General features: G+C 70.2%; 55 protein-coding genes, 1 tRNA gene, 2 pseudogenes and 1 riboswitch (2 of these 59 running past the window's edge). Of the genes and pseudogenes, 28 read left to right on the forward strand and 30 right to left on the reverse strand.

The window, feature by feature from the left end; genetic code table 11:
- Nucleotides 1–169, reverse strand: a riboswitch (cyclic di-AMP (ydaO/yuaA leader) (it extends 28 nt beyond the left edge of the window).
- 254 nt (nucleotides 170–423) lie between these two features.
- Nucleotides 424–2,421, reverse strand: coding sequence for a CocE/NonD family hydrolase (locus tag ACFY0U_RS38695; RefSeq protein ID WP_388644132.1), 1,998 nt, complete (start codon nucleotides 2,419–2,421; stop codon nucleotides 424–426).
- Between the two features lie 27 nt (nucleotides 2,422–2,448).
- Nucleotides 2,449–3,930 (reverse strand): peptide MFS transporter, encoded by a 1,482-nt coding sequence (locus tag ACFY0U_RS38700; protein ID WP_388644134.1) that lies wholly within the window; start codon nucleotides 3,928–3,930, stop codon nucleotides 2,449–2,451.
- 228 nt (nucleotides 3,931–4,158) lie between these two features.
- Between ACFY0U_RS38700 and ACFY0U_RS38705 the strand changes: the two genes are divergently transcribed.
- From ACFY0U_RS38705 to ACFY0U_RS38725, 5 genes are all read left to right on the forward strand, one after another.
- Complete coding sequence (locus tag ACFY0U_RS38705; RefSeq protein WP_388644137.1) at nucleotides 4,159–5,169, forward strand: polyprenyl synthetase family protein; 1,011 nt, start codon at nucleotides 4,159–4,161, stop codon at nucleotides 5,167–5,169.
- Between the two features lie 126 nt (nucleotides 5,170–5,295).
- Complete coding sequence (locus ACFY0U_RS38710; protein ID WP_388644139.1) at nucleotides 5,296–6,303, forward strand: CHRD domain-containing protein; 1,008 nt, start codon at nucleotides 5,296–5,298, stop codon at nucleotides 6,301–6,303.
- A 232-nt stretch (nucleotides 6,304–6,535) separates the two neighbouring features.
- Entirely contained in the window at nucleotides 6,536–7,741 is a 1,206-nt protein-coding gene (locus tag ACFY0U_RS38715; RefSeq protein WP_388644141.1) for an outer membrane lipoprotein carrier protein LolA, read from the forward strand.
- Between the two features lie 33 nt (nucleotides 7,742–7,774).
- Nucleotides 7,775–8,767 carry an ATP-binding cassette domain-containing protein gene (locus ACFY0U_RS38720; RefSeq protein ID WP_388644143.1) on the forward strand — a complete coding sequence of 331 codons (993 nt, stop codon included), beginning with the start codon at nucleotides 7,775–7,777 and terminating at the stop codon, nucleotides 8,765–8,767.
- Nucleotides 8,754–9,623, forward strand: a complete 870-nt coding sequence (locus ACFY0U_RS38725) for an ABC transporter permease (protein ID WP_388644146.1) — start codon at nucleotides 8,754–8,756, stop codon at nucleotides 9,621–9,623. Before ACFY0U_RS38720 ends, ACFY0U_RS38725 begins: the two co-directional genes overlap by 14 nt.
- Nucleotides 9,624–9,641: 18 nt before the next feature.
- Here ACFY0U_RS38725 and ACFY0U_RS38730 read toward each other — a convergent pair whose 3' ends face one another.
- Entirely contained in the window at nucleotides 9,642–10,226 is a 585-nt protein-coding gene (locus tag ACFY0U_RS38730) for a flavodoxin family protein (protein ID WP_388644149.1), read from the reverse strand.
- Nucleotides 10,227–10,316: 90 nt separating this feature from the next.
- Complete coding sequence (locus ACFY0U_RS38735) at nucleotides 10,317–10,814, reverse strand: DUF6668 family protein (protein WP_388644151.1); 498 nt, start codon at nucleotides 10,812–10,814, stop codon at nucleotides 10,317–10,319.
- Nucleotides 10,815–11,031: 217 nt separating this feature from the next.
- Here ACFY0U_RS38735 and ACFY0U_RS38740 point away from each other — a divergent pair, with 217 nt between their 5' ends.
- The gene (locus tag ACFY0U_RS38740; RefSeq protein ID WP_388644153.1) at nucleotides 11,032–12,921 is read left to right on the forward strand and encodes a hypothetical protein; all 1,890 of its coding nucleotides are present in this window, start codon (nucleotides 11,032–11,034) and stop codon (nucleotides 12,919–12,921) included.
- Here the strand turns inward: ACFY0U_RS38740 and ACFY0U_RS38745 are convergent.
- The 3 genes from ACFY0U_RS38745 to ACFY0U_RS38755 all read right to left on the reverse strand — a co-directional run bounded on the left by ACFY0U_RS38745 (nucleotide 12,918) and on the right by ACFY0U_RS38755 (nucleotide 14,947).
- Complete coding sequence (locus ACFY0U_RS38745) at nucleotides 12,918–13,868, reverse strand: M28 family metallopeptidase (protein WP_388644155.1); 951 nt, start codon at nucleotides 13,866–13,868, stop codon at nucleotides 12,918–12,920. The two genes, ACFY0U_RS38740 and ACFY0U_RS38745, sit on opposite strands and share 4 nt — an antisense overlap.
- A gap of 126 nt (nucleotides 13,869–13,994) precedes the next feature.
- Nucleotides 13,995–14,462: a VOC family protein gene (locus ACFY0U_RS38750; protein ID WP_388644157.1), complete on the reverse strand. Its 468-nt coding sequence runs from the start codon at nucleotides 14,460–14,462 to the stop codon at nucleotides 13,995–13,997.
- 38 nt (nucleotides 14,463–14,500) lie between these two features.
- Entirely contained in the window at nucleotides 14,501–14,947 is a 447-nt protein-coding gene (locus ACFY0U_RS38755) for a winged helix-turn-helix transcriptional regulator (RefSeq protein WP_388644159.1), read from the reverse strand.
- Between the two features lie 165 nt (nucleotides 14,948–15,112).
- Between ACFY0U_RS38755 and ACFY0U_RS38760 the strand changes: the two are divergent.
- Nucleotides 15,113–16,192, forward strand: a pseudogene (locus ACFY0U_RS38760) (MFS transporter); the annotation flags it as partial.
- A gap of 80 nt (nucleotides 16,193–16,272) precedes the next feature.
- Here the strand turns inward: ACFY0U_RS38760 and rarD are convergent.
- Nucleotides 16,273–17,274, reverse strand: coding sequence for an EamA family transporter RarD (rarD, locus tag ACFY0U_RS38765; protein WP_388644162.1), 1,002 nt, complete (start codon nucleotides 17,272–17,274; stop codon nucleotides 16,273–16,275).
- Nucleotides 17,275–17,407: 133 nt separating this feature from the next.
- Nucleotides 17,408–18,262, reverse strand: coding sequence for an SDR family oxidoreductase (locus ACFY0U_RS38770; RefSeq protein ID WP_388644165.1), 855 nt, complete (start codon nucleotides 18,260–18,262; stop codon nucleotides 17,408–17,410).
- Nucleotides 18,263–18,353: 91 nt separating this feature from the next.
- Here ACFY0U_RS38770 and ACFY0U_RS38775 point away from each other — a divergent pair, with 91 nt between their 5' ends.
- From ACFY0U_RS38775 to ACFY0U_RS38795, 5 genes are all read left to right on the forward strand, one after another.
- The gene (locus ACFY0U_RS38775) at nucleotides 18,354–18,773 is read left to right on the forward strand and encodes a winged helix-turn-helix transcriptional regulator (RefSeq protein WP_388644166.1); all 420 of its coding nucleotides are present in this window, start codon (nucleotides 18,354–18,356) and stop codon (nucleotides 18,771–18,773) included.
- Nucleotides 18,774–19,082: 309 nt separating this feature from the next.
- Entirely contained in the window at nucleotides 19,083–19,556 is a 474-nt protein-coding gene (locus tag ACFY0U_RS38780) for a DUF6082 family protein (RefSeq protein ID WP_388644169.1), read from the forward strand.
- Nucleotides 19,557–19,689: 133 nt separating this feature from the next.
- Nucleotides 19,690–19,947: a hypothetical protein gene (locus tag ACFY0U_RS38785; protein ID WP_388644171.1), complete on the forward strand. Its 258-nt coding sequence runs from the start codon at nucleotides 19,690–19,692 to the stop codon at nucleotides 19,945–19,947.
- Between the two features lie 151 nt (nucleotides 19,948–20,098).
- Nucleotides 20,099–20,605 carry a DUF6082 family protein gene (locus ACFY0U_RS38790; protein WP_388644173.1) on the forward strand — a complete coding sequence of 169 codons (507 nt, stop codon included), beginning with the start codon at nucleotides 20,099–20,101 and terminating at the stop codon, nucleotides 20,603–20,605.
- 13 nt (nucleotides 20,606–20,618) lie between these two features.
- On the forward strand, nucleotides 20,619–20,870 hold the full coding sequence (locus ACFY0U_RS38795; protein WP_388644176.1) for a hypothetical protein: 252 nt from the start codon (nucleotides 20,619–20,621) through the stop codon (nucleotides 20,868–20,870).
- A 55-nt stretch (nucleotides 20,871–20,925) separates the two neighbouring features.
- Here ACFY0U_RS38795 and ACFY0U_RS38800 read toward each other — a convergent pair whose 3' ends face one another.
- The 3 genes from ACFY0U_RS38800 to ACFY0U_RS38810 form a co-directional block, all read right to left on the reverse strand.
- A complete protein-coding gene (locus ACFY0U_RS38800) occupies nucleotides 20,926–22,005 on the reverse strand; it encodes a 2-oxoacid:ferredoxin oxidoreductase subunit beta (RefSeq protein ID WP_388644179.1) in 1,080 nt (359 codons plus the stop codon).
- Nucleotides 21,998–23,926: a 2-oxoacid:acceptor oxidoreductase subunit alpha gene (locus ACFY0U_RS38805; protein WP_388644181.1), complete on the reverse strand. Its 1,929-nt coding sequence runs from the start codon at nucleotides 23,924–23,926 to the stop codon at nucleotides 21,998–22,000. Before ACFY0U_RS38805 ends, ACFY0U_RS38800 begins: the two co-directional genes overlap by 8 nt.
- A gap of 255 nt (nucleotides 23,927–24,181) precedes the next feature.
- The gene (locus tag ACFY0U_RS38810) at nucleotides 24,182–24,841 is read right to left on the reverse strand and encodes a response regulator transcription factor (RefSeq protein ID WP_346779923.1); all 660 of its coding nucleotides are present in this window, start codon (nucleotides 24,839–24,841) and stop codon (nucleotides 24,182–24,184) included.
- A gap of 202 nt (nucleotides 24,842–25,043) precedes the next feature.
- Here ACFY0U_RS38810 and ACFY0U_RS38815 point away from each other — a divergent pair, with 202 nt between their 5' ends.
- Nucleotides 25,044–25,172 (forward strand): hypothetical protein, encoded by a 129-nt coding sequence (locus ACFY0U_RS38815; protein WP_388644184.1) that lies wholly within the window; start codon nucleotides 25,044–25,046, stop codon nucleotides 25,170–25,172.
- Between the two features lie 34 nt (nucleotides 25,173–25,206).
- Nucleotides 25,207–25,440: a hypothetical protein gene (locus ACFY0U_RS38820; protein WP_388644186.1), complete on the forward strand. Its 234-nt coding sequence runs from the start codon at nucleotides 25,207–25,209 to the stop codon at nucleotides 25,438–25,440.
- Nucleotides 25,441–25,541: 101 nt separating this feature from the next.
- On the opposite strand, the gene ACFY0U_RS38825 is transcribed toward ACFY0U_RS38820, so the two are convergent.
- Together ACFY0U_RS38825 and ACFY0U_RS38830 are read right to left on the reverse strand one after the other, a co-directional pair.
- A complete protein-coding gene (locus ACFY0U_RS38825) occupies nucleotides 25,542–26,888 on the reverse strand; it encodes a sensor histidine kinase (RefSeq protein WP_388644187.1) in 1,347 nt (448 codons plus the stop codon).
- 149 nt (nucleotides 26,889–27,037) lie between these two features.
- The gene (locus ACFY0U_RS38830; protein WP_388644189.1) at nucleotides 27,038–28,243 is read right to left on the reverse strand and encodes a sensor histidine kinase; all 1,206 of its coding nucleotides are present in this window, start codon (nucleotides 28,241–28,243) and stop codon (nucleotides 27,038–27,040) included.
- Nucleotides 28,244–28,447: 204 nt separating this feature from the next.
- Here ACFY0U_RS38830 and ACFY0U_RS38835 point away from each other — a divergent pair, with 204 nt between their 5' ends.
- The 12 genes and pseudogenes from ACFY0U_RS38835 (at nucleotide 28,448) to ACFY0U_RS38890 (ending at nucleotide 40,875) form a co-directional block, all read left to right on the forward strand.
- Nucleotides 28,448–28,855: an NADH-quinone oxidoreductase subunit A gene (locus ACFY0U_RS38835; RefSeq protein ID WP_171146557.1), complete on the forward strand. Its 408-nt coding sequence runs from the start codon at nucleotides 28,448–28,450 to the stop codon at nucleotides 28,853–28,855.
- A pseudogene (locus tag ACFY0U_RS38840) lies at nucleotides 28,846–29,484 on the forward strand (NADH-quinone oxidoreductase subunit B); the annotation flags it as partial. The gene ACFY0U_RS38835 and the pseudogene ACFY0U_RS38840, both read left to right, overlap by 10 nt.
- A 329-nt stretch (nucleotides 29,485–29,813) precedes the next feature.
- Nucleotides 29,814–31,601 (forward strand): NADH-quinone oxidoreductase subunit C, encoded by a 1,788-nt coding sequence (locus ACFY0U_RS38845; protein WP_388644190.1) that lies wholly within the window; start codon nucleotides 29,814–29,816, stop codon nucleotides 31,599–31,601.
- Nucleotides 31,598–32,566, forward strand: coding sequence for an NADH-quinone oxidoreductase subunit H (locus ACFY0U_RS38850; RefSeq protein ID WP_388644193.1), 969 nt, complete (start codon nucleotides 31,598–31,600; stop codon nucleotides 32,564–32,566). Before ACFY0U_RS38845 ends, ACFY0U_RS38850 begins: the two co-directional genes overlap by 4 nt.
- Nucleotides 32,566–33,159, forward strand: a complete 594-nt coding sequence (locus ACFY0U_RS38855) for a NuoI/complex I 23 kDa subunit family protein (RefSeq protein WP_388644196.1) — start codon at nucleotides 32,566–32,568, stop codon at nucleotides 33,157–33,159. Before ACFY0U_RS38850 ends, ACFY0U_RS38855 begins: the two co-directional genes overlap by 1 nt.
- Nucleotides 33,156–33,950: an NADH-quinone oxidoreductase subunit J gene (locus tag ACFY0U_RS38860; RefSeq protein ID WP_388644198.1), complete on the forward strand. Its 795-nt coding sequence runs from the start codon at nucleotides 33,156–33,158 to the stop codon at nucleotides 33,948–33,950. The genes ACFY0U_RS38855 and ACFY0U_RS38860 overlap by 4 nt, the downstream gene beginning before the upstream one ends.
- Nucleotides 33,950–34,333: an NADH-quinone oxidoreductase subunit NuoK gene (nuoK, locus tag ACFY0U_RS38865; RefSeq protein ID WP_388644201.1), complete on the forward strand. Its 384-nt coding sequence runs from the start codon at nucleotides 33,950–33,952 to the stop codon at nucleotides 34,331–34,333. Before ACFY0U_RS38860 ends, nuoK begins: the two co-directional genes overlap by 1 nt.
- Nucleotides 34,330–36,324: an NADH-quinone oxidoreductase subunit L gene (locus ACFY0U_RS38870; protein ID WP_388644202.1), complete on the forward strand. Its 1,995-nt coding sequence runs from the start codon at nucleotides 34,330–34,332 to the stop codon at nucleotides 36,322–36,324. Before nuoK ends, ACFY0U_RS38870 begins: the two co-directional genes overlap by 4 nt.
- 6 nt (nucleotides 36,325–36,330) lie before the next feature.
- Nucleotides 36,331–37,905 carry an NADH-quinone oxidoreductase subunit M gene (locus tag ACFY0U_RS38875; RefSeq protein WP_388644205.1) on the forward strand — a complete coding sequence of 525 codons (1,575 nt, stop codon included), beginning with the start codon at nucleotides 36,331–36,333 and terminating at the stop codon, nucleotides 37,903–37,905.
- Nucleotides 37,902–39,434, forward strand: a complete 1,533-nt coding sequence (locus tag ACFY0U_RS38880; RefSeq protein WP_388644207.1) for an NADH-quinone oxidoreductase subunit N — start codon at nucleotides 37,902–37,904, stop codon at nucleotides 39,432–39,434. The genes ACFY0U_RS38875 and ACFY0U_RS38880 overlap by 4 nt, the downstream gene beginning before the upstream one ends.
- A 185-nt stretch (nucleotides 39,435–39,619) precedes the next feature.
- Nucleotides 39,620–40,483 carry a zinc metalloprotease HtpX gene (gene htpX / locus ACFY0U_RS38885; RefSeq protein ID WP_388644209.1) on the forward strand — a complete coding sequence of 288 codons (864 nt, stop codon included), beginning with the start codon at nucleotides 39,620–39,622 and terminating at the stop codon, nucleotides 40,481–40,483.
- Complete coding sequence (locus tag ACFY0U_RS38890; protein ID WP_388644211.1) at nucleotides 40,480–40,875, forward strand: YccF domain-containing protein; 396 nt, start codon at nucleotides 40,480–40,482, stop codon at nucleotides 40,873–40,875. Before htpX ends, ACFY0U_RS38890 begins: the two co-directional genes overlap by 4 nt.
- A gap of 332 nt (nucleotides 40,876–41,207) precedes the next feature.
- On the opposite strand, the gene ACFY0U_RS38895 is transcribed toward ACFY0U_RS38890, so the two are convergent.
- Nucleotides 41,208–42,458, reverse strand: coding sequence for an APC family permease (locus tag ACFY0U_RS38895; RefSeq protein ID WP_388644212.1), 1,251 nt, complete (start codon nucleotides 42,456–42,458; stop codon nucleotides 41,208–41,210).
- A 190-nt stretch (nucleotides 42,459–42,648) separates the two neighbouring features.
- Here ACFY0U_RS38895 and ACFY0U_RS38900 point away from each other — a divergent pair, with 190 nt between their 5' ends.
- Nucleotides 42,649–42,915, forward strand: a complete 267-nt coding sequence (locus ACFY0U_RS38900; protein WP_388644213.1) for a GlsB/YeaQ/YmgE family stress response membrane protein — start codon at nucleotides 42,649–42,651, stop codon at nucleotides 42,913–42,915.
- 108 nt (nucleotides 42,916–43,023) lie between these two features.
- Here the strand turns inward: ACFY0U_RS38900 and ACFY0U_RS38905 are convergent, their stop codons facing one another.
- Nucleotides 43,024–43,512 (reverse strand): YajQ family cyclic di-GMP-binding protein, encoded by a 489-nt coding sequence (locus ACFY0U_RS38905; protein WP_171146768.1) that lies wholly within the window; start codon nucleotides 43,510–43,512, stop codon nucleotides 43,024–43,026.
- 225 nt (nucleotides 43,513–43,737) lie between these two features.
- Between ACFY0U_RS38905 and ACFY0U_RS38910 the strand changes: the two genes are divergently transcribed.
- A tRNA-Tyr gene (locus ACFY0U_RS38910) sits at nucleotides 43,738–43,819 on the forward strand.
- 153 nt (nucleotides 43,820–43,972) lie between these two features.
- On the opposite strand, the gene ACFY0U_RS38915 is transcribed toward ACFY0U_RS38910, so the two are convergent.
- From ACFY0U_RS38915 to ACFY0U_RS38980, 14 genes are all read right to left on the reverse strand, one after another.
- Nucleotides 43,973–45,337 carry a tyrosine-type recombinase/integrase gene (locus ACFY0U_RS38915; protein WP_388644215.1) on the reverse strand — a complete coding sequence of 455 codons (1,365 nt, stop codon included), beginning with the start codon at nucleotides 45,335–45,337 and terminating at the stop codon, nucleotides 43,973–43,975.
- Nucleotides 45,334–45,543, reverse strand: a complete 210-nt coding sequence (locus ACFY0U_RS38920; RefSeq protein WP_388644216.1) for a helix-turn-helix transcriptional regulator — start codon at nucleotides 45,541–45,543, stop codon at nucleotides 45,334–45,336. Before ACFY0U_RS38920 ends, ACFY0U_RS38915 begins: the two co-directional genes overlap by 4 nt.
- Before the next feature lie 183 nt (nucleotides 45,544–45,726).
- Nucleotides 45,727–46,992 (reverse strand): DUF3631 domain-containing protein, encoded by a 1,266-nt coding sequence (locus ACFY0U_RS38925; RefSeq protein ID WP_388644218.1) that lies wholly within the window; start codon nucleotides 46,990–46,992, stop codon nucleotides 45,727–45,729.
- A 190-nt stretch (nucleotides 46,993–47,182) separates the two neighbouring features.
- On the reverse strand, nucleotides 47,183–48,109 hold the full coding sequence (locus ACFY0U_RS38930; protein ID WP_388644220.1) for a bifunctional DNA primase/polymerase: 927 nt from the start codon (nucleotides 48,107–48,109) through the stop codon (nucleotides 47,183–47,185).
- The gene (locus ACFY0U_RS38935) at nucleotides 48,106–49,227 is read right to left on the reverse strand and encodes a DNA cytosine methyltransferase (RefSeq protein WP_388644357.1); all 1,122 of its coding nucleotides are present in this window, start codon (nucleotides 49,225–49,227) and stop codon (nucleotides 48,106–48,108) included. Before ACFY0U_RS38935 ends, ACFY0U_RS38930 begins: the two co-directional genes overlap by 4 nt.
- 137 nt (nucleotides 49,228–49,364) lie before the next feature.
- Complete coding sequence (locus ACFY0U_RS38940; RefSeq protein WP_388644222.1) at nucleotides 49,365–49,712, reverse strand: hypothetical protein; 348 nt, start codon at nucleotides 49,710–49,712, stop codon at nucleotides 49,365–49,367.
- A gap of 90 nt (nucleotides 49,713–49,802) precedes the next feature.
- Nucleotides 49,803–50,258, reverse strand: a complete 456-nt coding sequence (gene ssb, locus ACFY0U_RS38945) for a single-stranded DNA-binding protein (RefSeq protein WP_388644224.1) — start codon at nucleotides 50,256–50,258, stop codon at nucleotides 49,803–49,805.
- A gap of 19 nt (nucleotides 50,259–50,277) precedes the next feature.
- On the reverse strand, nucleotides 50,278–50,445 hold the full coding sequence (locus ACFY0U_RS38950) for a hypothetical protein (RefSeq protein WP_388644226.1): 168 nt from the start codon (nucleotides 50,443–50,445) through the stop codon (nucleotides 50,278–50,280).
- A 411-nt stretch (nucleotides 50,446–50,856) separates the two neighbouring features.
- Nucleotides 50,857–51,162, reverse strand: coding sequence for a hypothetical protein (locus tag ACFY0U_RS38955; protein ID WP_388644227.1), 306 nt, complete (start codon nucleotides 51,160–51,162; stop codon nucleotides 50,857–50,859).
- A gap of 180 nt (nucleotides 51,163–51,342) precedes the next feature.
- Nucleotides 51,343–53,370 (reverse strand): plasmid transfer protein TraB, encoded by a 2,028-nt coding sequence (gene traB, locus ACFY0U_RS38960; protein WP_388644360.1) that lies wholly within the window; start codon nucleotides 53,368–53,370, stop codon nucleotides 51,343–51,345.
- 56 nt (nucleotides 53,371–53,426) lie between these two features.
- Nucleotides 53,427–54,029 (reverse strand): plasmid transfer protein TraA, encoded by a 603-nt coding sequence (gene traA, locus ACFY0U_RS38965; protein WP_388644228.1) that lies wholly within the window; start codon nucleotides 54,027–54,029, stop codon nucleotides 53,427–53,429.
- Between the two features lie 13 nt (nucleotides 54,030–54,042).
- Entirely contained in the window at nucleotides 54,043–54,540 is a 498-nt protein-coding gene (locus ACFY0U_RS38970; protein ID WP_388644231.1) for a hypothetical protein, read from the reverse strand.
- A 15-nt stretch (nucleotides 54,541–54,555) separates the two neighbouring features.
- The gene (locus tag ACFY0U_RS38975) at nucleotides 54,556–54,867 is read right to left on the reverse strand and encodes a hypothetical protein (RefSeq protein ID WP_388644233.1); all 312 of its coding nucleotides are present in this window, start codon (nucleotides 54,865–54,867) and stop codon (nucleotides 54,556–54,558) included.
- 198 nt (nucleotides 54,868–55,065) lie between these two features.
- On the reverse strand, nucleotides 55,066–55,144 hold the final stretch of the coding sequence (locus tag ACFY0U_RS38980) for a hypothetical protein (RefSeq protein ID WP_388644235.1). It continues 953 nt past the right edge of the window; the window shows 79 of its 1,032 coding nt (coding positions 954–1,032); the start codon falls outside the window, past its right edge — the gene reads right to left on this strand; it ends in the stop codon at nucleotides 55,066–55,068.

Here is a 55,144-nt window from a genome sequence, read left to right on the forward strand (position 1 = left end):
AGCTGTCGGGTTCGGGCGGGAGCTGCCCGGCCGGGCCGCCGTACGGCGACACGACTTCACCCCAAGCCGGTCCGTTATGTCCAGAACTATGTCCTGAACGCACGGTTCGGCGACTTACCTGGTTCCCCCGCTCCTGCCGTGAGTTCTCGTAGGTGAGCGGTCTTCGGGCGGCGGCAGGATTCGGCGTTCCGCCCGGCCGGGAACGTATGCGAGAGCACATGTCCGGAACAAGTACCGGATTCACACAACACACCCATTGACCTTGGTCTGAGGCGTATGGGGTGCTTGATCCTTTGCGGACGTCAATCGCCAACTGGCGTTTCGGGCAAGGCGGATCGGCGGACGTGATCACACAGTCCGCTCACAGGAGGCAGTGACTCAAGTCACGGAGATGAAATGTGGCCGCAAATCGGGCAATTGTCCTCAACCGGCTGTTCTCGGAATCCTCTTCTCCCACGTCCGGTGGAAAACCACCTCGCCGCCCTCCGTGCAGACCACCTCGTTGACGGCGAGGAAGAATTCCGCCCCGTCACAGGTGATCTCCGAGCGCGTCCGGACCGTCGTGTCCCAGGCCGGCTCCGGCCGGTGCAGCCGGATCGACCAGTCCGAGCGGGTGCGCGCCGACAGCGGGTCCGTCTCGTCGATCGTGTACGTCTCCAGCGCGTCCTCGGTGAACTCCAGACCGTCCGGGTACACGCGCGTGCCGCCGTACCGGGGGTCGACCTCCAGGCGCCGCTCACCCTTGGCGACATCGCGTACGACCAGCCGCTCGGGGCGCGGTTCGTCCAGCGTGGCGGGGAAGTTGACGCCGAGCGGCGCGGACTGCTCGGGCTCCTCGAAGGCGATCTCGCCCGCCGACTCACGGAACCGCACCGGAAGTTCGAGGAAGCTCCCCGCCGGCTCCAGCGCGAACCCCGCCGCGGAGTCGGCCTGCGGCCAGATCCACGGCCAGTACGCGGAGGAGACGGCGAGCCGGATGCGGTGCCCGGGCGGGAAGGCGTGCCCGATGCCGTTCAGCTCGAACGCCACCTCCTCGGTGGCCCCCGGCTCCCACGGCACCGCCCGGTCCCGCCCGTGCCGCGCCGAAAGGTTCAGCACACCCCGGGTGACCAGCGTCGACGAACCGTCCGGCGCCACATCGCAGAGCCGGGCCACGACCTGCCCGCGCGGCACCTCCGAGGTCAGCCGCAGCCGTACCCGCGGCCGCCCCAGCACCCACGTCTCCTCACCCACCGCGAACTCGAAGCAGGCCGAGCGGGCGTCCTCCTCCCGCTGGTCCGGCGGCAGATCCGCGTCGTTCCCGAAGGGGAAGAAGCGCCCGGCGTCCACGCCCGTGTGCTGCGGGGAACGCACCAGCACGGGGGCGCCCTGAAGGCCGTAGGAGACCGTCGTGACGTGCGGTGAGGGCCAGGCCGGCTCACCGACCCAGCGGCCGGGGAGCGTCTCGTACACCGTGGCCGGGGGATGCGAGTCGCTGACGTAGGCCCGCAGCAGCGGCTCGCGCATGACGCCGGTGTCCACGCCCTTCAGATGGTGGTCCCACCAGCGCAGGGTCTCCTGGAGGAAGCCGATCGCCGGCCCTGGCGGCAGGCCGCGGTCGGGGTACTGGTGGGACCAGGGGCCGATGAGTCCTCGTACGCGATCGGCCGGCAGATGCTCGACCAGCCGCAGGACCGTGTCGCGGTACGGGTCGTGCCAGCCGCCCACCGCCAGGACCGCCGCGTCGATGGCGCCGTAGTCCTCGCAGACGCTGCCGTGGCGCCAGTAGTCGTCGCGGGTCTGGTGGGCCAGCCAGGTGTGCAGGAACGGCTCGATCCGCTCCAGGCGCTTGAGCCACATGTCCCGCCAGTCCGGGCCCGCGTACCGCGGGTCCGGCGGACGCGACACGAAGGCGAGCATGGTCGCCGCCCAGGCGTGCATGTCGACCGCGAGGACGGAACCTCCCATGTAGTGCACGTCGTTGTCATAGCGGTCGTCCGTCGAGCAGACCGTGACGACCGCCTTGAGCGGCTCGGGCGCGAGGGCCGCGATCTGGAGGGAGTTGAAGCCGCCCCAGGAGATGCCGAACATGCCGACCTTGCCGCTGCACCAGGGCTGTGCCGCCAGCCAGTTGACCACCTCGACCCCGTCGGCCAGCTCGGTCGCCGAGTACTCGTCCGTCGGCATGCCCTCGCTGTTGCCGTGCCCGCGGATGTCCACGCGCACGGAGGCGTACCCGTGGCCCGCGTACCAGGGGTGGCGCTGGAAGTCGCGGGGCGCGGTCCAGTCGGACAGCCGGTACGGCAGGTATTCGAGAAGTGCGGGTACCCGTTCGTCGGTGAGAGGTCGCCAGACGCGCGCGTACAGCCGGGTCCCGTCCGGCAGCGGGATGCGGACGTCCTCGTGGGTCGTCTCGTAGGGGAAGGAAGTGCGGATGTGCATGAGCGTGACCCCAGTGGCTGCGTCGGTTCAGTGGACCGGGTGCATCGTGCGGCGCAGCCACGGTGCCGCGGCCATCACCGCGAGGCCCGCGGCCACCGCGATCGCGCCGTTGACGCCGAAGTAGGCCGGCTTGGAGACGTCGTCGTAGAGCTTCACCGTCTGGGCCTGGATGCCGTTGGCGAGGGCGAGGGACAGGAACCAGAGGGACATGGTCTGGCTGGAGAAGGCGACCGGGGCGAGCTTGGTGGTGGCCGACATGCCGGAGGTCTCCAGGAGGATGTCGCCGAGGCCCAGCAGGAAGTACGAGCCGACGATCCACCAGGCGGACATCAGGTAGTCGTCGCCGCTGTGCCCGCTGGTCGGCAGGACCATCAGCAGGAACGACAGACCGCCCAGCACGACCCCGATCGCGATCTTGTTGGAGGCGTGCGGCTGCCGGTGGCCCATCCGGACCCACAGCGCGGCGACGAAGGGCGCGAGACCGACCTCGAAGGCACCGAGCGCGGAGGCGTACCAGCTGGCCGGGAAGTCGAAGCCGAGGATCGTCGTCTCGGCGTTCGACGCGGCCAGCAGCATCATCGTGGAGTAGGCCTGGAAGAGGATGAAGTTGAAGACGGTCGAGGCCAGGAAGAGGACGATGTACGGCCTGAGGCGGCCGCGCTCCTCGGCCGTGACCCGCGGGCTGCGGAACATCACCGCGAAGTAGACGACCGGGGCGATCACCGAGATCAGGGTGAGCACGTCGACGAAGCGGTCCATGGTCAGCCAGCCGACGGCGGCGGCGAGAGCGGCGACCACCGCCACGGCGACGACGCCCACGACGATCAGCCGCACCGCCCGGCGCATCGCGTCCGGCGCGAGCGCGAACTCGGCGGCGTGCTTGCGTCCGGCCAGGTGACGGCGGCCCATGACGTACTGGATCAGACCGAAGGTCATCCCGATCGCGGCGGCCGAGAAACCCCAGTGCCAGCCCTTGTGGTCGCCGAGCCAGCCGGTGATCAGCGGGCCCGCGAAGGCGCCGATGTTGATCGCCATGTAGTAGAGCGCGAACCCGGCGTCCCGGCGCTCGTCCTCGGTGCGGTAGAGCTTGCCGACCATGGTGGCCACGTTGGGCTTGAGCAGCCCGGTGCCCGCGCTGATGAGCCCCAGGCCCACCCAGGTCATGGTCGCGGTCGGGACGGCCATCGAGTAGTGCCCGCAGGCGATCAGGATGCCGCCCCACAGCACCGCGCGGTACGAGCCGAGCATCCGGTCGGCGAGCCAGCCGCCGGCGACCGAGACGAGGTAGACGAGGGTGCCGTAGGCCGCGGAGACGGACGCGGCGGTTCCGGCCGACATGCCCATGCCCTCGTTGGCGACCGAGTCGGCGAAGTACAGGACGAGGATGGCCTGCATGCCCAGGAACGAGAAACGCTCCCAGACCTCCAGACCGGAGAGGGTGAGCAGGCCTTTCGGCTGGCCGAAGAAGGCGGCGTCGTCCTCGGGCGGGGGTTGGCTGCCGGGATCCACGTCAACGGTTGTTCGAGACACCCTCTATTACTTCCGTCTAAATCGACAGATATCCGTTCTTTTCAGGTGATCAAAAACATACCGGTCGTGATCCGATACCGCCCGCGCTGCACGGGTGGGCGGCAGCGGTGATCGAAACGTGACCGGATACGCTGACTTGAGTGATGGCAGCGACCTATCGACAAACCGTGTAATCGCCAGTAGACACCAGCAGACAGGAGACCCCTCGTGACCGTCGTCGGGCCGTTCGGGCTGAGCGTGCGGGACCAGGCTCTGGAAGCCGATGTCCAGGCCGGATTGGCGGCCGTCGAGGAGGGTTTGCTCGAAGCCACCAAGAGCGAGGTCCCCTTCATCACCGAGGCCGCGCAGCACCTCGTACGGGCGGGCGGCAAGCGCTTCCGTCCGCTGCTCGTGATGCTCACTGCCCAGTTCGGCGACCCGTACGCCCCCGGAGTGGTGCCGTCGGCCGTGGTCGTGGAGCTGACCCACCTGGCGACGCTGTACCACGACGACGTGATGGACGAGGCGTCCGTGCGGCGCGGGGTCGACAGCGCGAACACCCGCTGGGGCAACTCGGTCGCGGTCCTCACCGGCGACTTCCTCTTCGCCCGCGCCTCGCACATCCTGGCCGACCTCGGTCCGGAGGCGGTCCGGGTGCAGGCCGAGGCGTTCGAGCGGTTGGTCACGGGCCAGATCCTGGAGACCGCGGGGCCGCAGGACGGCCGGGATCCGGTCGAGCACTACCTGGACGTGCTGGGCGGCAAGACCGGCTCGCTGGTCGCGGTGTCCTGCCGGTTCGGCGCGATGATGTCGGGCGCCGACGAGACGGTGGTCGACGTGCTGACGCAGTACGGCGAGCGCCTCGGCGTCGCCTTCCAGCTCGCGGACGACGTCCTGGACATCGCCTCGGACTCCCGCGAGTCCGGGAAGACCCCGGGGACGGATCTGCGCGAGGGCATCCCGACCATGCCGGTGCTGCGACTGCGGGAGCGGGCGGCGCGGCTGGGCCTCGCGGAGGACATCGCGCTGTGCGAGCTGCTGGACTCCGACCTGGCCGACGACGCGCGGCACGCCGAGGCGCTGGCCGCCCTGCGCGCGCATCCCGCGCTGGAGCAGGCGCGGCGGGACACGGTGCGCTTCGCCGAGGAGGCCCGGGCGGCGCTCGCTCCGCTGCCGGAGGGTGATGTGAAGGCCGCGCTCATGGAGATGTGCGACGCGGTGGTGCACCGGGCGGGCTGATCACCCCTGCGCGCATGTGACGCACGTCACTTATCTGGACTGAGTCCAATCTGAGATCGGCTCCGTATCCATGCCCAGAAGCTGACGCAGGGGGCGTCAGCTGCAATACGGGGAGACAAAAGAATCATGGGCATGAAAGCGACGTTCTCCAAGCGCCGTAAGAGCCTCGCCGTCACCGCCGTCGCGGTGGCCGCCGCCGGTGGTGTCGCCGCCGCGGTGATTCCCGCCTTCGCCGCCGGAGGTGACCGCGCCGACCACGCGGGCCACGCGGGCGGCGAGAGCATCGTCAGTCAGAGCGGTGCTCTCGGCGGCAGCGGCGGCACGATCCTCGCCGCCAGCCTCCGCGGCGCCAACGAGGTGCCCGTCCAGGGCGGCCCCGCCGTGAACGACAAGGACGGCGCCGCACTGGAGTTCATCAAGGTCAAGGGCGACAAGGTGTCCGTCGCCGTGACCTGGCGCGGCACCGGCAAGCCCACCCTGCTCCACATCCACCAGGGCGCCAAGGGCACCAACGGCGGCGTCAAGGTCGACTTCACCAAGCTGCTGGAGAAGGCCAAGGGGCACAGCGTCACCGGCACCGTGAAGGTGAAGGACGGCGCGCTGCTCGACGCCCTGAAGTCCGACCCCGGCGCGTTCTACGCCAACCTGCACACCGCCGAGTTCCCCGGCGGCGCCGTCCGCGGCCAGCTCCACAAGGTCACCGTCGCGGGCTTCGACTTCCGAGACGCGCTGCGCAACTTCCAGGCGTCCGTCGTCAAGGGCAAGCAGATCTACGAGTGCAAGCCGGCCGAGGGTGGCGGGTACGCCTTCGCCCAGCGGGACGTCAGCGCCGTGCTCGGCGGCCGTATCGCGCACTCCTTCGTCAAGCCCAACTCCGGTACCCCGCAGTGGATCGCGCGGGACGGCAGCGCGGTCACCGGCTCGGTCATCTCCCGCACGCCGAACGGCGACGGGAACATCCCCGAGCTGGACCTGAAGGCCACCCAGTCCGGAAAGCACCACGGCCTGCTCGCCGACACCACCGAGATCCTGCGCCTGAACACCGTCGGCGGCGTCGCCCCGGCCGGCTCCTGCACCCCGGGCGCGATCGTCGGGGTGCCCTACCAGGCGGACTACGTGTTCCTGCGCGGCTGACCCTGTGACACCACGGCGCCCCCTACGGGTTGTAGGGGGCGCCGACGTGTCATGTCATACCCCAGTTGTACGCGGAGTTGGCTCCACGGTCTGACGCTTCGAGTCGGCCGATTTGGTCAGATGGACACCACGGAAAACACCACTCCTCACCGATTCGGGTGAGAATGGCGGCACGGGGTGGACGAGTGCGCTTACGAACTGGCCGCCGCCTATGACGGAGGTAGGGCACAACATGGCACCGTACGAATCCGACGACAGCACCGAGGACCTGGGGTCACGGCGCCGCAAGGCCGCGCGGTACGTCGTCCCCGTCGCGGTCGTGGGGGTGGCCGCGGCGACCATCGGGCTGGTCCCGGCGCTCGCCGACTCCGGCGACCCCGACCTGCCGAAGATCAGCGCACAGCAACTCATCGAGAAGATCGCCGCGTCGGACGTGGAGCAGCTGTCCGGCACCGTGAAGATCACCACGGATCTGGGGCTGCCGGACCTCGGCGGGCTGGAGAACAGCCTGACGGGTGGCGGCGGTTCGGGATCGCGCTCGGATGACGGCTCGTCGGCCGATCCGACGTCCAAGCTCACCGAACTCGCCTCCGGCACCCACACCCTGCGGGTCGCGGCCGACGGCGAGGACAAGCAGAAGCTCTCCCTCCTGGAGAACGCCGCCGAGTACAGCCTCATCCACAACGGCAAGGACGTGTGGGGCTACGACAGCGGGTCGAACGAGGTCTTCCACGCCACCGCCGACGAGAGCTCCCCGAAGGAGGAGGAGGTCCCGGCCACGCCCAAGGACCTCACCGAGGACGCTCTCAAGGCGGTCGACGACACGACCTCCGTGACCGTCGAGGGCACCGCGCACGTCGCGGGCCGCGACGCCTACCGGCTCGTCATCAAGCCCAAGGACTCCGGGTCCACCGTCGGCCAGATCACGGTCGCCGTGGACGCCAAGACCGGGCTGCCGCTGAAGTTCACGCTGACCCCGGCGAGCGGCGGCGCGGCGGTCGTCGACGCCGGCTTCACCCAGATCAGCTACGCCAAGCCGGCCGCGTCCACCTTCGACTTCACGCCTCCCAAGGGCGCGAAGGTCACCGAGGAGGACGCCTCGGGGGCACCCGAGCGCCACTCCGGCGACTCCGGTGACTTCTCCGGCGGCGAGGGCTTCGCCAAGGGCGGCCCCGACGGGCTGAACGTCATCGGTGAGGGCTGGACCTCCATCGCCACCTTCGACACCGGCGGCCAGGGCATCCCGTCCGGCTCCGAGGTCGGCGGCGACTTCGGCGGCTTCCTCGGCTCGCTCGGCGACAAGGCGAGCGGCAAGTTCGGCGAGGGCACCGTGTTCAAGACCCGGCTGATCAACGCCCTGATCACCGACGACGGCAAGGTCTACGTCGGTGCGGTGACCAAGGACGCGCTGGTGAAGGCGGCGAACGAAGCCAAGTAACCACCCCACGGGCACGACGAATAGAGGGAGCCGATGGACCAGCCGCCCGCCACGGAGCAGCAACCGGAGGGCGACGGTGACAGCGCGGACATGGGTGACACCGTCATCCACACCCACGCCCTCACCAAGCGCTACCGCGGCGGGCAGCTCGCCGTCGACGGTCTCGACCTGACCGTCCCGGCGGGCAGTGTCTTCGGCTTCCTCGGCCCGAACGGCTCGGGCAAGACCACCACCATCCGCATGCTGATGGGCCTCATCGAACCGACCTCCGGGTCGGCCCGGGTGCTGGGCCGCCCCATGCCGCGCTCCGCCCGTGCCGTACTGCCGCATGTGGGCGCGCTCATCGAGGGCCCGGCGCTCTACGGTTTCCTCTCCGGCCGCGACAATCTCCTCCGCTACGACGCCGCCGACCCGACCGCCGACCCCCGCACCCGGCGCGCACGCGTCGCGACGGCACTGGACCGGGTGGGCCTGGCGGCCGCGGCCGGCAAGAAGGCCAAGGCGTACTCACTGGGCATGAAACAGCGCCTGGGCCTCGCGGCGGCCCTCCTGCAACCCCGCAAGCTCCTCGTCCTCGACGAACCGACCAACGGCCTCGACCCGCAGGGGATGCGCGAGATCCGCTCCCTGGTGCGGGAGCTGGCGTCCGAAGGCACGACCGTCTTTCTCTCCTCGCATCTGCTCGACGAGATCGAGCAGGTCTGCACCCACGCGGCCGTGATGGCCCAGGGCCGCCTGATCACCCAGGGCCCCGTGGCCGACCTGGCGGCGGGGGCGCGGGGACGGCTGGTGGTGACGACTCCGGACACGGGGGACGCGGCGCGGGTGCTGAAGGAACAGGGCGTCGCGGATGTGGTGGTGGCCGACGACCGGGTGACCGCGGAGCCTCCGGACGGCGAACTGGCCGACATCAACGCCGCGTTGGTGGGGGCGGGCGTGCGCGTACGGGCCTTCGGAGTGGAAAGGGCCACGCTGGAGGACGCTTTCGTGGCGCTGACGGGAGAGGGCTTCGATGTCGCAGGCTGAGGTTCTGGTCAAGCCCGGTCCGTTGTGGACGTTCGGCTTGTTCCGCAGTGAGTTGGTCACTACTTTCCGCCGCTGGCGCACCCTCGCCCTCCTCGGCGTCCTCGCGGCCGTCCCGATCCTCGTCGGCATCGCCGTGAAGATCGAGACGGGCGACGGCGGCGGCCCCGGAGGAGGCGGTGGCGGCGGCCCCGCCTTCGTCTCGCAGATCACCAACAACGGCCTGTTCCTGGTCTTCACCGCACTCGCCGCCACCCTTCCCTTCTTCCTCCCCATGGCGATCGGCGTGGTCGCGGGCGACGCGATAGCCGGCGAGTCGAACGCCGGCACGCTGCGCTATCTCCTGGTCGCCCCGGCCGGCCGCACCCGCCTGCTGTTCACCAAGTACGCGACGGTGATGGCCTTCTGCCTCGTGGCCACGTTGGTGGTCGCGATCTCGGCGCTCACGGTCGGTGCCCTGCTCTTCCCCCTGGGGGATCTGACCACGATCTCCGGCACCCAGATCAGCTTCGGCGAAGGCCTCGCCCGGGCCTTTCTGATCGCCCTGGTCGTCGCCGCGTCACTGACCGGTGTGGCGGCCCTCGGTCTGTTCGTGTCGACACTGACCGGCAGCGGTATCGCCGCGATGGCGACGACCGTGGGCCTGCTCATCACGGTCCAGATCCTCGACCAGATCCCCCAACTGCACGCGATCCAGCCATACTTCTTCTCCCACTACTGGCTGTCCTTCGCCGACCTCATGCGCGAACCCGTCTACTGGGACGACCTGGTGAAGAACCTCGGCCTCCAGGCCCTGTACGCGGCGGTGTTCGGCTCGGCGGCATGGGCGAGGTTCACGACGAAGGACATCACGGCCTGAGCGCCGGCCGCACGGCCGTCACGGGGTGTCGTACGGGAAACGCGCGAGCGGTGCCTCCTGCGCGAAGAACGTCTTCGCGCGGGCCAGCGCCTCCGTGTCGTCGCGGACGTCGCCCGGCTTGCTGCCGTTGCCGAGCAGCACCCCGCCGAACCGCATCCTCATGTAGGCGGCCGAGTGGTTCAGGGTGCCGATCAGCGGGTCGGCGACCTCGAACTCCTCGTGCGCGAGGGCGGTGACGCCCCACAGAGTGCGGCCCGCGAGCGTGCCCTTGAAGTCGGCACCGGGGGTGCGCAGCCAGCCCGACCAGTAGTCGAGATAGCGCTTGGCCTGGGCGGAGAGCGAGTACCAGTACAGCGGGGACGCGATGACGATGTCCGTCGCGGCGAGGGTGGCGTCGAACAGCAGCCCGACGTTCCCCTCGGTGGGCCGCACATGGTCGCTGTCGTGCCGCAGGTCCTCGAAGTCGGGCAGCGGGTGGTCGTTGAGGTCGATCCACTGCTGCTCGACGTCGTCGGCCAGCTGCTCGGCGGCCGTGCGGGCCAGCAGTTCGGTGTTGCCGTCGTCGCGGCTGCTGCCGAGCACGAACAGGAAACGGCGCGTCATGAAAGCCCCCAGGTGATGGACGTCGTACGCCGATTATATGCGCATGCAAGTATCTGTCGAGGGGGTCTTTGTGTGGGTGAGGGCGGGGCTTCAGCGCGACCGGCCGGTGAGGCGGGCCAGGGGTGCGGTCTCGCGCGGGGGAGGGCCGCCGAGATCGCCGAGGCGCCAGGCGGGCACCCACGGCACGCGGTAGACGTCGATCAGCGACTCGATCACCTTGATGTGCTGGGCGAGCGGCTTCGGCAGCCGGCCCGGGGCGTCCGCGACGAGCACCACGGCGTCGAGGTCGAGGCCGTGCGGGGCCGCTCCGCGCCGGAAGGTGTCCAGGGCGCGCAGGACGGCGGCCAGTCCGGTCGCGTGGGTGCGGGCGACGAGCAGCACGGACGGGGGAGCGTCGGGGCCGGGCCAGTCGCGTCCGCAGTCGTGGCCGCCGTAGACGGCGGTGAGCGTGGAGACACCGGCGCCGCCATGGGTGCCGACGAAGGAGAATCGCCGGGCGGTGGCGTGGGCGGCGGCGGGCTCCGGCGGTGCCTCCGATACGGTCACCGGACCACGGATCCAGATCTCCGGTCCCTGCGCCTGCTGCACGTACGGTCTCCTTTCCGGGGCCGTCCCTCCGTCGGGCTGGGACGAGCCTGTGACGCCACGGTGACGTGAGAACCGTGAGCGAGCGGAGAGACTACTCAACAGTACGTGTACGACCGGCTCTTGATGCCGGGGAGCGGGAGGGTGGCGGCCGATGGAGGCACCATGGAGTTCGAACACGCCGTCCACCCACTCCCCGACGGATCCGAGTGAGGGAACGATGTCGCGACTGAGCCGTGAGAAGCGGGACCAGCAGGGCGTCGCGGCACAGCCGCCCGTGCTCGCGGCGGCGCCGCTCGACGTCCTGGTCGGCCCGGCCGGTGCGTCGGTGGGCGGCGTACCGGTGGCGCCGGTCCCCGGCGAGGAGATCCACCAGACCGTCCTCGACCACCTCCACCGCATCGCCCTCGCCACCGGTCACCCTGTCCACGCCACGGTCCACGACGACCGCATCGGCTACCGGCTCGCTCTGCGCATCGAGGCGGACGGCTCCAGCCAGTTCACGGCAGAACCGGTACGGACGGCTCCGCCGGGGGTGCCGGGTGGCGGGCCGCTGCCGGGATCCGGGGAGCCGGGCGAGGCTCTCCGGCCGGGGGCGTCGGGCCGGGATCCGTATGCGGGAGAGCCGGGTCAGACGCCGTATTCAGGGGAGCCGGTTCAGGCGTCGAGGCCGACGCCCCCGCCCGCGCCGGGCGCTTTCCCGCCGGGGGCCGCCGAGGCGACGGGAGCGTCCGGCCGGCCCGCGGTGCCGTCCGCGCCTGGCGCATCCGGGCGGGCAGCCGCCGACTCCGTAGAAGGGGCTGGCCGCCCTGCGCTCCCGCCCGCTCCGCCGGCCTTCGGGCCGGGGGCAGCTGAGGCGACCGGGGCGCCCGCCCAGCCCGCACTGCCGCCCGCGCCGGCCGCCTTCGCGGAGGGAGCCGCCGAGTCGGCCGGAGACTCGCCCCCGTCTGCCGCGCCGCGTCCTGCCGAGCCCGCCGACCAGTCCCCTTGGGACAAGCCCACCCACCTCCTCCGCCCGACCCCCGAGCCCCCGACCTTCCGCCTCCGCGCCCTCCCGGACCCGGCGGCGCAGGAGCCCCGGGACGCCGTCCCGACATTCCGGATGCGGGCCGTGCCCGAGTGGGTGGCGGACGCGGCACCCGGCACGGTCGCACCCCCGACGGGCCAGTTCGGGCCACCACCGGTGATGGACGCGCCACCGACGGACGTACCCCCGACCGACGCACCGCCGACCGACACCAGGCGGGAAGCCGACACACCTCCCACACCGACCCCCGACCCCGCACCCAGCTCCGGGCCCGTGTCGACGCCCGGTGCCGCGCCCACTTCCGGTCTCGCACCCGGTTCCGCTCCCGCGCCCAGCCACGGGCCTGTGTCGCTCTCCGGTCCGGCACCGATTCCCGGTGCCGCGCCCACGTCCGACCCCGCGCCCACGTCCGGCCCCGCGCCCAGCCACGGTCCCGCACCGACCCCCAAACCTGCGCCCGCCAACGGACCAGCCCCCACCCCCACCCGCAAGCCCCTCCTCGGCCTAGCCGCCTCCACCCCCGTCGAGGACCCCGACCTCAAGCCCACCCCGCCTCGCGGATTCGATGCCGTGGCCGAGGCGGTGCTCGGGGATGATCCGGCGACGGCGTACGACGGCGGGGGGAGCGTGTTCCTCGTCGGGCCGATGGCGCGGATCAACGAGGCGGTGAAGGAGGGCCGGATCACGGAGGCCGCGCAGCTCGCGGAGCGGACGGTCGTGGAGGCCTCCCGTACGCTCGGCCCGGAGCACCCCGAGGTGCTGCGGCTGCTCGAACTCACCGCGTACATCGCCTACTTGGCGGGCGACCCGACCCGCGCCTTCGGACTCTCGCTCGACCTGGCCCGCACGCGCCACCACGCGAGGGACTCGGAGGCCGCGTACGGCAACGTCCAGAGCGCGGCGACCGCCTGGCGTGCCGTACGCGACCCCGAGCAGGGCCTGCGCATGGGCGTCGAGCTCATCGGTCTGTGGACCGAGCTGACCCTGGAGGACGGCCCGGCCACCGAGGACATCGAGCAACTCGAGTCGGCCCGGACGCGGATGGGCCGGCTCGCGGAGCGCGCCCGCAGGCTCAACTCCTAGGAGGACAGCTCCCACACGGCGTACGCCGCCGCGTCACTGTTCCGGTTCAGGGCCGTGTCGCTGATGTTCGAGGTGGTGTCGCAGGACGAGTGGTAGCACCGGTCGAACGCCTGCCCGGACGTCCCGCCCCACTTGGCCACCTGCGCCGCCGTCTTCGTACGGCTCGCGCCCGTGAACAGCCCGCCCACCGGCACCCCCGCGCTCTTGAACGGCGCGTGGTCCGAGCGGCCGTCACCCTCGGTCTCGATCTCGGTGGGGACGCCGATGCCGGTGAAGTAGTCCTTGAAGGTCTTCTCGATCGCCGGGTCGTCGTCGTAGACGAAGTAGCCGGGGTTGGGCGAGCCGATCATGTCGAAGTTCAGGTACCCGCTGATCTTCGCGCGGTTCGTCGAGGACAGGTTGTTGACGTAGTAGCGGGATCCCACCAGGCCCAGCTCCTCCGCGCCCCACCAGGCGAACCGCAGATGCTTGGTGGGCTGGTACCCGGCTCTCGACACGGCCAGCGCGGTCTCCAGGACCGCCGCCGAGCCGGACCCGTTGTCGTTGATGCCCGCCCCGGAGGCGACGCTGTCCAGGTGCGAGCCGGCCATGACGACCTGGTCGGTGTCGCCGCCCGGCCAGTCGGCGATCAGGTTGTAGCCCACGCGGCTGGAGGACGTGAACTGCTGGATGGTCGTGGTGTATCCGGCGGCGTCCAGCTTGGCCTTCACATAGTCGAGCGAGGCCCGGTAACCGGCGCGGCCGTGCGCCCGGTTGCCGCCGTTGGCGGTGGCGATGGACTGGAGTTGGGTGAGGTGGGCCTTGACGTTGGCCACGGGGATGTCGGGCGCGGCGGCAGCGGTCACCTCGGGCGCGGGCGCCGCGCCGGCTATGGATCCGCCGGTCAGCAGCATGACGGCCGTGACGAGAGCGGCCGTCGACGCACGCCCGGAAACGGAGAGCTTCATGGTGGGGGGCTCCGAATTCCTCGGGAATCACAGGGATTCCACAGCGAATGGGGTGCCTGGATGGTGAAGCTGTGACTAACTCTCCGTCAAGAGCGCTATCAGGACACGGAGTTCGGATTCCGGAGCTCACTGCACACAGAACTCGTTCCCCTCCGGATCCGCCATCACCACCCACTCACCCCCGGCCTCCTTCACCTCCCGCAGCACACTCGCGCCGAGCCCCGTCAGCCGCTCCACCTCGGACGCCCGCTTCCCGTCGCCCGGGTGCAGGTCGAGATGGAGCCGGTTCTTGACCGACTTCTCCTCCGGAACCCGCTGGAACAGCAGCCGCCGGCCCAGGCCGGTGCCGCTGTCCTTGTCGTAGGGATCGTCGGGATGGCGTACGGCGACCAGGTCGCGGAAGGCGAGCCGCGCGTGGAACTCGACGGTGGCCTCGCGGGGGAGGGCGCCGAGCTCCAGCAGCCGCTGGATCAGGGCGTCGTTGTCCTCGACCTCGTAGCGCAGCGCGGCGGCCCAGAAGTCGGCCTGCGCCTGGGGGTTTGCGGCATCGATGACGAGCTTCCAGTGCACGGGTGCGGGTGTTGTCTCAGTCATGGGACCACTTATAACCGCACACCCGGTCACCCGCTGTCCTAAACGGCCTCCGCGGCGGCCTGCGCCGCCCGCCGGTCGTACGCCGCCCGGGCCGCCGCGATCTCCCCCTGATGCGCCTCCGTCCAGGTCACCAGCGAGCGGATCGTGGTGTGCAGGGTTCCGCCCAGCGCGGTGAGCTCGTACTCCACGCGGGGTGGCACCACGGGATGGACCGTCCGTTTCACCAACCCGTCCCGCTCCAGCGAGCGCAGCGTGACCGTCAGCATGCGCTGGCTGACACCGTCGATCTCGCGGCGCAGTTCGGTGAAGCGGAGCCGCCGGTTCTCCAGCAGGGCGATGACAAGAAGCGACCACTTGTCGGCGACCCGGTCGAGGATCTGCCTTACCTGGCAGTCCTCCCGGGTGTCCCATTGGAAGGGGTCGGCGTCGCCGTAGTCCACGGTGCTCGCGCAGTAACCAGGTGACTTCGAAGTGCCTTCTTCCATGTCTGTCGATGCTGCCGGAGGCTGGGGGTGGTTACAAGAGGGAACCGACCCTCATTCGGGTAACCGTCCCCCTACTTGTGGAGCACTGCCATGGGCACGCGCGCGTGGGCGCTGTTACTCGTCCTCTGCGGAACGATCTTCCTGGAGGGCGCCGACATCGCGATGATGGCGATCGCGATCCCGTCGATCAGATCCGACCTCGGACTCGCGACGGACACCGCGGCATGGGTGATGAGCGCCTATGTCCTCGGCTACGCCGGCTTCACCCTGCTCGGCGGCCGCGCCGCCGATCTGCTCGGCCGCCGCCGGATGTTCCTGCTCTGGCTGGCGGTCTTCCTCGCCTTCTCCGGCCTCGGCGGCTTCGCGACCGAGGGCTGGATGCTGATCGTCGCCCGCTTCGTCACCGGGGTGGCATCCGCGTTCATGACACCGGCCGCGCTGTCCCTGATCACGACCTCGTACGCGGCCGGCCCGCAGCGCGACAAGGCCCTCCTCGTCTACGCCGGTACCGGCGCCGGCGGCTTCTCGCTGGGCCTGGTGATCGGCGGCCTGCTCACCTCGATCGACTGGCGCTGGGTCTTCTTCGCCCCGGTGCTGATGGCGGGCGCGCTGCTGCCGGCGGCGGTACGGCTGATTCCGCACCAGGAGGCCCCGCGGACCGGACGCCGCAGCTTCGACCTGCCCGGCACGATCACCGTCGCCGGCGCCATGCTGCTGGCCGCCTACACCGTCGTACGACTGGAACACGGACTGCACGGCTGGCCGCTGACGACGGCATCGGCCCTCGCGGCGCTGCTGCTCGCCGTGCTCTTCGTGGCCGTCGAACGCCGCTGTGCGAACCCCCTGGTCCGGCTGGGCATCCTGCGCGAGGGGCCGGTGGTCCGGGCCAACGTCGGCATGATGCTCTTCGTCGGCGCCTTCTTCGGCTTCCAGTTCGTCGTGACGCTGTATCTGCAGGAACTGCGCGGCTGGTCGGCGCTCCAGACCGCGATCGCCCTGGTGATCATGGGATGCGACGCCGTACTGGCGCCCACCCTCACCCCGCGGCTGGTGGCGCGGTTCGGGCACGCGCGCGTGATCGTCGGCGGCTTCGTGCTGGCGGTGGTGGCGTACGGGCTGTTCCTGCCGGTCGGCATGGACTGGCCGTATCTGGCCATGCTGCCGACGCTGTTCGTCGCGGGCACCGCCTTCGCGCTGGCCTACGGGCCGCTGACGATCGCGGCGACCGACGGGGTGAGCGACGCCGAGCAGGGGCTGGCCGGCGGGCTGCTGACCACGTCCACCCAGTTCGGCTCGGCGGTCGGGATCTCGGCGGTGACGGCCGTCTACGGCTTGGCCTCCACCGGGTCGGGGCCCGCGGCGACGCTGTCCGCGTTCCGTACGGCGCTCGCGGTGCCCGTCGCGATGGTGGTGCTGGGCCTGCTGGTCTCCGTCCTGAGCCTGCGGGCGGTGCGCAGCGCGTCCCAGGTGAGCAGCGACAGCGCCAGCCAGACCAGCGAGAAGCCGGCCCAGCGCTCCGGCGGCATGGCCTCGTGGAAGTAGGCGACGCCGAGCAGGAACTGGAAGACCGGGGCCAGGTACTGGAGCAGACCGAGGGTGGACAGGGGCACGCGGATGGCCGCCGCGCCGAAGCAGACCAGCGGCAGCGCGGTGACCAGGCCGGTCCCGGCGAGCAGGGCGGCGTGTCCCGGGCCCTCGGTGGCGATGGTGGCGTCGCCGTGCGCGGTCAGCCACACCAGATAGCCCAGCGCGGGCAGGAACTGGATCGCGGTCTCGGCGGCCAGCGATTCGAGCCCGCTGAGGTTGACCTTCTTCTTCACCAGGCCGTACGTGGCGAAGGAGAAGGCGAGGACGAGCGAGATCCACGGCGGACGCCCGTACCCGACGGTGAGCACGACCACCGCGCCGGCGCCGACGGCGACCGCCGCCCACTGCACGGGCCGCAGCCGCTCCTTCAGGAGCAGCACGCCCATCGCGATGGTGACCAGGGGGTTGATGAAGTAGCCGAGGGAGGCCTCGACGACCCGGTCGTTGTTCACGGCCCAGATGTAGACGCCCCAGTTGACGGCGATGACGGCCGCGGCGATCGCGACGAGTCCGAGCCGGCGCGGCTGCCGCAGCAGCTCTCCGGCCCACCGCCACCGCCGTAGCACCAGCAGGGCCAGCGCGACGGCGAGGAAGGACCACGCCATCCGGTGCGCGAGGACCTCGGAGGCTCCGGCGGGCTTCAGCAGGGGGAAGTAGAGGGGGAACAGCCCCCACATCCCGTACGCGGCGAAGCCGTTCAGCAGTCCTATGTGCCGCTCGCCCCTCGGCTTCCCGCTCACGGGCCCTCCCTCTCACGTCGACCTCGCCTGCACGAAGGTAACGCCGAGCGCCCCCGCCTGTCATGCCCGTATCGCTATACGGTCATGACAGACGGGGGTCGGAGGCTCAAGGACCTTTCGGGGGGGGGAGTGGTCAGCCCTTGAGCGCGACCGCGATCGCCTCGGACAGCGGGGTGGTCGGCCGGCCGGCGAGCCGGGAGAGGTCACCGGAGGAGACGACGAGCTCGCCCTTGGCTATGGAGGCGTCGACGCCCGCGAGGATCGCGGCGAGCGGCGCGGGCAGTCCGGCGCCGGCGAGGATGCCGGTGTACTCCTCGGTCGAGACGGAGTTGTAGGCGATCTCCTTGCCGGTCTGCTTGCTGAGCTCGGCCGCGTACTCGGCGAAGCCCCACGCCTCGTCGCCGCCCAGCTCGTACGTCTGGTTCTCGTGGCCCTCGCCGGTCAGGACGGCGACCGCGGCGGCCGCGTAGTCGGCGCGCGAGGCGGAGGAGACCCGGCCGTCGCCGGCGGCCTGGGTGACGGCGCTGTACTGGAGGACCGGGGCGAGGTTCTCGGTGTAGTTCTCGTGGTACCAGCCGTTGCGCAGCAGTGCGTACGGCAGGCCGGAGGCGAGGAGCACCTTCTCGGTGGCGCGGTGGTCGTCGGCGAGGGCGGCGGTGAGGGAGCCGGGGGCGCTGGTGTAGGCGAGCAGGGCGACGCCGGCGGCCTTGGCGGCGTTGATGACGACCGTGTGCTGGCCGGGGCGGTCGTTGCCGACCTCGCTGCCGGAGATGAGGAGCACCTTGTCACCGGCGGCGAAGAGGCCGTCGAAGGTCTCGGGGGTGTTGTAGTCGGCAACGGCGATCTTCACCCCGCGCGCCGCGAAGTCCGCACCCTTCTCGGCGCTGCGGACTACGGCGGTGACCTGCTCGGCCGGCACCTTCTCCAGCAGCTGCTCGATGACGTGGCGGCCCAGGTTTCCGGTGGCTCCGGTGACGACGATGCTCATGATGTGCGAACTCCTTGTGGGGTGCGGATGCACTAACCATAGGGGTAGCACTAACTACAGGAAAGTACCCACTTTGAAGTAAGGTACTGGCATGGCAGTAAGTCTGAAGGTGCCCGACGGGACGGCCGAGGCGGACGCCGAGGCGATGTGCCCGCACCGACTCGTCCTCGAACACGTCACCAGCCGATGGGGCGTCCTCGTCCTCATCGCCCTCCTCGACCGCCCCCACCGCTTCAGCGAACTGCGCCGCGCCATCAACGACCTCAGCGGCCGCGGCGTCAGCGAGAAGATGCTCACCCAGACCCTCCAGACCCTGGAACGCGACGGCGTCATCCACCGCGACGCCAAGCCGGTGATCCCTCCCCGCGTCGACTACTCCCTGACGGAACTGGGAGCCGAGGCGGCGGAACAGGTCCGGGGGCTCGCGGCGTGGACGGAGACGCGGATGGGGGCGGTGCAGGAGGCGCGGGAGAGGTACGACGCGCGGAGACGGGCGTCTGAGCAGGAATGACGCAATCGCTCGGGACCTGCCGAACGTATGCCGACGGCGCTCGCCGGGCACATACATGTCAGGGCGTTGGTCGACACGAGCGGTACGTCCTTCCATGCGCCCCCTTTCCGCCTCCCACGCCGACTTGAGCCGCCCGGCATGCTGGGGGCGGGGCGTTGTGCCCACCCGCGCGCCGGTCGTGAAGGCCGTTGACCGACGCCCGGACGCCTGACTCGGGGGTTCGTCTTGGCCACAGAGAATCCGGATGCGCGAGGGAGCGACTCAGCTGCAGGGGCAAGGTTCGGCTGGGCGCGCACCCCCTTCCGACGCGTGTCCCGCCGCCGTCGACAGGAACCGCCGGCAGAGGAACTACTTCGTCAACTCACGCTCCTCGCTCAGGAGATCCGCCATGCCAATCTGATCCAGTTGCATCGCATCGCAGCTGCGCAGTTGGAGCGCGCAATAGAGGACCCCGCACTGGCGGAGGCGATCAGCACACTGCCGGGCCTTTCGGAGCACCGACGCCGCCAGGCGATTTTCGTCAACAGCCAGTACAGCGCGATCGTGCTGAATCACCGCGTGGGCGCAACGGAATGGGACGAACTGATCGGCCACTTGAGGATTCTGTGCCGGAACCCGGTTTTCGACGACTACTGGGAGATGACCCGCGAGCATCGCAGGAGCCTGCCCCGCGAGTCCCTCGAAGCGCGAGTGGGTCGGGCCGTGGATGTGATCGTGGAGGGGCTTCGTGATGACCCCGAGGAATGGTGGGTGGTGCAGCCGCCCGATGAGCCGTCGCACTGAGGGACCACTGTCGCCCCAAGGGGTGGTTTCCTTCACTCCGGAGGCGTAATTCGGTTTAAGATTACGGTGACTTGGTCGGGCCGGGCGCGGTTTTGCCAGGCGACACTGACCCGCCGTCGAAGAGGCTTCCCGCGTGCACAGCGAACTTCCAGCCGCCAGCATCGTCCGCCGTCTCGGTGACTCGCCGCGCCAACGAGGAAGCCTCACAGCAGAGTCGTGCCCTGACCTCTTCGAGCTGAGCGACGGCAGCTTCGCGGTCATCGGAACCGATCGCACGGAGGAACTGGACGGGCTGCTGCCCGCCGACGCCGCCCGCGCCGACTACGAGCGCATCGTCGTGATTACACGCGACACCCTCCTCCGGGCCAAGAGGGACATCCCCGACGAGTGAGGACGGTGGCTCCGGGTGCTGCGCTCTAGTTGTGCGGCACCTGAGCCCGGCCTGCACGGCACGTCTGTTGATGCGCCCTCTTCCCGCTTTCCGTGTCGGCTTGCACGCTGGAGTCGGTAAGCGTTGTCGCTCGGCGTACCGAGGGGTGAGCATGACGGTGCCGAACCAGCAGGAGTCCGCTGCGGAGCTACTGCAGGAAGTCGTCCGGCAATTGGGGCGCATGGCGAGTGGATACGACCGGATCGCGACGGAACTGCACCGGGCGAACCTGATCCAGCTGCAAGGCTTCTTCCTGGAGCGACTGGACCGGGCGATCGACGACCCGGTGATCGCCGACACACTGAGCACCTTCACGGATCTGTCCGGTGACAAGCGCCGCCAGATGTTCACCGCCAACGCGCAGTACGCGCTCATCTTGCTGTCCCACCGGATCGGCGCCATCGATCGCACCGAACTCCTCGGATATCTGAAGGTGATGCGCCGCAGTCCCGTCTTCACCGAGTACTGGGAGCGGTCGGCCCACGGACGAGAAGGGTTGTCACCGGAGTCCTTCGAGGCTCGGGTGGGCAGGGCCGTCGACGCCATCATGGAAGAGCGGTTGGACGACCTCGAAGAGTGGTGGGTCGTCGGCCCGGACTCCGAGTACCCGTCCCCTTGAGGAATCGATTCCCATGGAGAGTTCGCCCCTCCGCATCGTTCGTCGTCTGGGCGACTCGCCTCGCCAGCGAGGGTCCGTGACAGGTGAGACCTGTCCCGATCTCTTCGAGCTGAGTGACGGCAGCTTCGCGGTCATTGGAACGGATCGCACCGAAGAACTGGATGCGCAGTTGCCGGCGGACGCCGCCCGCGCCGACTACGAACGCATCGTCGTCATCACGCGAGACACCCTCCTCCGCGCCAAGAGAGACATCCCCGACGCCTGACGCCGAGGGCCCGGATGCCGTACCGCATCCGGGCCCTGCGCGTGTTCACCGACCCTCAGCCGACGACCGTCCAGGTGTCGCCGCCGGCCAGCAGCGCCGCCAGATCCCCCTTGCCGTTCTGCTCGATCGCCGCATCCAGCTGATCCGCCATCTGCGTGTCGTAGACCGGCCGGTCCACCGACCGGAAGACGCCGATCGGGGTGTGGTGGAGGGTGTCCGGGTCGGCGAGGCGGGAGAGGGCGAAGGCGGTGGTGGGGGAGGGGGAGTGGGCGTCGTGGGTCAGGATCTGGGACTCGTTGTCCGGCGTGACCGTGACCACCCTCAAGTCGCCGGTGATCACGTCGCGGACCACGCCGCGTGAGCCGTCCGCACCGAAGCGGATGGGCCGGCCGTGTTCGAGGCGGATGACCGCTTCCTCGGCCTGCTCCCGGTCCTTGAGGACCTCGAAGGCGCCGTCGTTGAAGATGTTGCAGTTCTGGTAGATCTCGACGAGCGCCGTGCCCGGGTGGGCCGCTGCCTGGCGCAACACCTCCGTCAGGTGCTTGCGGTCGGAGTCCACCGTCCGCGCCACGAAGGACGCCTCCGCGCCGATCGCCAGCGACACCGGGTTGAACGGCGCGTCCAGCGAGCCCATCGGCGTGGACTTGGTGATCTTCCCGACCTCCGACGTCGGCGAGTACTGGCCCTTCGTCAGGCCGTAGATCCGGTTGTTGAACAGCAGGATCTTGAGGTTGACGTTGCGGCGCAGGGCGTGGATCAGGTGGTTGCCGCCGATCGACAGCGCGTCGCCGTCGCCGGTCACCACCCACACCGACAGGTCTCTGCGCGACGTCGCCAGACCCGTCGCGATCGCCGGCGCCCGGCCGTGGATCGAGTGCATCCCGTATGTGTCCATGTAGTACGGGAAGCGGGACGAGCAGCCGATGCCCGAGACGAAGACGATGTTCTCCTTGGCCAGGCCCAGCTCCGGCATGAAGCCCTGGACCGCGGCGAGGATCGCGTAGTCACCGCAGCCGGGGCACCAGCGCACTTCCTGGTCGGACTTGAAGTCCTTCATGGACTGCTTGCCCTCGGCCTTGGGAACGAGGGAAAGCGCCTCGATCGTGCCCGTGCCTTCCGTGGACGTCTCAGCCATCGATGGCCTCCTTGAGAGCCGTGGCGAGCTGCTCGGCCTTGAACGGCATGCCGTTCACCTGGTTGTACGAGTGGGCGTCGACCAGGTACTTCGCCCGGACCAGCGTGGCGAGCTGCCCGAGGTTCATCTCGGGGATCACCACCTTGTCGTAGTGCTTCACCACCGTGCCGAGGTTCCGCGGGAACGGGTTGAGGTGGCGCAGATGAGCCTGTGCGATGGACTCGCCGGCTGCGCGCAGTCGCCGTACCGCCGCGGTGATCGGCCCGTAGGTCGAGCCCCAGCCCAGGACGAGGGTGCGGGCCTCGTGCGGGTCGTCGACCTCCAGATCCGGTACGTCGATCCCGTCGATCTTGGCCTGCCGGGTGCGGACCATGAAGTCGTGGTTGGCGGGGTCGTAGGAGATGTTCCCGGTGCCGTCCTGCTTCTCGATGCCACCGATGCGGTGTTCGAGGCCGGGGGTGCCGGGGATCGCCCACGGGCGGGCCAGGGTCTGCGGGTCGCGCTTGTACGGCCAGAAGACCTCGGTGCCGTCCTCCAGGGTGTGGTTCGGCCCCTGGGTGAACTGCACGGTCAGGTCCGGGAGTTCGTCGACCTCCGGGATCCGCCAGGGCTCGGAGCCGTTGGCCAGGTAGCCGTCGGACAGGAGCATCACCGGAGTGCGGTACGTCAGGGCGATGCGTGCCGCCTCCAGGGCCGCGTCGAAGCAGTCCGCGGGCGTCCTGGGCGCGATCACCGGAACCGGCGCCTCGCCGTTGCGGCCGTACATCGCCTGGAGCAGGTCCGCCTGCTCGGTCTTGGTCGGCAGACCGGTGGACGGCCCGCCGCGCTGGATGTCGATCACCAGCAGCGGCAGCTCCAGCGACACCGCCAGACCGATCGTCTCCGACTTCAGGGCGACGCCCGGACCGCTGGTCGTCGTCACCGCGAGGCTGCCGCCGAAGGCCGCGCCCAGCGCCGCGCCGATGCCGGCGATCTCGTCCTCGGCCTGGAAGGTGCGCACCCCGAAGTTCTTGTGCTTGCTCAGCTCGTGCAGGATGTCGGAGGCCGGGGTGATCGGGTACGAGCCCAGGAACAGCGGCAGGTCAGCCTGGCGGGACGCGGTGACCAGTCCGTAGGACAGGGCCAGGTTCCCGGAGATGTTGCGGTAGGTGCCGGTGGGGAACGCGGTGGCGGCCGGCGCGACCTCGTAGGAAACCGCGAAGTCCTCGGTGGTCTCGCCGAAGTTCCAGCCGGCGTGGAAGGCCGCCAGGTTCGCCTTCATGATCTCGGGCTTCTTGGCGAACTTGGTCTTCAGGAACCGCTCGGTGCCCTCGGTGGGCCGGTGGTACATCCACGACAAGAGGCCGAGCGCGAACATGTTCTTGCTGCGCTCGGCCTCTTTGCGACTGAGGTCGAATTCCTTGAGGGCCTCGACGGTCAGGGTGGTCAGCGGCACCGGATGGAGGCTGTAGCCGTCGAGGGAGCCGTCCTCCAGCGGCGAGGCCGCGTACCCCACTTTCTGCATGGCCCGTTTGGTGAACTCGTCGGTGTTGACGATGATCTCCGCGCCACGCGGCAGATCGCCGATGTTGGCTTTCAGGGCGGCCGGGTTCATCGCGACCAGCACGTTCGGTGCGTCGCCCGGGGTCAGGATGTCGTGGTCGGCGAAGTGGAGCTGGAAGCTCGACACACCCGGCAGGGTTCCGGCGGGTGCCCGGATCTCGGCGGGGAAGTTCGGCAGCGTCGACAGATCGTTGCCGAAGGTCGCCGTTTCGGAGGTGAAGCGGTCGCCGGTGAGCTGCATACCGTCGCCCGAGTCGCCCGCGAAGCGAATGATCACCCGGTCCAGCCGGCGGACGTCCTTGGTCCCTGCCGGTTTGCGCTGCTCTCCCACGACGGCTTCGTCGGCCTGCTCCGCTGGGCTACTGACCTGGCTGGTCACTGAACTGGACCTCCTTCGAGGCAGCTGTCCGGGACAGGCCCTCCCGCAGGCCCGCCCAGGATCAACCCTACGTCCGTAAGGGTCGCCTTCCTGTGGCCAATCGCATGATGGACACGATTTTGAGACGATCCGCCGCCCTGACTTGTCATGATTTACTCGCCCCCCGGCGCTTCCCTACAAGACGCTCCCCGCTCACGTTCGGTTCTGGACCCGCTGAGCGGGTGTCACTCATATGGCTGACACGGTGTCAGGGCTTCAGGAGTTCAGATAGGTGAGGACCGCAAGAACACGTCGGTGATCCCCGTCACTCGGGGAGAGGCCCAGCTTCAGAAAGATGTTGCTGACGTGCTTCTCGACGGCGCCGTCGCTCACCACGAGCTGCCGCGCGATCGCCGAGTTCGTCCGCCCCTCCGCCATCAGCCCCAGAACCTCCCGCTCCCGCGGGGTGAGTCCCGCGAGCACGTCCTGCTTGCGGCTGCGACCCAGCAGCTGTGCGACGACCTCTGGATCCAGCGCCGTACCGCCCTCGGCGACCCGTACCACCGCGTCCACGAACTCACGAACCTCGGCTACCCGGTCCTTGAGGAGATAGCCGACGCCGTGACTGGAACCGGCGAGCAGTTCCGTCGCGTAACGCTCCTCCACGTACTGCGACAGCACCAGGACCCCGAGTCCGGGATGAGCCTTGCGCAGCTGTACGGCGGCCCGCACCCCTTCGTCGGTGTGCGTCGGCGGCATCCGCACATCGGCGACGACGACGTCGGGCAGCTCCCCCTGCGCGTCCAGCTCGGTGATGGTCTTGACCAGTGCCTCCCCGTCGCCGACCCCGGCGACGACGTCGTGCCCGCGGTCGGTCAGCAGCCGGGTCAGCCCCTCCCTGAGCAGAACCGAATCCTCGGCGATGACCACCCGCACCCTGTCCTCCACGATCCTCGGCCCCCCACAGCCCGCCTCCGCGCCCGCCTCCCCGGTGGGCGTGGTCCAGCATTCCAGCATTCACGGCCCGGTGCGCCGGGGCGACAGGAATCAATGGGAATACGTGCATGACACGGCGGGTTCCGGCCCCTCGCAAGGCCTGTTGTCGATCATCCGATGCCGATATCGAGGGGGAAGGCCCATGCGGGCGATCGCGTTCGAGGAGACCGGCGGCCCGGAGGCACTGCGACTCACGGACCTCCCGAGCCCGGTCCCGGGCCCCGGCGAACCTCTGATCCGCGTCGCCTACTACGGCGAGGTCCAGCACTGACTCGGGGGACTTCGGGGAGCCGGAGGGCGAGACGGTGACGGGACTGGAGGCGGCGGGCGGAGTCGGCGGCGTCGGCGGCGTCGCGGCCCAGCCGGCCCGGGCGCTGGGGCGACATGCGCTGAGCGCCCTGGACCTGGTCGCCTCCGGGGACGTACGGATCGAGGTGACGGAGGAGTACGGGCTGGGGGAGGCGGTGCTGAGGGTCTTGTCAGCCCGTCCGGCGTTTGAGGACGAGGCCCTTCGGGCCGATGGGGGTCCGGGGGCGTAGCCCCCAGGGACGGGGTGGAAGGGGCGGCGCCCCTGGGGATGGGAACGGGTAAGGGCGGCGGGGGCGAAACAAGCCCCCCCGCCGCCCCACACGCACCCCGCTCACCCCAACGCCCGCTCCCCCCGCCAAGGCAACTCCGCCGTCACCCGCGTAGGCCCGCCCACCGGCGAATCCACCACCAGAATCCCGTCCACCGCACCCAGCCGCTCCGCCAGCCCCCCGAGCCCGGACCCCGCAGCCGTATCGGCACCCCCCACCCCGTTGTCCACGACCTGCAGCATCAACCGGTTCTCCACCCGCCACACATCCACGGCCGCCCACGTCGCCCGCGAATGCTTGCTGATGTTCTGCAGCAGCTCCGACACCGTGAAGTACGCGATCCCCTCGATCGCCGGCGCCGGCCGCGCCGGTAGATCCACCTCCACCTGCACCGGCACCGTGCACCGCGACGCCACCGACGACAACGCCGCATCCAGCCCCCGGTCCGTCAGCACCGCCGGATGAATCCCCCGCGCCAGATCCCGCAGCTCCTGAAGCGCCGTCTTCACCTCACCGTGCGCCTCGTCCACCATCCGCGCCGCGGCCTCCGGATCCTCCGCGAGCTTCTCCTTCGCCAGCCCCAGATCCATCGCCAGCGCCACGAGCCGGGCCTGCGCCCCGTCGTGCAGATCGCGCTCGATCCGCCGCAGATCCGCCGCCGCCGTGTCCACCACGACCCCCCGGTCGGACTCCAGCTCCACCACGCGCGTGGCCAGCCGGGACGGCCCGAGCAGCCCGTGCACCATCACCCGGTCCACCATCGTCAGCGCCCGCACGATCCACGGCGTGGCCAGCGTGAACAGCAGTCCGATCAGCGCGGTCACACCGATCTCGAAGGGGTTGTCGAGGTAGATGTGGTGGGTCTCGTCGCCGTAGAGCTGAAGCCCGTCCTGACCGCCGTACACCGGAAAGAGCCAGAACCACAGCGGATACGTCAGCAGCGCCCACCCGTACGCCCAGAAGTTCACGGCGACGACGAACGAGAACACCGCCCACGGCAGATGGATCACCGCGTACAGCAGCGTCCGCCAGGACGTGCCGCTCTTCAGGACCGCCCCCATCCACGCCAGAAAACCGTTCCCCCGCATCCTCAGCGGCTCCGGATCGGCCACATCGAGCCCCAGCAGCCCCCGCGCCCGCGCCCGCTCCAGCGCCCCGAACCCCCGGCACCCGGCCAGCCCGGCCGCGAGGACCGGAATCCCGAGGAACGTCACCAGCAGCCCGGCACCGATCGACACCATCGCGACGGCGTACGTGAACAGCACGATGCTGATCGGCAGGCTCAGCAGCACATATCCGAACTCCCGCCAGGTCCGCCCCTCGAACGGCGCCCGCAGCCCCGTCGGCAGCCGGCGCCGCCGCGTCCCCTCGTCGAGGAACCCGTAGCTCTGTCCGTAGTCCGTGGCCATCGGCGTCGTCCTTCTCTCGTCCCCCGCCCGGGGTGCCTGGAGTGTCGTGTCGCTGTCGTACCTCCACCCTGCTGGGCCGCAGGTCGGCGGACCATGGAGTCCGTCGGCGTCTTGGAAGGGGGGTTTTCCCTACCCCGGCCCGCCCCGCGTCACCTGCGGCCGGTGTCGAACGACCGGTCCCGCCACGGGAGCTCCGCCGTCACCGTCGTAGGACCGCCCGGCGGGGAGTCGATGACGAACAGGCCGTCGACGGCGTCGAGACGTTCCGCGAGACCCTGCATGCCGGTGCCGCCGTCGAGGCGGGCACCGCCGCGGCCGTCGTCCCACACCTGGATGAGCAGCCGGTCCTCCGTGCGCCACACATCCACCGACGCGGTCCTCGCCCCGCTGTGCTTGCTGATGTTCTGCAGCAGCTCGGAGACCGTGAAGTAGGCGATGCCCTCGATGGCCGCGGCCGGTCTGGCGTTCAGATCGGCCGTCACCTTCACCGGCACCGTGCAGCGCGAGGCGACAGAGGACAGGGCGGCATCCAGCCCGCGGTCGGTGAGTACGGCGGGATGGATGCCCCGCGCCAGATCCCGCAGCTCCTGGAGCGCGAGCTTCACCTCGCCGTGCGCCTCCGAGACCATCGCCGCCGCGAAGTCGGGATCCTCCAGGAGCTTCTCCTTCGCCAGACCCAGCCCCATCGCCAGGTTGACCAGCCGGGCCTGCGCCCCGTCGTGCAGATCGCGCTCGATGCGCCGCAGATCGGACGCGGCCGCGTCCACCACGACCCCACGGTCCGACTCCAGTTCGGCGATCCGCCGCTCCAACTCGTCCGAGGGCGACAGCAGTCCGCGCACCATCGCCCGGTCGGCGTTGGTCAGGCCCCGCGCGATGAACGGCAGCACCGGCCACAGCACGAACAACGACGTCAGCGTGATGGTGAAGGTCAGGATGCCCCACGGCAGCCGGATGAAGTCGTACAGGATCGTGCGCCAGCCCACCGGGTCCTTCAGCATCATCCACAGCTGCTGGAAGAAGCCCGAGTTGCTGCTCTTCAGCGGCAGCGGACTCGGCTCGTCGATCCGCACCCCGAGCAGTCCGCGAGCCCGCGCCCGCTCCATCGCGCCCAGCTTCCGCGCGCCCATCAGCCCGGCCGCGAGCACGGGGAACCCGATCACGGTCACCGTCAGCATGAAGCCGGTGAACAGCACCGTCGTCGCATAGACGAATCCGAGCAACGCCACCGGAAGATTGACCAGGAGATGCGCGATCTCCTTCCAGGTGTGCGCGTCGTAGGCGAACCGGACCGGCGGAAGCGGCGCGGTGGCCTCGGCTTTCCGTGCCGGGAAGTGTCTGGGGCGTTCGGTCATATGGGCTAGCGTGCCGCGCGACGCGCCGCGGCGCCATGAGGCAGACCGCCGCGATCCCCTGGGGAAAACCCCACCCCGGCAGGTTCAGCCGTGACGGGCCGCTTACGGTCTCTTTAGCAGGCCCTAGACTCCCGTGCGTACAGATCGTCGAACAGCGGGTGTCCAGCGATCTTCGGTGTGTTCACAGGGAGCGAGGGGACGGACGTGCCGGAACCGACCGTCGGGTCGACCGTCGTCGTTGCGGCGGACTACTTCCAGTCGTACTCGGTCGTCGGACTGCTCGCCGTCGTCGGCGTGCTGTTCGTCGCCGTCGCCTTCGGCGCGGGCCGCCTGCTGCGCCCTGTCGTCCCGACCCCCGAGAAGCTGCTGACCTACGAGTGCGGCGTCGACCCCGTCGGCGAGGGCTGGGCCCACACCCAGGTCCGCTACTACGTCTACGCCTTCCTCTACGTCATCTTCGCCGTCGACTCGATCTTCCTGTTCCCGTGGGCCACGGTCTTCGCCGCCCCCGGCTACGGCGCGGCCACACTCGTAGAGATGTTCATCTTCCTCGGCTTCCTGGCCGTGGGTCTGCTGTACGCATACAAGAAGGGCGTCCTGACATGGACGTGACCCCCTCGGAACCGGTGCTGCTCCCCGAGCCGAAGCGGCTGGGCGCCCTCGCCCGCCTCGCCCCCGAGCCGATGAAGGTGGTCCTCAACTGGGGCCGCCGCTACTCCCTCTGGGTCTTCAACTTCGGGCTCGCCTGCTGTGCCATCGAGTTCATCGCCGCGTCGATGGCCCGCCACGACTTCATCCGCCTCGGCGTGATCCCCTTCGCACCGGGCCCCCGCCAGGCCGACCTCATGGTCGTCTCGGGCACGGTCACCGACAAGATGGCCCCCGCGGTCAAGCGCCTCTACGAGCAGATGCCGGAGCCCAAGTACGTCATCTCCTTCGGCGCCTGCTCCAACTGCGGCGGCCCGTACTGGGACTCCTACTCCGTCACGAAGGGCGTCGACCAGATCATCCCGGTCGACGTCTACGTCCCCGGCTGCCCACCCCGCCCCGAGGCCCTCCTCCAGGGAATCCTCAAACTCCAGGAGAAGATCGCCCGCGAGTCGCTGGGGGAGCGGTACGGGGTGAGCGGGGGGCGGGCGTCTGTGGCTGCGCTGGAGAGTGGGTTGGTGCGGGGGCCGGGGGAGGGGCCCGGGGCGGCTTCGAGCGCGGGTTCGGGGACGGGTTCGGGAGTGGCGGCCGGGTCGGCTTCGGGCGGGGGGCCGGGGTCGGTGGCCGGGACGGGGGCGGAATCGGCTTCCGGGGCGGATGCGGGATCGGGCTCGGGCTCGGCTCCTGGGTCGGGTGCGGACTCGGGCTCGGGCTCGGGCTCGGTGTCTGGGTCGGGTGCGGGTGAGGGGTCGGGTTCGGGCTCGGCGTCGGGCGGGGCCTCAGGCCCGGCTTCCGGTTCGACTGCGGGTGGGGGTGCGGCTTCGGGTACGGCTTCTGATCCGGCCCCGGGTGCGACGTCCGACCCCGCCTCGGGCTCGGCTTCCGGTTCGTCCGACGACGGTCCGGCCTCCGGGGAGGAACGATGACCGCGGTCGGCTGGCTGCCCGCCCCCGCCGAGGAACTCTTCGGCGCGGAGGCCGCTGCGGAGGAGTCGTACGAGGTCCTGACGGTGGACGTGCCGCCGGCATCCTGGATCACGGCACTGGAGACGGCACGCGACGAACTGGGCTGCACCTACTTCGACTGGCTGAGCGCGGTCGACGAACCGGGCACGGGCTTCCGCGTCGCCGCACACGTCGCGGCCCTGTCGCCGGTACGACGACTGCTGCTGCGCACCACCATCCCGCACGCGTCCCCGACCCTGCCCAGCGCCGTCGGCGTCTTCGCGGGCGCGGCCTGGCACGAACGCGAGACGCATGAAATGTTCGGCGTCGTCTTCGAGGGCCACCCCGCCCTTGACCACCTCCTCCTCCCCGAGAACTTCGAGGGCCACCCCCTGCGCAAGGACTTCGTCCTCGCAGCCCGGGTCGCCAAGGCCTGGCCCGGCGCCAAGGAACCGGGCGAGTCCGACCACGGCGGCCCCAAACGCCGCCAGATGCTCCCCCCAGGCGTCCCCGACCCGAACGAATGGGGCCCCCTGAAGGGCCAACTCCCCCCGGCCCCGACCCGCCCCACCCGAGCCGCCGGAGCCCGAGCGGCGGGAGCGGGAGCCGCGGCAGCGGGAGAACGTCCGGCCCGTGCGGCCGGCGAACGCCCGGTACGTCGCGCCCGTACGGCGTCGGAGGGTTCGGCGAGTCAGGCCGAGCCAACGGCGGCACCGACTGCTGGTCCGCGTCGTGCCGAGGCCGCGGCTGTTGAGGGCTCGGCAGGCCGGCCGGAGGCGCCCGCGTCTTCAGGCACGGCGACCGGACCACGTCGCGCGCGCACTGCGGCGGAGGGGTCCGCCAGCCAGACTGCCGCGACCCCCGAACCCCCAACCCCCGGAACCGACGACTCTCCGTCGGGCACCGGCACCCCAGCCGGTCCGCGCCGTGCGCGAAGCGCGAGCGAGGGTTCGTCGTCCCAGCGCCCCGGACCGGGCACCGCCCCCTCCGGCCCACGCCGATCCCGCAGCGCCTCGGACGGCTCGGCGACCCAACGGACCACGCCCGACGACCAGGCATCGCCCACCCGGACCGGGGACACCCCGAGCACCGAGACCACACCCCCGAGCACCGAGACCACACCCCCGAGCACCGAGACCCCACCGCCGAGTGCCGAGGCTGCGCCCCCGAAGCCCTCCACGGCCCCCCGCAGCCCCGACGCCCCGTGGCACCACGCCCGCCCGGCCTTCGACGAGCCGGCAACCGACCGAAAGGCCGACGCCAACCCGCTCCCGGAGCCCGAGACCCGACCCGAGCCCCAGCCTCGACGGGACACCGAGGCCCGACGGGACACCGAACCGCCCACGGGTCCCGCACCGTCCACCGAGCCCGAACCACGCACTGCGCCCGCACCGTCCACCGAGCCCGAACCACGCACTGCGCCCGCACCGTCCACCGAGCCCGAACCACCCACGGCGCCCGAACCGCCCATGGCGCCGCAGTCCCCTCGACCGGAGGCCGAACCGCGCCCGCAGGCCGAGCTGCCCCCCGGTTCGGAGCCGGTGACTCAGCCGCGCCCGAAACCCGAGCCGGATTCTGAGCCGGAGCCGGAGCCGGAGCCGGAGCCGGAGGCCAAGCCGCGCCCGGAGCCGACGGGTGAGCCGAAGGCCCCGCCCACCGCGACCCCCGCCCCCGAAGAACCCACGGGAACCTCCGGAAAGCCCGAAGACCCTGAAGCGCCCGAAGACCCCGCAACTCCCGAAAACCCCGCAGGAGGCCCGCAGTGAACGACGCTCTCGACGTCGCCCTGCGACTCCTGATCGTCTTCGTCGTCTTCCTCACCTTCCCCCTGATCGTCGGCCAGACCGAACACAAGGTCATGGCTCACATGCAGGGCCGCCTCGGCCCCATGTACGCCGGCGGCTTCCACGGCTGGGCCCAACTCGTCGCGGACGGCGTCAAGTTCGTGCAGAAGGAAGACGTCGTACCCGCGGGCGCGGACCGCCGTATCTTCCAACTCGCCCCCGCAGTCGCCCTCCTGCCCTACCTCCTGGTCCTCCTCGCCATCCCCATCGGCCCCGGCGAGGGCGCCGTCGGCGAGGTCGTCGACGCCGGTGTCTTCTTCGTCCTGGCCGTCATGGGCGTAGGCGTCCTCGGCTCACTCATGGCCGGCTGGGCCAGCGCCAACAAGTTCTCCCTCCTCGGCGGCCTCCGCACCGCCGCCCAGCTCCTCGCCTACGAGCTCCCGATGCTCCTGACCGCCGCCTCCGTCGCGATGGCGGCCGGCACGGTCTCCCTCCCCGGCATCGTCGACGCCTTCGAGTGGTGGTGGCTGCCCTGGCAGATCGTCGGCGCGATCGTCTTCTTCGTCGCCGGCCTCGCCGAACTCCAGCGCCCGCCCTTCGACATGCCGGTCGCCGACTCGGAGATCATCTTCGGCGCGTACACCGAGTACACCGGCCTCCGCTTCGCGCTGTTCCTCCTCGCCGAGTACGCCGGAATCGTCGTCCTGTGCGGCCTGACCACCGTCCTCTTCCTGGGCGGCTGGCACGGCCCGTGGGGCGCCGACGGCCTCGGCTGGGTCTGGACCCTGCTGAAGACCGCGATCCTCGCCTTCCTCGTCATCTGGCTGCGTGTGACCTATCCCCGCCTGCGCGAGGACCAGCTCCAGAAGCTCTCCTGGACCCTCCTCGTCCCCCTCTCCCTCGCTCAGATCGCCCTCACCGGCATCGTCAAGGTGGTGATCTCCTAGTGGCCCCCATTCCTGGCTCCGGCCTCGCCAAGGGCCTGGCCGTCACCCTCCGGACGATGACGAAGAAGACCGTCACCGAGCAGTACCCCGACGTCCAGCCCGACCTCCCGCCCCGCACCCGCGGTGTCATCGGCCTGTTCGAGGAGAACTGCACGGTCTGCATGCTGTGCGCCCGGGAGTGCCCGGACTGGTGCATCTACATCGACTCGCACAAGGAGACGGTCCCGGCCGCCGCCCCCGGCGGACGCGAGCGCAGCCGCAATGTCCTCGACCGCTTCGCCATCGACTTCTCCCTGTGCATGTACTGCGGTATCTGCATCGAGGTGTGTCCTTTCGACGCTCTGTTCTGGTCCCCGGAGTTCGAGTACGCCGAGACCGACATCCGCGACCTCACCCACGAGCGGGACAAGCTCCGCGAGTGGATGTGGACCGTCCCGGCCCCGCCTGCCCTCGACCCGGCCGCCGAGGAGCCGAAGGAGATCGCGGCCGCCCGCAAGACCGCCGAGAAACTGGCAGCCGCCCAGGCCGAACCGACCGAGCCCCAGTCCGGGCCGTCGACCGGGCCCACCGCACCCGAGGGAGGCACGTCATGACCCTCGCCGCAGCCACCGCCACCACGGCACACGCCACGCTGGCCAAGGCTCACGCCACCGTGACCACCGCGGCCACCGAGACCCACGGCTTCCTCTCGCCGACCGGTGTCGAGATCGCCTTCCTCCTCGTCGGCCTGGTCACCTTCGGCGCCGCCATCGTCACCGTCACCACCCGGCAGCTGGTGCACGCCGCCCTGTGGCTGGTGGTGACCCTCGGCGGTCTCGCCGTCGAGTACCTCCTGCTCACCGCGGAGTTCATCGCCTGGGTGCAGGTCCTCATCTACGTGGGTTCCGTCGTCGTTCTCCTCCTCTTCGGTCTGATGCTCACCAAGGCGCCCATCGGCCGCTCCCCGGACGCCGACTCCGGCAACCGCTGGGCCGCCCTCACAGTCGCCGTCGCCTCGGCCGCAGCCCTGGTGTGGGTCGTCGTCGACGCCTTCCGCGCGACGTGGATCGACCTGGACGGCCCCGCCGCCGGCTCCACCGAGGCCACCGGAGCGAGCCTCTTCCAGAACTGGGTCCTCCCCTTCGAGGCCCTCTCCGTCCTTCTCCTCGCCGCACTGGTCGGCGCGATCGTCCTGTCCCGCAAGGCGAAGGCGGAGTCGAGCTCTCCCCCTGTGAACTCCCGGCCCGCGACCGGTAGTTCCCCATCCGCCCCGAATTCCCGTAATCACACGATCGGGCGAAACAGAGCGGTCGAGCGAACCAAACCGGCCGAGCCCAGCGCCCCTGCCGCGCGCACCGCCCCGGCCGAGCCCGGCACCCCTGCCGAGCAGGAAGGCGCCCGCTGATGCACCTCGCCTATCCCGCCGTACTCTCCGCCCTCCTGTTCTGCACCGGCCTGTACGGCGTCCTCGCGCGCCGCAACGCGATCCTGGTCCTGATGTCGGTCGAGCTGATGCTCAACGCCGTCAACCTCAACCTGGTCGCCTTCGACGTCTGGCTCAGCAAGGCCGCCGAGGAGACCCTCCACTCCGGTCAGGCCCTGACCCTGTTCACCATCGCCATCGCCGCCGCCGAGATCGGCATCGGCCTGGCGATCGTCCTCGCCGTCCACCGCAACCGCGGCACCGCGGACATCGACAAACTCCGCGACACCGCCGAGGGCCACGAGCCCGAACACGCCGACGACTCCGACGCCCCCGCGGCCGAGAAGGCTGAGGCCACCGCGTGACCACCACCACCCTCGCCGTCCTCGTCCCCCTCCTTCCGTTCCTGGGCGCGGCCGCCGGCCTGCTCCTGGGCCGCACGGCACCCGGCTTCGTCCGCCCGCTCGCCGTCCTGCCGACGCTCGCCTCCCTCGTACTGGCCGCCGTGGTCGCCGTACGCCAGGGCGGCGACGAGGCAGTGAACGCCGCCACCGAGCTCACGCCCACCGGCTCGATCCCCATCGAACTCGCCCTGCACATCGACGGCTTCGCCGCCCTGGTCGCCGTGCTCGTCGGCCTCGTCGCCACCTGTGTGCAGATCTACTCGACGGGCTATCTGCGCGACGACCCGCGCTATCCCTCCTACGCAGCCCTCGTCTCCCTCTTCACCGCCGCGATGCTCCTCGTCGTCTACTCCGGCGACCTGATGGTGCTGCTGGTGGGCTGGGAGATCATGGGCATCTGCTCGTACTTCCTGGTCGGCCACTACTGGGAGACCCCGGAGGCCCGCGCCGCCTCCATCAAGGCCTTCCTGGTCACCAAGCTCGGCGATGTCCCGTTCCTGATCGGCCTGTTCGCGCTCGCCACCGACGCCGGGTCCTTCCGCATCACGAAGGTGCTCGGCGCCGTCGCACACGGCGGGCTCGACCACCCGACCCTGATCGCCCTGCTGCTCCTGGCGGGCGTGGCCGGCAAGTCGGCGCAGTTCCCGCTGCACACCTGGCTCCCGGACGCGATGGCGGGCCCGACGCCCGTGTCCGCGCTCATCCACGCCGCGACCATGGTCGCCGCCGGTGTCTACTTCATCGCCCGTCTCCTCCCGGTCTTCGAGGCCTCGCAGGCCGCGATGGTCGTCCTCGCCGTGATGGCCGCCGTCACGATGACGGGCTCGGCGCTCGCCGCACTCGCCCAGGACGACATCAAACGCGTCCTCGCCTACTCGACGATCGGCCAACTCGGTTACATGACCGGCGCCCTCGCCGTCGGCGACCGCGGGGCCGCCGTCTTCCACCTCCTGTCGCACGGCGCCTTCAAGGCGCTGCTGTTCCTCGCGGCCGGCGTGATCATCCACGCCGCCGGCACCAACTCGCTGGCCGCCATGTCCCGCATGGGCCACCTCCGCGACCGCGTGCCGGACGCCTTCTGGACGATGACCGTGGCGCTCCTCGCGCTCGCAGCGATCCCGCCCTTCAGCGGCTTCTTCTCCAAGGAGTCCGTCCTCGGCGCCGCCGAGCACGTCGCCACCGGCCACACCGAGCACGCCCCCGGTGCCGCCGGCTGGGTAGTCCTCCTCGCCGGCCTGCTCACGGCCCTGCTCACCGCGGCGTACGCGACGCGCCTGTGGCTGCTGGCCTTCCAGGGCCGGGGCGTCGAGGCCCCCGACCACGGCCGCCAGCCGCTCACGATGACCACGGTCCTGTGGGTGCTCGCGATCCCGTCCCTCGCCGTCGGCGGATTCGCCTACCGCGTGCTCCCGGACTGGTTCGACGGCCGTGACCTCGCGCCGACCCTCACCACGTCCGTCGTCGGCACGGGCGTCGCCCTGGTCGGCGGCATCGTCACCTACGCCGCCTGGCGGCACACCACCACGCTCGCCGCCCGAGCCCCGCTGGGCGCGGTCGCCGCCCACCCGGACGGTGACGCCGGGCTCGTCGAGGCCGAGGCCATCGCCAGCCACGAGCCCGCCTACGGAGACGTGGCCTACACACCCGACCCGTCGGACCCGGGCCGCCTCCTGCTCGGCCCGCTGCACCGGCACGCGGCCGTCGGCTTCCACCTCGACGCCGTGTACTCGGCTCTCTTCGTCCGCCCGGTCCAGGCCGGTGCCACCCTCGTCCGGTTCCTCGACCGTGAGGTCGTCGAGACCTACGTACGCGGTGCGGGCGCTCTACCCCGGCTGCTGGGCGCGGCCGTACGCCGTGCCCAGACCGGCAATGTGCAGACCTATGTGAGCGCGCTGCTCGCCGGCACCGTCGTCCTGGTGGTCGCCGCCGTCCTCGTCGCCACGGGAGCGTGAGCAGGCGTGATCGATATCAACGAGTCCGTGATGCAGTTCCTTCTGGCGTTCGTCGTCGTCGGCCCGCTCCTCGGCGCCGTCGCCGCTCTCCTGCCCGCCCCGCCGGGACTGAAGGGGAAGTCGCCCGAGCAGGCGGTGCTGCGGCACGGCGTGAGCGTGACCGGCGTGATCCTCATCGCCGCTGTCGTCCTCGCGCTCGGCTTCGACCACGACCACCCGTCGAAGATGCAGGCCACGACCGACATCAGCTGGATCCCCGCACTCGACGTGCGGATCCACCTCGGCATCGACGGCATCTCCCTCCCCCTTCTGGTCCTGACCGCGCTGCTGGCCTTCCTGTGCGCGCTCTACTCGTACTTCAAGATGCCCGCGGGCCCGACCCCGAAGGCCTTCGTCGCGCTGCTGCTCGTCCTCGAGTCCGGCACCCTCGCGACCTTCGCCGTCCTCGATCTGCTGCTGTTCTTCCTCGCGTTCGAGATGGTCCTCATCCCGATGTACTTCCTCATCGCCCGCTGGGGCGGCGAGGGCAGGACGCAGGCCGCCTGGCGGTTCATCCTCTACACGCTGCTCGGTTCGGTCGTCATGCTGCTCGGCCTGCTCCTGATCGGGATCAAGGCGGGCACATTCGACATGGTGGCACTCGCCACTGACAACGGCCGGTCCCTCACCTCATCCGTGCAGGTCATCGCCGTTCTGGCGATCGGGATCGGGCTCGCGGTGAAGACCCCGATGTGGCCGCTGCACAGCTGGCTGCCGGACGCCCACACCGCCGCACCGACCGTCGGCTCGGTCCTGCTGGCCGGCGTGATGCTGAAGATGGGTACGTACGGGTTCGTCCGCATTCTGCTGCCGATCGCCCCCGACGGTTTCCGCGACTTCGCGCCGTACCTCGCCGCCTTCGCCGTCGTCGGGATCATCTACGGATCCCTGGCCTGCCTGGCCCTCGCCAAGCAGGGCGCGAAGGGCGACCTCAAGCGCCTCATCGCCTACTCCTCCGTCGGCCACATGGGCTTCGTCCTGCTCGGCATCGCCACCATGACCCCGACCGGTGTCAACGGCGCCCTGTTCGCCAACGTCGCCCACGGCCTCATCACCGGCCTCCTGTTCTTCCTGGTCGGCGCGCTGAAGGACCGCACGGGCAGCACCGACCTCGACGCCCTCGCCGAACAGACCGGCGCCGCGTTGTACGGCAAGGCCCCACGTCTCGGCGGCCTGCTCGCGTTCGCCGCGGTCGCCTCCCTCGGACTTCCGGGCCTCGCCGGGTTCTGGGGCGAGATGCTGGCGCTGTTCGGGGCGTTCGACCCCGCTGAGGGCCTCAGCCGCCCGGCGTTCCTCACCTTCATGGCGATCGCGGCCTTCGGCACCCTCCTCACGGCCGCCTACCTCCTCGTCGTGGTCCGCCGTGTCTGCATGGGCGCCGTACCGCAGGACGCCCCGAAGCTCGCCGACGTCCAGACGTACGAGTTCGCTGCCTGGACACCGCTCGTCGCCCTCACCGTCGTAGCCGGTCTGTGGCCTAAGGCCCTCCTCGGCCTGACCGATCCGGCCGTACAGCAGCTGCTCGCAGGAGGCACCCGATGAGCTCCCTGGCCTCCCTGGCCCAGCCGATGGCCGCGAACCTCGTCCAGTCCGTCGACTGGCTCGCCATCGCACCGCCCACCATCGCGGCGGTCGTCGGCCTCGTCGTCCTCGTCACCGACCTCTTCGTAGGCGACGGCAAGAAGGCGCTGCTCGGCTGGCTGTCCGTCGCCGGTCTGGCCGCCTCCACCGCGATGCTGCTGCCCCTCCTGGACGGCGACCGCGCCACCTTCTGCCTGACCGGCACGCCCGACGTCTGCAGCTACACCGCGGACCGCTTCACCCTCGTCCTCCAGCTCCTGGTGCTCGGGGGAGCGTTGCTGGCGGCGCTCCTGTCGGTCACCGCCCTCAAGGACGCCGACAAGGGACTCCCCGAAGGGGAGTACTGGTTTTTGCTGCTCTCCTCCGCCGCCGGTGCCGCCCTCCTGCCCGCTTCGCGGGACCTGGCGACCCTGATCGTCGCCCTGGAGGTCGCCTCCCTGCCGGCCTTCGCGCTCGTCGGCCTGCGCCACGGCGACCGCAAGTCCTCCGAAGCGGCCCTGAAGTTCTTCCTGTCCTCGGTCACCGCGACCGCGGTCAGCCTCATGGGCATCAGCTTCGTGTACGCCTCCACGGGCACCCTCTACCTCACCCAGATCGCCGACCGGATCCAGAACGTCGACGGCCAGCTCCACACCCTCGCCCAGACCGGCGTCGTCCTCACCCTCGTCGGCTTCGCCTTCAAGACGGCCGCCGTGCCCTTCCACTTCTGGGTCCCGGACACCTACGTAGGGGCGCCGCTCCCGATCGCCGCCTACTTGTCGGTCGTCGGCAAAGCGGTCGGCTTCTCCGGCCTGATCCTCGTCACGGTCGTCGCCCTCCCGTCGTACGCCGACGTCTGGGGCCCGGCGCTCGCGGCACTGGCCGCCCTCACCATGACCGTCGGCAACGTCGGCGCCCTCCGACAGCAGCCCACGCGCGCGTACAGCGCCGTACGGCTGCTCGCCTGGTCCTCCGTCGGCCAGGCCGGCTACCTCCTCGTGCCGATCGCCGCCGCCGCGTACACCGACGACGCCGAGCGCTCCATCGGCTCCTCCGTCGCCTACGCCCTCATGTACGCCGCCGTGAACCTCGGCGCCTTCGCGGTGGCCGCCCTGGTGGGGCGTACGAGAGCCCTCAACCGTCTCACCGACTACCGCGGCCTTTATGCCACGAACCCCCTGGCCGCCCTCCTCCTGGCCTTCTTCCTGCTCTGCCTCGCCGGACTGCCGCCGGGCATCATCGGCCTCTTCGCGAAAGTCACCGTCTTCTCCGCGGCCGTCGACGCGGGCCTCGGCTGGCTCGCCGTGGTCATGGCAGCCAACGTCGTGATCGCGCTCTTCTACTACCTCCAATGGACGGCCCTGCTGTTCCGCGCCCCAGAAGGTGAGCCCGTACAGCACCGGATCCCGGCCCCGCTCACCGCGGCGATGGCCCTCACCGGCGTCCTCGGAATCGCCCTGTCGGGCGCGCCCCAGCTGATCCTGCGCTTCACCGACACCGGGCTCTTCTGAGCCCACGGCCGGACAACTCCCGAGCCCTCACCCGGACGGCCCACGCCCGCCTCCGCACGCACAAGGGAACTAGCCGCTCTCGCCTGGCGTTGACCAGAACAGGAGGGTCCACTGGTGGAGACACCAGAAGGACCGCAGATCAGCAAGCAAAGGGTTCCCCTGCTGCACGATTTGGAGGGCGTACCGTGCACCGCCGGCACAACGGGCTCAGGACCGCAGTACTCCTCGGGGGACTGTCCGCACTCATCATCGTCATCGGCAGTTTCTTCGGCCGTATGGGGCTCGTGGTCGCGGTCCTGATCGCCCTGGGGACCAACGCGTACGCGTACTGGAACAGCGACAAGCTGGCGCTACGCGCGATGCGCGCCCGCCCGGTGAGTGAGTTCGAGGCCCCCGCGCTCTACCGCATGGTCCGCGAACTCTCCACCCAGGCCCGCCAACCCATGCCGCGCCTGTACATCTCCCCGACAGAAGCCCCGAACGCCTTCGCCACGGGCCGCAACCCGCGCAACGCCGCGGTCTGCTGCACCGAAGGCATCCTGCGCCTCCTCGACGAACGCGAACTGCGCGGCGTCATCGGCCACGAGCTCAGCCATGTCTACAACCGCGACATCCTGATCTCGTCCGTGGCCGGCGCCCTCGCCTCCGTGATCATGTTCCTGGTCAACTTCGCCTGGCTGATCCCCATCGGCCGCTCCAACGACGACGACGGCCCCGGCATTCTCGGCATGCTGCTCATCATGATCCTGGGTCCGCTCGCCGCGAGCCTCATCCAACTGGCCATCAGCCGCTCCCGGGAGTACGAGGCCGACGCGTCCGGCGCCCAGCTGACCGGCGACCCCCTGGCCCTGGCCAGCGCACTGCGCAAGCTCGAGATGGGCACCAAGCAGCTTCCGCTGCCCCCCGAGCCGCGTATCGAGACCGCGAGCCACATGATGATCGCGAACCCCTTCCGCCCGGGTCAGGGATTCTCGAAGATGTTCTCCACGCACCCGCCGATGGCGGACCGCATTGCCCGCCTCGAGAAGATGGCAGGTCGCCACCAGTGAAAACCATCCTGAACGTCATATGGCTCGTGCTGAGCGGCTTCTGGCTGTTCCTCGGCTATCTGCTCGCCGGCGTGCTGCTGTGCATCACGATCATCGGCATCCCCTTTGGCATCGCCGCGTTCCGAATCGGCGTCTACGCCCTGTGGCCCTTCGGGTACACGACGGTCGAACGCCGCGACGCCGGCGCCCCCTCCTGCGTCGGCAACGTGCTGTGGCTGGTTCTCGCGGGCTGGTGGCTGGCCCTGGCCCACATCGTCACCGGCATCGCCCTGTGCATCACGATCATCGGCATCCCGTTCGGCATCGCCAACTTCAAGCTGATCCCGGTCTCGCTGCTTCCGCTGGGCCGCGAGATCGTGCGGACCGACCAGCCGTTCTCCTCGCGCTGGTAGGCCGAACGCCGGTTCGGCGCGGGGTTTTCCACAGCCTGATGGTTGTCCACAGGCCCGCTCGATTGTCAGTGGCGGCCCGCATCATGAACTCATGACCGCGAACAAGCAGTTGCGAGCGCTGGGGAACGCCGGGATGCGTTACGCCCGCCCGTGGGCCCACGCTTCCCCCGAGTCCCATGACCACACCGGCTTTCGCCATGCGTACATATCCGTCCGGCAGCTCGCTGGGCCCGCCATCCGTACACACGCGGTCTGACGGCGGACCTGGAGTACGTAGGCGCCAAGGACTGCCCCGGCGAGGTCCGCCGCCTCGTCCGTCGGCGTACGCCGCTTCACCGCGCCGCCATCCACCGCCGTACGCCGTACGCCACCACACCCGCCATCAGCACACCCGCACCTACGGCCACCGAGACCCCCGGCAGCGCGAACGCCAGCACCACGCACCCGAGAAGCCCCACCACGGGCACCACCCGCGCCGTCGGAGCGGAACCGAGCGTCCAGGCCGAGGCGTTGGCCACCGCGTAGTAGGCCAGCACACCGAAGGAGGAGAACCCGATAGCGCCCCGCACATCCACCGTGGCGGCCAGGACCGCGACCACCGCGCCCACGGCCAGTTCCGCCCGGTGCGGTACCTGGAATCGCGGATGCACGGCCGCCAGCGCGCCGGGCAGATGCCGGTCACGGGCCATGGCCAGAGTCGTCCGCGAGACGCCCAGGATCAGGGCGAGCAGCGACCCCAGCGCGGCCACGGCGGCACCCACCCGCACCACCGGCACCAGCCCTGGCACGCCGGCAGCCCGCACCGCATCGGCCAGCGGCGCGCCCGCCTGACCCAACTCCTCTGCCCCCAGCACGGAAAGGACGGCCACCGCCACACACGCGTACACGCCCAAGGCGATGCCCAGAGCCAGCGGGATCGCACGCGGGATGGTGCGCGCGGGATCCCGTACCTCTTCCCCGAGGGTCGCGATCCGGGCGTACCCGGCGAACGCGAAGAACAACAGACCGGCGGCCTGCAGCACCCCTCCCAGGCCCCCCGAGGCCCCGCTGTCCAGCCGCCCGGCCTCGGACGTCCCGGATCCCAGACACACGACCACCACGGAAGCGAGGACAGCCAGCACGACCGCCACGATTCCCCGCGTGAGCCAGGCGGACTTCTGGACCCCGCCGTAGTTCACCGCGGTCAGCGCCACCACGGCCGCGACCGCCACGGCGTGCGCCTGCCCCGGCCAGACGTACGCGCCCACGGTGAGAGCCATCGCCGCACAGGAGGCCGTCTTGCCGACCACGAACGACCAGCCCGCCAGATAGCCCCAGAACGGACCGAGCCGCTCGCGCCCGTACACATACGTGCCGCCCGAGGCGGGATACAGGGCGGCCAACCGTGCCGACGAGGTGGCGTTGCAGTAGGCGACCACGGCTGCGACCGCGAGCCCGAGCAGCAGCCCGGAACCGGCCGCGCGGGCCGCGGGTGCCAGGGCGGCGAAGATGCCGGCCCCGACCATGGAGCCGAGCCCGATGACCACGGCGTCCCCCACGCCCAGGGTGCGTCGCAGCTCGGAGGGGGAGCCGGAGGGTGTCATGCGCCGCACCCTACTGATCGGTGCAACCGGCGGGTGCATCCGTGACGTCTTCTTCAGCAACACGGCACGAACAAGTGCCGGTGCCAGGAGACGAACGCACCACGTACGACCCGTGAGCGCACAGTCGGCCGGGATCAAGATCACAGGTCCGGGACAGTGCGAACACAGCGCGGAAGGGCAGGTTCAGGGCATGAGCATCATCGGTTGGATCATCCTGGGACTTCTGGCCGGGGCCATCGCCAAGTTCCTGCTGCCGGGCCGCGACCCGGGCGGCTTCATCGGTACGACCCTCATCGGCATCACGGGCGCGTTCATCGGCGGCTGGATATCGGCCCGCTGGCTGGACCATCCGATCACCAAGAACTTCTACGACGGCACCACCTGGGCAGCCGCGATCGGAGGCTCACTCGTCCTCCTGGTCGGCTACCGCATCCTGTTCGGCAACTCGCGCAACTGAGCACGCCCCCGAACCGCAGCCAGCAGGCGAGAAGGGTGGGCACCGGCCAGGTGCCCACCCTTCCTCGTACTTCCGCGTGCTTCCTCGCGCGACCGAATCAGGCGTCGCTCACCGGTAGTTCACGAACTGGACGGCGAAGTCGAGGTCCTTGCCCTTCAGCAGGGCGATGATGGCCTGCAGGTCGTCACGGCTCTTCGAGCTGACGCGCAGCTCGTCGCCCTGGACCTGGGCCTTCACGCCCTTCGGACCCTCGTCACGGATGATCTTCGCCACCTTCTTCGCGTTCTCCTGGGAGATGCCCTCCTCGATCGACGCGAAGATCTTGTACTCCTTGCCGGACAGCTGCGGCTCACCGGCGTCCAGCGCCTTCAGCGAGATCCCGCGCTTGATCAGCTTGGACTGGAAGACGTCGAGGACAGCGTTCACCCGGTCCTCGGAGTTCGCCTCCATGAGGATCTTCTCGCCGGACCACGAGATCGAGGCGCCCACGCCCTTGAAGTCGTAGCGCTGGGAGATCTCCTTGGCGGTCTGGTTGAGGGCGTTGTCGACCTCCTGCCGCTCGACCTTCGAGACGATGTCGAAACTGGAGTCGGCCATGTCCTGTGGCTCCTTGTATCGGGGGGCGTATCGGGTGCGTATCGGCGTAGGTGGGGCAGCCGCCGAGCCCGGTACAGTCCCCGGGCCGCATCCGGACAAGCCTAGCCACCCCACGCCCCCGGAGCGCTGATCAATCGGGTGGCGAAGCACCCCTCCACATCGGGTATTGTTTACGTCGTTGCCACGGAGCACCGCCGAAAGACGGTTCGAAGGGCAGCGAACCCCGGCGGTGTGCCCGAGCGGCCAAAGGGAGCAGACTGTAAATCTGCCGGCTCAGCCTTCCCAGGTTCGAATCCTGGCGCCGCCACACGGGAAAAAGGGCCCCGTGGCCTGCGCTAAGCGCAGGCCACGGGGCCCTTTTCTTGCGTCGTGCTGATCTACGAGCTGTCTCGCCCTGTCTCGTGTTCGAACGCTCCGTCTCGGACTGTGTGGACGGGGCGTGGACGGGATTTCCCGCCCGTCACCCCCGCCTCTCCAGCCGGGCAGAGATCTTGGCGTTGGCGGCCTCGTCGCCGTCCTTGAGGAACTTGGCGTACACCCGGAAGAGCACCGCCACGCTGTGACCGGCGCGCGCTGCTACGAGCTGAGGTTCCACACCAGAACTGAGCCATGTGGACACCGCAGCGTGGCGAAGGTCATACGGCCGCTTGGCCAATGTCGACTCGAACTCCGACGACGTGAGGGCGCGCGTGCGAGCTTCAGCCCAGACTTCGCCGTATCCGGTGTCCTGAACGAGTCCACCTCGCATGGTCTGGAAGAGCCGACCATCTGGGGCAGTGCCGTACGCCGTGACGTGCCACCGCAGGAGTGCGACCAGTACCGGTGGGATCGGCACGTGTCGGACCGCCTTTCGGGGCCGGTGCTTCAGCCCCCGCCGGTCGTGCGCCTCACCGCTATCCGTCCAGGCCGTGCCCGATCGGGGGCGGGTCTCCCGAAGCCTGAGCAGCCCCCACCCACGGCGTGGCAGGTCGCAATCCTTGAACCGTAGCCCGATGACTTCCGCCGGCCGGGCGGCGGCGTAGTAGATACAGGCGAAGAACGCCACGAGACGGCGACCACGTGGGCTCTGCTCTTGTACGGCGAGCAGTAGCTCAGCCGCCTGCTCGGGGTTCGGTACGCAAGCCGGGTCTACCTCCTCGACGACCTGCTCCGGTGCCTTCCACTTGATGCGGGTGAGTGGGTTGTCGGGAAGGAGTTCGGCCTCTACCGCGTACTCAAGGGAGTTGTAGAAGATCGCGCGCTTTCGGCTGATGGTTCCTGGGGCCGCGGTCTTGCCGTCCAGCTTCTTGGAGATCGCGCGGAGGCTGGTCCGCACGAGAACGAGGTCAGAGAGCGCGGACGTGGGAAGTGACTTGCGCTTGAACCAGTCCAACACCTTGGCCACATCGGCGGGGGTGTCCTCCTCCCAACGGTTCTTGTTGAAGGCCCAGCTGTAGAGCGCGGTGCGGACCACCCTGGGGTCCGGCATACCTTTGGTGTCCTTCACGAACGTCGGGGTCACGCTGGCCATAGCTTCGGCGAGCGTTCGCCGTGTGGAAGCAGGGGAGTCGTCCCACTTCATCGCGATGTAGTTGCGGGCATGCTCGTACCACGAGATGTCCCGCTTCTTCGTGACCATGGACTTGGGCAAGCCGCTTGCGACTTCGAACGGCTCGCCTTCGCGCGCGGCGGTGATGAGCTGGGCCCGGCGGCTTTCCGCCAGGCCCAGCGTGAGGAACGACTCCGAGTGCGGGTGAAGGCCTACCTTCCAGCGGAGTTGATAGGGCTTCCGGTAGTCGCGCTTGCGGATGGCCCAGATCTTGACGGTGTAGCTCCACTCGGTCACGCAGCGTCCATTTCGTCGAGAAAGGCGTTCAGGGCACTCCGACGCACGCAAATACGACCGGTAGGGGTGCGCTTCGCCTCCGGTCCGTAGCCGCGGTTGCGCCAGCGGTACCAGGTGGCACGGGTGATGCCGAGTTCGGTCAGCGCGTCACTCAGCGGCAGTAGTTCGTCTTTGGGGGAGGTGGGTCGGCGGGAAGAGGCGGCCATGTCGAGATCTCCTTGGGACAGAAGGAAGCTCGAAGAAGAGGCGGTGAGCCCCTTCGGGAATCCGCAACATCCGCCACGCCGCAACATCGCTGGTCAGCGGCTTGAATCTGTGGCGGATGCCGTTTGTGTTGCGGATAGCTGCCGCCACGCGGGTGGGCGGCGGCAGCTATCCGGCGCGGCTGGTCAGCCGGCGATGCGGAGCTGGCGTGTGCCGGTTTCCGCAGACATGTGGCGGCTGCCGGAAGGGTCTTCCGCCACAACTTCACCCCCGCTGACCTGCGATGTTGCGGATGTGGCGGACGTTGCGGACTTCTGGGGGTCCGGGGGGCAGTACCGGTTCCAGGCGTCGTGGAGGTCTTCCGCGTAGTAGCCCTTGGGGGTCGTGGCGCCGACGCGGATGCCGCGGGGCTTGATGGGGCTGTTGTCGGGGCGCACGTACTGGCTCAGCAGCTTGGACAGAGCGCGGGCGGTGAGCGGCTTGATGCCCTGTCCGTCCTCGCTCATGTCGGCCCACGGGGCGTCATCGAGGTTGAGGAGGACTTCCAGGATGGCCGCGGTGGGCATCCGGTCCACCCCGCAGAACACCTTGTCGCGCAGGTCGGTCAGCAGCCGCACCCCCAGCGACGCCTGATCGCCCTCGGATGCGGCCTTGATGAGCGCCACGCAGGCCGCGCGGGCCCGTTCGGGCCAGTGCCCGCCGGCCGCGTCCGCGACCGCGAGCAGGGGCTCCCACACGTCTGCGGGCCGGTCGGTGACGCCCTCGGGCATCTCCGGCCAGGCTTCGGCGACCTGGTCGTGCAGCGTCGCAGTCCACTCCGCGAGCCGGTCGCGCAAGGCGTGGCCCTGCCTTTCGTGGATGCGCCGCCGGTAGGGCTCGCACTTCTCGTTGGGCGCCTTCTTGCGCATGCGGATGATGACGGAGCGGGTCAGGATCGTGTCCGGGAGGGAGCCGAGTCCGGCCATGGCGACCGCGCAGAACGACGGCAGGAACGCCGCTTTCTGGTCCGAGCCCTCCCCGATGCAGCGCAGGGACTTGGCGCCGCGCCGGTAGCCGGAGTTGAGGAACCCGCGGACCTCCTCGTTCCCGCCGGCTTTGGGCCCGAAGACGGTGTCGATCTCGTCGAAGAGGAGCGTGGGGGTGCCCTCGTCCGCCGATACGAGCCGGAACAGGGCGTTGGCGGAGGCGTTGACGGTGGTCGCCGCGCGGGGCGTGAGGGTCTCGATGATCTCCAGCGCCCGGGACTTCCCCGAGCCCGGTTCGGGACTGAGGAAGGCGATGCGGGCGGTGCCGTCGAGGGCGTCCATCAGGTGCGCGTGCGCGTCCCACAACGTCACGGCGACATAGGCGTGTTCGGTGGGGAAGACGTTGAAGCGCCGGTGGAACGCTTCGATCTCATCGAGCAGGGCCGCGCCGTCGATGGGCGGTGCTGTGGTGGTGGTGTCGGTCATGGGGTGGGCCTCCCTTTCGGGGAGTTGTGGTGCATGCGCGGGCTGCACTGAGCCGTGGGAGGGGCTGAAAGGACGCCTTCGGCGTCGCCCCTTCGGCCGCCCACCACCGGCTCACCGCACGCCGGTTGGGCGTCGTGCGGGCCGTCGAGGGCGGGAGAGGGGCAATCCAGGCGGGGGGATCGGGCGGCCGTCACGCGGCCTCCCGCGGCGTGGCGTGGGTGAGAATCCACTCCATGGCGCTGCGGATGGTGGTGCGGCACTCGGCAGCCGACAGTCCTGTCGACTCCCCCGCCGCCTGGATTGCCTCTTCCACCGTGTGGCGGGAGATGTGTCCCCAGGCGACGAACCGGGCCACCTTGCACGCGCTCTCGTGCAGCGTGTTGTTGCGGCCGTTGGGCCCGCCCTCGGTGGCCGCCCGGATGACCGCACATTCCCGCTCCAGTGCGGTGCGGGCAGCCTTGGTGCCGTCCCGCACCGGGGCGAGGGCGGGTGGCTCGGCGAGCCTGGCAGGCTCGATCAGAAGCGCGGTCAGCCAGGGCGGCAGCTTGGCCACGACAGCGTTCTCGGCGACCTCGTAGGCGCCCTCCGGGGTGGTGCTGCCCGAGGCGACGACGTAGCCGCCCCAGGCGCGGGTGTCGATGTGCGGCCCGAGCCGGTTGACGCTGCTCTTCAACCGCCCGTCCGTGGGGGCCGTGAAGTACAGATGCCGCCCTCCGCTGGGGGTCCGCACCTGGTAGGTGAGCGGGACCGGCTCGCCGGCGCGCTCGCAGAGCGCCTTGAAAGATGTGGCGCCGTCAGGCGCTCCTTCTGGCTCTTCCGGCTTCCGGACGTCCAGGTCGATGACGAGCAGGCCGGCCGGTCCGGTCGCGATCCCCACGTTGTACGGCTTCTGCGTCCATGCGGCATGGATCAACTTCGGCGTGGTGGTGGCGCGCTGTTCAGGGGTGCGGTGGCCGCCCTCGCAGCGCCCGGTGCCGGGGCAGGCGCGTTCGGGGTGCCCGGCGGGCCGCTTAGTGCCCGGATGCAGCGGGATGACCGGCCAGCCGCGCTCGGCCGAGAGCAGGGCCGCGGCGAGCAGATGCAGGGTCTCCAGGGCGACGATCGGCGGTTCACTCATGCCGCCGCCTCCAAGGCCGAGCGAACCGGGATGCCGGTGGGCATCGAGACGATGTGCGCAGCGAGCAGGGGCGGGACGGCGTTGCCGATCTGTTCGAACTGTTTGGTCTTGGTGCCGTGGAAGGGGTAGTCGCGCCGGAACGACTGGAGAACGGCGGCTTCCTGGACGGTGATGCGGACAGACTCTGCTTCCTCGTTCTCCCAGGAGACGTTGTTGCAGTGGTGGCCGAAGAACAGCGTCCCGGCGGGCTCGCTGGTCGGCCTCACTGTGGCGTTCTTCTGGCTGTTGTGGCGCAGCACCCATTGCCCGCCGGCTTTGACGGTGAAGGTGGGGGCGGGCCCGGCGTAGGGGTCGGCGGTCTGCCTGGTGCCGTCGGGCTTCTGGTTGCGGTTGGTGTGCAGGACCCATGAGCGGGTCTTCTCGGTGAGTGCCCAGGACGGCCGGTCGGCGGGGAACTCGTTGCCGCCGGCGCTCTGGCGGTCTCCGCGGGTGTTGACGGTGAGGCCGTCCGCCAAGTCGAGGGCTTGGGCCATGGACACCCAGGGCTGGAGGCGTTCGCCGAACAGGACGTCGCCGTGGTCGTGTTGGCTGTGGGTCGGGGGCGGGGCGGTGATGGGGCGGGTGCGGGAGGCAATGAGGATGGCGCGCCGGCGGGTCTGGGGCACGCCGTAGTCGGCGGCGTTGAGGATGCCGACCCACACGCTGTAGCCCCAGGTCCGCAGCACGGCGCCGATCTGTTGGAACAGCGGGAGGACGTCGGGGACTTCCTCCAGGCACACCCACTCGGGGCGCAGGTCGTACAGCCAGCGCACGGGCTCGGCAGCCAGCAGGCTGCGCTTGTCCTTGCACTGCGTGAGGAGTTCGGCGCGGGTGTCGCGGCCGTGGGCGAGGTCGTGAACGGCCTGGTGCACGAGCGCCTGGTCGGCGAGCCCGCCGCGTTTGCCGGCGCGGGACCAGGCCTGGCACGGCGGCGACGCGATGAGCCCGGCGATGCGGTCCTTGAACGGGGCGGTCGGGTAGGCGGCTACGTCGGTCTGGACGGTCGTGTGACCGGCGGCGTGCGCGGTCCGGCACGCCGCTGTGTCCAACTCCAGGCCGATGTCGGCCAGACCGAGCATGCGCAGGCCCTCAGCCCAGCCACCGGGTCCGCGGAACAGCTCGACGATGCCGTCGAGGAGGCTCTTCGGCGAGGGTGCGTCTACCGCCCTGAGAGGTCGGGACACGACCGGCGCTCGCCGGATGTCGGTGGGGTGGGTCATGCTGCGGCACCCCCGTCCGTCCACAGGGCCAGGACGCGGTCGTTGATGCCGTCGCACGCGGCCTCGACGGCGGCCCGGTCGCCGGAATCGACCGCGGCGAAGAACGCGGCAATCTCCGGGACCGGGCCCGGGTCCTGGACACCGTCCAGGCCGACGGTCACGGCGTGGATCAGGGACCAGGTGACGTGACGGTCGAGGAAGAAGCGGTGAGCGGTCAGTTCGAGCGGCCTACCGACCGCGACCAGAGCCAGCGTCAGGCTCCCGTCGGGGTGCGGTTCGAGGGCGATGCCGGTGACGCGTTCGGTGCCGTCGGGCAGTCGCGGATGGATACGGCGATGAGTCATGCTGGATGTCTCCAGTTCCTTCGATGGTGACTGGCTGACAAGGGCGGCCCCGCGGCTTTGGCGAGACGTAGGGGGCCGCCCTTGGCACAGCTAGAACGGGGGTTCGGCGTCCGCGCCGTTCCCGGAGGTGCCGTTGGTTGCGGCCCACGGGTCGTCGCCGGCAGGGCCGGACTGCGCGGCGCGCTTGGCGTTGATGGTCACGGTGGTGAACCGGACCGAGGCGCCGATGTCGTCGACCTCAACAGCGAGCATCGAGCGGTTCTCGCCCTCGTCGGTCTTCCAGTCGTGCTGCCGCATCCGCCCGGACGCCACCACGCGAGAGCCCTTCTTCAGGCTGTCGGCGACGTGTTCGGCCAGGGTGCGCCACGCGGCGCACCGGTAGAAGGCGGTGGTGCCGTCCTTCCACGCGTTGGACGCGCGGTCGAAGGTGCGCGGGGTGACGGCGATGGTGAACTTTGCGAGCGCGGCGCCGCCGTCGGTGAACTTCAGTTCCGGGTCGCCGGTCAGGTTGCCGACGATGGTGATCGGGGTCTCTCCGAACGACATGCTGATGTCTCCCTCGGGTTCAGGCTTCGGCGCCGGTGTAGTGGGCGATGTAGCCGGGGCAGTAGGTCTCGGGGCAGGCGCAGCCGCCGCATTCGTTGCAGACGTCGTCGGAGCACTGGTCACACGTCCGGTGACCGGGGCATCCGTAGGCGGCGCAGTCGTCGCAGTAGGGTTCGTCGTCGTCCATGGCAGTCCTCTCCTGAGGCAACAGGGACTGTGGGTGCGGTTGTTGTAGCTTTGCGGCTGATCAGCCGGGTTGTCGTCACTGCGGCCGGCCAACCTCCACCCCCGCGGGCGGCATCATGGGTTGCGCCATCTGCTGCGCCAAGGGGTAGCGCCCGGTGTTGCGCCATGCGTTGCGGTGCCCGATTCAGCCACCGGATGTTTTCGCTGGTGAGTGGCCCGGCCATGGCGTGGTCGGGGGGCAGACATCCCCTCTGCGGCCCCTTTGCCCCCGTGCTTTTTGGTGGAGGGAGTGAGGCGGTGGGCGTGGTGGCGCGGGGCAGCCTCGGGGATCGGGGCGGTTCGGGTCGTGTCCGCGCGTCGGCGGGGCCGCGCGCGCAACCGCCGTCCAGCGGCTGGAGAACAGCCGGGGCGGCTACTTGGAGCGGGCGAGCCGAAGTGTGATGCCGCCGACGCCGATCGGTCCGGCGGCGCCGGCGATGACGGTGGCGGTGTGGGCGGCGAACTCCAGCAGGGCCAGGAGTGCCGCGACGAGTCCGAAGATGCCGATGGCTCCGGCTCCGGCGACCGCGATGGGGTACAGGTACTGGCGCAGCGGGCGGCCGGTGTGGGTGGTGCTCTGGACGACGATGACGACCGGAGCGCCGGTGGCTCGGGCGTGGTGGTAGGTCTCGGCGGGGATGTGCGGGGCGATGATCCCCGGCGGCGGGTGGTGGGGCATCAGGGCTCCCTCGGGTAGGCCGCGGGCCCGTACCAACGTGTGGTGTGGGCCCGTGCGGGTGGGGTGTCAGCGTCAGGTGTCAGGGGGTGTCACGAAGGGGCGTCACGCGTTTCTGACAGCGGGTTTGCCTAGGGGTTTGGGTGTCAGGGGGCCGTGACGGTGTCAGGCGTCAGGCGGGTGTCAGGCAGCCCGCGGGGTGGGGACGATGCGCCACCGCCCGGTGGCGTTCGTCGCCTCCAACCGGCCCTCGATCGCGGCCTCTTTGAGGCGGGCGGACACCCACGGGCGGGAGAGGCTGTTGCGGTCGCACCAGTCCATGAAGTCCTTCGGGCCCACGATCATCTGCCCCGCGTCCTCGAACTCGGCCAGCGCATCGGCGAACAACCGCCGCGCCTCCTCCGGTGACGGCTTGCGGCCGCTCTCCTCACCGAAGATCGGGGCGTCGTCGCCCTCCCCCGGCTCGGGAAGCTCGGCCTCGGGGTCGATGTCCGCGTCCTCGGGGTCGACCAGGGGCGCGGGGTGGTCCATGTCGTCCTCCTCGTCGCGGACGGCCCGCAGCGCCGTCCCGTGCTGGCGGTCGTCGTCGGTGGCGGGGGTGCGGCCGGTGTAGGCGCGTCCGGCCACGGAAGAGGCCGCGCCGGCGGTGACCGGGTCGGCTACCGCGCCGTTGGCTTGTGCCCATGCGGCGAGGCGTTCCATGACCGGCACGGCGCGGATGGTGAACCGCTGAGTGCGGCCCGGGGACGGGTAACGGGCCTCGTCGATACCCGGCGAGACGACGTAGCAGTAGCCCGGCCGCCGGTTGGCCCACGCCCCGGGGTGGGCGCCCGCGTCGATGACCGTCTCCGGCAGCGAGAATCCCTCGTCGCGCGGGTCGCAGCCGAGCGCGATCACGGACGGAAGGGAGGCGCGGGTGGAGGTGGACATCTGGTCGTAGGAGGGACGCTGCAACGACACGATCAGCGAAACGCCCGCGGAGCGTGCCTCCTGGGCGATGCCGGTGAACGCGTCATCTCCCAGGTTGCGCAAGGTGTTCGCGGCCTCCTCGAACCAGGCCACCAGGAACGGCATCCCCGCACATCCGCACGCGCGCCCGTCCGTGCTGCACGAGTGCTGCGGGTCGTTCTGCACCTCGGCCGCCTCGGGAACCCACTGCCGGTAGCCGTGGGCACCGAGCCACCCCGTACGCGCCGGGATGACCGCCTCTACGGCCGCGACCAAGACTTCGGTCTGTGAGCCGCCCTCCGCGGCCCAGTCCAGGCCGGCCCGCAGGGGTGCGAAGTCCTGGAAGGCCTTGGGGTCGGAGAACCAGACGATGACGTCCCGACGGGACAGGATCTCCGTGAGCAGGTTGAGGGCGGCATCGCCCTTGCCGGACCCGGACTGGCCCGCGATCAAGCCGTGAGTGGAGTTGCGGCCCGCCTCCGGGTCACCCGGCAGCCACATCACGAGCAGCGAGCCGTCGTCGTACCGACCGAGCACGAGAGGCTCGGCGATCGAGCCGCCCAGGTTGGACGGCCCTTCCCAGTCGACGAGTTCCGCGAGCATGTCTTCCGGCACGATGACGAGTTGCCCGCGGCGTTCGGATTCGGGGTCGGGGGTGTAGCGGATGGCGTTCTTCGGCAGGTCCAGCGCGGACGCGATCTTGGCCAGGGCCTTGGTGACGTCGTCGTTGGTCTGCTCGCCCGGTTCCAGGGCAAGGGGCGCAGTGACCCGGTTGGGCTCCACCTTGGCCGCCCCGATCTGTGCGCGGGCCAACCCGACCTTCTCCAGCAGGCCCCCGTCCGAACTGCCCGGGGTGCCGTCGGTGTTGTGGCGCAGGCCCATGCGGATGTTCCAGGACAGGGCGACTGCGGGCCCGCCCATCAGGTACAGGTCGTCCACCGGCCCGGCGGTCGGGCCCGCTAGGCAGGCGGCGGTCACCCACGCAGAGCCGCACGCGACCGTGACCGCGGAGTGCAGGCGGCGCTGCTGGCTGGTGTTCTTGCCCGCCCACCAGGTGACGCCGGTCAGCGCCACGGAGGCGAGGGTGAGGCCGACGCCGGCGGCGGCGTTGTCCGGCCACCGCCAGTGCCCCACCGCCCCGACCAGACCGGTACCGGCCCAGCCGAGCCACGGCGGGAGATGCGGCTTGGCCTTGTGCAGCAGGTACGCGCGGACGGTGCCGTTCTCGGGTCCGCCGTGGGGGTCCATGACGTAGCCGGGCATGCCGTCCGGGTAGGTCATCGTGCTGGTTCGATTGCGGGCCATCGGGTGAACCCTCCTTACTGCTGGTCCCAGTTCATGACCGGCTGAGTGGGGCGGCGGGCACGGTGACGGACCCGGTTGATCTCTTCCTCGAACTCCTGCTGGAAGGCCGAGTAGCAGGCGGCGGCGTTCTTCGCGGCATCGCGCAGGCAGTCGGCGGACTTGCGCAGCTTGCGGGTCACCTTCCGGGCCCGGATGCGGGAACCGAACGCGCGCCCTTCCGGGTCGGGCACGGCCGCCAGGACGCTGTCGAGGATCTCGGCGGCCATGGCCACCTCGATGGACAGCGTCACGCCGGCCGCCCTCAGGGTGTTGCAGTAGTTCCGCACCTGCGCCGGGGAGGTGAACTCCGGTGCAGGCAACAGGGACTGGTTGCCCGACCGGCCGCCGCCTCCCTGACTCCGGTTGCGGTTGTTGTTGACGGTGACGTTGATCGGCGGGACGAACGAGCCGCCCATCGCACCGACGAACCCGCCCACCGCGGCGCCCGCGTTGGTGAACTTGGCGCCCTTGTTCTGCGGGTTCGCACCGCCGTTGCGCCGGGGATTGGTGAACGGCTGGCTTGCCTGCCGGTTCGAGAAGTCGCGAACCTGGCTGGCTGCGGAACGGTTGTTTGCCACAGGGGCTCCTCAGCTAGTGGGTGCGGCGGACGATGAGCCACGCGGTCTGAGCGACGATCAGGGTGAGCAGCCAGAGCAGCGGCAGCGGACCGGCCCACGGCCCGAACCCGGCAGCCAACGCGGCCCACGTGAACGCGAGGGTGGCGAAGACGGCCAGGGCGATGCGCCAAGCCAGCGTGGAACGGCCCGCGGGACGGGAGCGCTGCACGACGGCGAACCACACCAGCGGCGCTATGGCCGCGGGGGCGAGCACGAGAGCGGACCACCAGGCGATGACGTGCAACAGACCGGTCAGGACCAGGGCGAGCAAGGCGATGCCGGTCGGGGCGAGCGCGTGACGGGCCACCCACAGACCGCGGCCCACGAAGCCGAGCGCCTCGCGGGTCAGCGAGGGGTGCTCGGGGACGACGACCACGAACGGCTGCGCGCGGCGCCCGCGCTGACGCGGGAGCTGGACGGTGTGGACGCCGGCGGCGGTCCTGACCTTGCGGGTACGGGTACGACTGGGCATGGCGAAGCCTCCTTGTCAGGCGGTGCGGTGGGGGTGGTTGGCGGCGATCTCCTGCCAGCGGCGGTTCTCCGTGGCGTCCACGCTGGTCAGGCGGACGTGGAAGTCGCAGCCGGGGCGGGAGCAGCGGTGCGTGGTCGACGACAGGGCGTCGACCAGGTGGAACAGCAGGCTCGTCAGGCTGGACTGGAGAGCGAAGGCGCAGGCCAGCACGAGCACGAGAGACACGCCGTAGCCGGACAGGCGGACCCCGATCACCACGACCAGCGTGGTGACGGCGGCGAAGCCGGTCAGGAGCAGGCAGCGGCGGGTTGCGGATGCGCGGTTCACCAGGAAGTCCCCTTCAAAGGATGGGAGTTCGGACCGTGCGCTGAGGCTCGCCGGGTCTGCACGCCGGGTCTGCGAAGGTGCCGCTCGCCGGGGCTCACCGGGTCTGCTTCACTGGTGCTCGACTGCTTCCGGCAGTCGCAACGAGGGCCAGCCCAATTGCCGTGGGCTGGCCCTCATTGATGTGTGCCGGACGCCGGCTTACGGCTGTGCGTCCTCCGCGTCGATCAGCGCGGCGTACGCCTTGCGCACCCGCTCCTCCTTCGCCGAGAACCCCACC

This window comes from Streptomyces sp. NPDC001536 (genome assembly GCF_042894505.1).
GTDB lineage: Bacteria > Actinomycetota > Actinomycetes > Streptomycetales > Streptomycetaceae > Streptomyces.

Bases quoted from the DNA above. Each gene is read 5' to 3' on its own strand.
- ACFY0U_RS38770 (WP_388644165.1), bottom strand. From the start codon at position 18,262: ATGAGCATCGTCGTCACCGGAGCCACCGGAAACCTGGGCCGCCACGTC.
- ACFY0U_RS38880 (WP_388644207.1), top strand. From the start codon at position 37,902: ATGAGCTCCCTGGCCTCCCTGGCCCAGCCGATGGCCGCGAACCTCGTC.
- ACFY0U_RS38905 (WP_171146768.1), bottom strand. From the start codon at position 43,512: ATGGCCGACTCCAGTTTCGACATCGTCTCGAAGGTCGAGCGGCAGGAG.
- ACFY0U_RS38750 (WP_388644157.1), bottom strand. From the start codon at position 14,462: ATGACTGAGACAACACCCGCACCCGTGCACTGGAAGCTCGTCATCGAT.
- ACFY0U_RS38815 (WP_388644184.1), top strand. From the start codon at position 25,044: ATGCGGGCGATCGCGTTCGAGGAGACCGGCGGCCCGGAGGCACTGCGA.
- ACFY0U_RS38730 (WP_388644149.1), bottom strand. From the start codon at position 10,226: ATGACGCGCCGTTTCCTGTTCGTGCTCGGCAGCAGCCGCGACGACGGC.
- ACFY0U_RS38920 (WP_388644216.1), bottom strand. From the start codon at position 45,543: ATGGCCGCCTCTTCCCGCCGACCCACCTCCCCCAAAGACGAACTACTG.
- nuoK (WP_388644201.1), top strand. From the start codon at position 33,950: ATGCACCTCGCCTATCCCGCCGTACTCTCCGCCCTCCTGTTCTGCACC.
- ACFY0U_RS38800 (WP_388644179.1), bottom strand. From the start codon at position 22,005: ATGGCTGAGACGTCCACGGAAGGCACGGGCACGATCGAGGCGCTTTCC.
- ACFY0U_RS38720 (WP_388644143.1), top strand. From the start codon at position 7,775: ATGGACCAGCCGCCCGCCACGGAGCAGCAACCGGAGGGCGACGGTGAC.
- ACFY0U_RS38925 (WP_388644218.1), bottom strand. From the start codon at position 46,992: ATGACCGACACCACCACCACAGCACCGCCCATCGACGGCGCGGCCCTG.
- ACFY0U_RS38845 (WP_388644190.1), top strand. From the start codon at position 29,814: ATGACCGCGGTCGGCTGGCTGCCCGCCCCCGCCGAGGAACTCTTCGGC.
- ACFY0U_RS38930 (WP_388644220.1), bottom strand. From the start codon at position 48,109: ATGAGTGAACCGCCGATCGTCGCCCTGGAGACCCTGCATCTGCTCGCC.
- ssb (WP_388644224.1), bottom strand. From the start codon at position 50,258: ATGTCGTTCGGAGAGACCCCGATCACCATCGTCGGCAACCTGACCGGC.
- ACFY0U_RS38740 (WP_388644153.1), top strand. From the start codon at position 11,032: ATGTCGCGACTGAGCCGTGAGAAGCGGGACCAGCAGGGCGTCGCGGCA.
- ACFY0U_RS38860 (WP_388644198.1), top strand. From the start codon at position 33,156: ATGACCCTCGCCGCAGCCACCGCCACCACGGCACACGCCACGCTGGCC.
- ACFY0U_RS38710 (WP_388644139.1), top strand. From the start codon at position 5,296: ATGGGCATGAAAGCGACGTTCTCCAAGCGCCGTAAGAGCCTCGCCGTC.
- ACFY0U_RS38895 (WP_388644212.1), bottom strand. From the start codon at position 42,458: ATGACACCCTCCGGCTCCCCCTCCGAGCTGCGACGCACCCTGGGCGTG.
- ACFY0U_RS38695 (WP_388644132.1), bottom strand. From the start codon at position 2,421: ATGCACATCCGCACTTCCTTCCCCTACGAGACGACCCACGAGGACGTC.
- ACFY0U_RS38950 (WP_388644226.1), bottom strand. From the start codon at position 50,445: ATGGACGACGACGAACCCTACTGCGACGACTGCGCCGCCTACGGATGC.
- ACFY0U_RS38795 (WP_388644176.1), top strand. From the start codon at position 20,619: ATGGAGAGTTCGCCCCTCCGCATCGTTCGTCGTCTGGGCGACTCGCCT.
- ACFY0U_RS38935 (WP_388644357.1), bottom strand. From the start codon at position 49,227: ATGCTCGGTCTGGCCGACATCGGCCTGGAGTTGGACACAGCGGCGTGC.
- ACFY0U_RS38790 (WP_388644173.1), top strand. From the start codon at position 20,099: ATGACGGTGCCGAACCAGCAGGAGTCCGCTGCGGAGCTACTGCAGGAA.
- ACFY0U_RS38745 (WP_388644155.1), bottom strand. From the start codon at position 13,868: ATGAAGCTCTCCGTTTCCGGGCGTGCGTCGACGGCCGCTCTCGTCACG.
- ACFY0U_RS38830 (WP_388644189.1), bottom strand. From the start codon at position 28,243: ATGACCGAACGCCCCAGACACTTCCCGGCACGGAAAGCCGAGGCCACC.
- ACFY0U_RS38825 (WP_388644187.1), bottom strand. From the start codon at position 26,888: ATGGCCACGGACTACGGACAGAGCTACGGGTTCCTCGACGAGGGGACG.
- ACFY0U_RS38725 (WP_388644146.1), top strand. From the start codon at position 8,754: ATGTCGCAGGCTGAGGTTCTGGTCAAGCCCGGTCCGTTGTGGACGTTC.
- ACFY0U_RS38900 (WP_388644213.1), top strand. From the start codon at position 42,649: ATGAGCATCATCGGTTGGATCATCCTGGGACTTCTGGCCGGGGCCATC.
- ACFY0U_RS38955 (WP_388644227.1), bottom strand. From the start codon at position 51,162: ATGCCCCACCACCCGCCGCCGGGGATCATCGCCCCGCACATCCCCGCC.
- ACFY0U_RS38715 (WP_388644141.1), top strand. From the start codon at position 6,536: ATGGCACCGTACGAATCCGACGACAGCACCGAGGACCTGGGGTCACGG.
- ACFY0U_RS38755 (WP_388644159.1), bottom strand. From the start codon at position 14,947: ATGGAAGAAGGCACTTCGAAGTCACCTGGTTACTGCGCGAGCACCGTG.
- ACFY0U_RS38970 (WP_388644231.1), bottom strand. From the start codon at position 54,540: ATGCCCAGTCGTACCCGTACCCGCAAGGTCAGGACCGCCGCCGGCGTC.
- ACFY0U_RS38775 (WP_388644166.1), top strand. From the start codon at position 18,354: ATGGCAGTAAGTCTGAAGGTGCCCGACGGGACGGCCGAGGCGGACGCC.
- ACFY0U_RS38940 (WP_388644222.1), bottom strand. From the start codon at position 49,712: ATGACTCATCGCCGTATCCATCCGCGACTGCCCGACGGCACCGAACGC.
- traB (WP_388644360.1), bottom strand. From the start codon at position 53,370: ATGCCCGGCTACGTCATGGACCCCCACGGCGGACCCGAGAACGGCACC.